Origin of the sequence: Amycolatopsis sp. NPDC001319, from assembly GCF_042896185.1 — a bacterium.
In the GTDB taxonomy this organism is placed as follows: Bacteria; Actinomycetota; Actinomycetes; order Mycobacteriales; family Pseudonocardiaceae; genus Amycolatopsis.
Map to the genome: position 1 here is coordinate 1,003,127 of NZ_JBIAWY010000001.1, position 54,735 is coordinate 1,057,861.

The window sequence follows — 54,735 nt, forward strand, 5'->3', positions numbered from 1 at the left end:
GGTCTGGAGGTGGACGTGCGTGATGTCGACATGACGCCTTCGGATGTCCCGGCGCTGGTCGCGGACTACGACGTGGTCGTGACGCACCGGGACGAGCACGCCGGCGAGTTCACCTCCGACCGGCTCGAGGTGGTGCCGCTGCTGCGGGAGCCGTTGGACGTCGCGTTGCCGGCGGGGCACGCGCTGGCGCGGCGGCGCCGGGTGGACCTCGCGGACCTCGCCGACGAACGCTGGATCTCCGTGGACCACGGGTTCCCGGTCGACGACGTGCTGCGGTCGCTGACCGTGCGCACGGGGGTGCGGCCGCAGATCGTCCAGCGCATCAACGATTTCCGCATCACCGAACGGCTCGTCGCGGCGGGGCACGGCATCGCGTTGCTGCCGCGCTACACGATGGACACGCGGCGGGGCAGCGGTCTGGTCGGCCGTCCGCTGGCCGGGATCCGCGCCGCGCGGCTGGTCGAGGTGGTGTGCCGGCGGGGTGCGTTGTCGCGGCCCGCGGTGGCGACGGTGATCGCCCAGCTGCGCGCGGAAGTGGCAGCGTTGACCGGTTAGCTCCGCGCTCCGCGGCGGACGCCGAACGTGATCGCCACGCCCAGCAGCGTCGCGACGCCGAAGGAGAGCAGCATGCTGACCACCGGTTCGTCGATGAGCTCGCCGAGGGCGTAGCCGAGGAAGGCGACGTACGACGTCCACAGCGTGATGCCGATCGCCGAGGCGCTGAAGAACTCGCCCATGGGCCAGCGCAGCGAGCCGGCCAGCAGTGCGCCGACCGTGCCACCCGAGGGCAGCCAGCGGGCCAGCACCAGGATCGGGCGCGGGTGGCGCTGGAGTCGGCCGTCGAGCCACGCCAGGCCGGCGGCCATCTTGCGGCGCCGGCTGAGCCGTTCCAGCACGCGGGCGCCGCCGAAGCGGCCCAGCGCGTAGAGGGCCTGGTCGCCCACCAGGCACCCGGCGGTGGCGACGGCGATCACCACGGCCAGCGACGTCCCGCCTTGCGCGGCCGCGATGCCCATGCCGAGGATCGTCACCTCGGTGGGCAGCAGGGGCACCAGCGAGACGACGAACAGCACCACGAGCCCTGCCGTCGTTGCGTCCACACTCCCATTAACCGTCGTGCGCGGGCGGATGAGTCCCGTTCACCGAGTACTCACAGCAAGGCACAGGCGGCACACAGCTTGGGTTAACCATGACAGCGGGTGTCATGGTTAACCGCGACGGTGGTCCGCATGAACCTTTCGGGAAAGATCGCCCTCGTCGCGGGCGGCACGCGGGGTGCGAGCCGCGCGATCGCCGTTGAGCTGGGACGGGCGGGGGCCTTCGTTTACGTGACCGGCCGGACGTCGGGCTCCGCTCGGTCCGAAGTGGACCGTCCGGAGACGATCGAGGACACGGTGGCTCTGGTCGTGGCGGCGGGCGGCCAGGCCGAGGCCGTTCGCGTCGACCACCTGGTGCCCGCCGAGGTCGCGGCCCTGGCCTCTCGTCTGGACCACCTGGACATCCTCGTCAACGGCCTCTGGGGCGGCGACCGCCACCTGGAATGGGGCAAACCCGTCTGGGAACACTCCCTGGACGCGGGCCTGCGCATGATCCGCCTGGCGATCGACGCGCACCTCATCACCAGCCACCACCTGCTGCCGCTGATGATCGACCGCCCGGGCGGCCTGGTGGTGGAACTGACGGACGGCACCGCGTCGTACAACTCGCGGTATCGGGAGGGGACGTCACTGCCGTTCTACCTGGCGAAGGCCTCCGCCCACCCGCTGGCCATCGGCGAGGCGGCCGAGCTGGCCCCGTTCGGCTGCACGGCCGTCGCGTTCACCCCGGGCTGGCTCCGCTCGGAAGCGATGCTGGAGGCGTACGGCGTCACGGAGTCCAACTGGCACGACGCGGAGGCGACGGTGCCGCACTTCGCCATCTCGGAATCCCCGACGTTCTGCGGCCGCACCATCGCGGCCCTCGCCGCGGACCCCGATCGGGCTCGGTGGTCCGGCCAGACGGTGAGCAGCGGCCAGCTCGCCCAGGCCTACTCGATCGACGACGTGGACGGCAGCCGCCCGGACGCGTGGCGCTACCTGGTGGAAGTGGCGGACGCCGGCAAGCCCGCAGATGTGACTGGCTACCGCTGAGCGTTGAGGGCGGCGAGTTCGGTGCCGATGTCGGCCAGGGCCGCGCGGAGTTCAGGTGGGTCGAGGACTTCGATGCCGGGGCTCAACGCCACCAGTTGGCCGAGCGCGATCTCGCCGCCCTCCAGCGCGAGTTCCGCCAGCGCCCAGCCGTCGGAGTCCGGGTCGGTCAGGGAGAGGACGGTGTCGGCGAGGTGTTCGCCGCCGAAGACGCGGCGGAGTTCGCGGACGGCGAGGCGGTTCAGGCGGGCCCGTACGCGCACGGGGCGGGAGACCTGTTCGAAGGTTGCGGAGGAAGTGCGCCACCAGGTCGGGAGGTCGAAATCGGCTGGGCGGTCGAAGGCCTCGGCGAGTTCCTCGGCGGTGAGGATCCGGGAGACGCGGTACGTGCGGTAGGCGTCCTCGATTCGTGCCACCAGGTACCAGACGCCCGCCTTCAACACGAGCCCCAACGGCTCCAGCGCTCGCTCCGCCACGCCGTCGCGCCGCTGGTAGGAAATCGCGAGCCGGCGTTGGGTCCAGACCGCGCGCGAGACGGTCGCAAGACAAGCAGGCTGGTCAGCGCCGCCGAACCACCCCGGTGCGTCGAGGTGAAACCGCCCGGCCACCAACGCCGCGTGGTCGCGCAGTTCCGTCGGCATCCCCGCCGAGATCTTCGCCCGGGCGGCGCTGCCGGCGGTGTCCAGCCCCAGCCCCGCCAAGGCTTCCGGCGCTCCCAAAGCGAACAGCGCCACGGCTTCCCGCGCGGTCAGTCCGTCGAGTCCGGCCCGCCAGCCGTCGACGAGGCGGTAGCCGCCGTGCCGCCCCTGTTCTGTCCACAGTGGAACGCCGGAGTCGCGCAAAGCCGCCAGATCGCGGTGCATCGTCCGCTCGGACACGCCCAGTTCGGCGGCGAGCTCGGAGGCGGTCGCGCTGCGGCGGCGCTGCAGGGTGAACAGCAGCGCGACCAGCCTCTCAGCTTTCAAGACAACGTCAGCGGTTCGCCCGGTTGACCGCGCTCACCACCGCGCGCAGCGACGACGTCACGATCGACGGGTCGATGCCCACGCCCCAGAACACGCGGTCGGAGATCGCGCACTCGATGTACGACGCGGCGCGCGAGTCGTCGCCCGGGGTCAGGGTGTGTTCGCTGTAGTCCAGGAGCCGCAGGTCGAAGCCGACGGTGGACAAGGCGTCGAAGAAGGCCGCGATGGGGCCGTTGCCGCGGCCGGTGATGTCGTGCTCGTCGCCGTCGACGGTCACCGTGGCTTCGATGTCGTACTCGCCGCCGCCGTTGTCGGTCACGCGCTGGCGCACCAGCTCCAGCGGGGTGCGCGGCTCGAGGTACTCCTTCGAGAACGCGTTCCACATCGTGGCCGGGTCGACCTCGCCGCCCTCGGTGTCGGTGTAGGCCTGGACCACCTTGGAGAACTCGATCTGCAGGCGCCGCGGCAGGTCGAGCTGGTGCTCGGCCTTCATGATGTAGGCGACGCCGCCCTTGCCCGACTGCGAGTTCACGCGGATCACGGCCTCGTACGTGCGGCCGACGTCCTTCGGGTCGATCGGCAGGTACGGGACCTCCCACGGGTAGTCGTCCACGGGCACGCCGGCCTTGTCGGCCGCGTCCTTCAGCGCGTCGAGACCCTTGTTGATCGCGTCCTGGTGGCTGCCGGAGAACGCGGTGAACACCAGGTCGCCGCCCCACGGCGTGCGCTCGCCCACGGGCAGCTGGTTGCAGTACTCGACGGTGCGCTTGATCTCGTCGATGTCCGAGAAGTCGATCTGCGGGTCGATGCCCTGGCTGAACAGGTTCATGCCCAGCGCGACGAGGTCGACGTTGCCGGTGCGCTCACCGTTGCCGAACAGGCAGCCCTCGATGCGGTCCGCGCCGGCCTGGTAACCCAGCTCGGCGGCGGCGATGCCGGTGCCGCGGTCGTTGTGCGGGTGCAGCGACAGGATCACCGAGTCGCGGCGCTCCAGGTTGCGGCTCATCCACTCGATCGAGTCGGCGTAGACGTTCGGCGTCGCCATCTCGACGGTCGCCGGCAGGTTCAGGATCACCGGCTTCTCCGGCGTCGGCTGCCAGATCTCGGTGACGGCGTTGCAGACCTCGAGCGCGTACGACAGCTCGGTCCCGGTGTAGGACTCGGGCGAGTACTGGAAGCGGAAGTCCGTGTCCGGCTGCTTCGCGGCCAGCTCGAGCACCATTTCCGCGCCCTGCGTCGCGATCTTCTTGATGCCCTCGCGCTCCTCGCGGAACACCACGCGGCGCTGCAGGATCGAGGTCGAGTTGTAGATGTGCACGATCGCGCGCGGCGCGCCCTCGAGCGACTTGAACGTGCGCTCGATCAGCTCCGGGCGGCACTGCGTCAGCACCTGGATGCTCACGTCGTCCGGGATCGCGCCCTCGTCGATGATCTCGCGGACGAAGTCGAAGTCGGTCTGCGACGCGGCGGGGAACCCGACCTCGATCTCCTTGTAGCCCATGCGTACGAGCAGGTCGAAGAACTTGCGCTTGCGCGCCGGCGACATCGGGTCGATCAGGGCCTGGTTGCCGTCACGCAGGTCCACCGCGCACCACAGCGGCGCCCGCTCGATGCGCTTCGAGGGCCAGGTGCGGTCGGGCAGGTCGATGTTCTCGATCAGCTCGTACCAGGGCTTGTAGCGGTGGACGGGCATCGAAGTGCCGCGTTGCGGGTTCCACCGGGGCTGGTCCGCGGGCGCCGGGCGCGAGGGCGTGCGGACGCGGGAGGTATTCGTACGGGGGTCGTTCGTGGCCATGGGTGAAGACGTCTCCTGACGAGGTGGGTGCATACGACCGGCACCACAAAGCCCCGCGACGAGGAGCCGGTCTGGTCAGGCCCCGTCGCGGCAGCGAAGCAGGAGAGCACGCGCCACGAGGTCACCTTAACCACGGAACGCGGCCGTTGTGAAGTCACCTCCGCGATCGAACTGTTACGTCCGGTGCCCGTCGGGTGTTACCAGCGGGTAGCGGGCGGGGGTGTGACGTGTCAGACTGCCGGGCATGGGCGAGCACGCCGAACAGACACCTGAGGCGGAAACCGAGCCACGGCCGAAGCGTGCCGAGATCGACTGGCGACGCACCCGTGAGCAGGCGTTTTCCTTCCTCGCCACGCTCGTGCGGTGGGTCGGGCTGATCTTCGCCGCGATCCTCGTGCTGCACGTGATCTTCACCGTCGGCGAGGCCAATCCGGACAACGGAATCGTCTCGTTCGTCCGGAGCTGGGCCGACGGCCTCTCGATCGGCTTCAAGGACCTCTTCACCCCGAGTGACGCGAAACTCAGGGTGCTGGTCAACTACGGCATCGCGGCGATCTTCTGGCTCGTGGTGTCCGGGATCGTCGCGAAGATCCTCCGCCGCATCGGCGGCGGGCTCTCTTCCTGACCGCGGTCACGGGCCGTTCCCGCCGTGGCGCGAACGGCCCGTTCGCGCCGGGTCAGCTCTGCCAGGTGATCGGCTTGCTGCCGTAGTCCGTCCCCGGCGCCTGGTCGCTGTAGTCGCCCTCGTCGTACGACGCGCCGGTCACCGTCGTGCCGGCCTGCGCCACCGCGAGCACACAGCTTTCGTACGTGGCGCCCTTCGTGGTGAAGTCCTTGCCCGCGTCGCCGCTGTCGCACTTGTCGAACGTGCCGATGACCGACACCCCCTGCGCTTCGGAGCCGTCCGGGAGCAGGGCGTTCATCAGCCCGAGCGAGCTGTAGGAGAAGTCCGTGCCGCTCTCGTTCGAGACGGTGACGCGCACGTAGTACGGCGTCATGCCCTTCGCCTTGTCGCCCAGGTCGAGGGGCGCGAGGTCGGCCTCGGCGCCCTTGTCGATGGACTTCACCGTGACGCCGATCGAGCCCGTCTTGCCCTCCGACTTGAACGGCACGATCGCCTTCTCGCCGAGCTTCAGCTTGGTGCCCTGCTGCGTGAAACCGCCGGCCGACGACGAGTTCTGCTGCGCGCTGGGCGGCGCTTCCGTGCTCGCCTCGGTCGCGCTGGTGCTCTGGCTCTGCTGCTGCGCTGGGGCACCGCCCGCGGCCGAAGGCGTGCCGTTCGTCTCACCCGCACAGCCGGCCAGCGCCAGTACCGCCGCGGAGACCCCCAGGACCGCCAGCACACGACTACGCATGATCGTTCTCTCCTCGTGTCCACCCAGTGTGTTGCCGGCTTCGATGCGGTGCCCCGATCAGCGGTTCCCCGATCGAGCGGCATTACTTAGCGGTGCGAAGCGAATGCGATCAGTGCGTCAGTCACCCAACGCCGGCGTGCCCCATTCCCCGCTGAACGCGAACTCGCTCAGCGGAATGCGCTGGCGCGGCTTGAGCTCGCGCTCGATGCGCCGCTCGTCCTCCAGCACCTCGGCCTCGGCGGCGTGGCCCACGGCGATGGCCACGCGCGGCACGGCGCCGTCGGGCAGGCCGAACGACGAGCGGACCGCGTCGGCGGAGAAGCCCGCCATCTGGTGCGCGATCAGGCCGAGCTCCACGGCCTGCAGCACCAGGTTCTCGGTCGCCAGGCCGAGCCCGTACTCCGCGTACGGGACGTCGCCCTTCTCGTTGGTGGTCACCATCACGCCGACGAGCAGCACGCCCGCGCGGAAGGCCCACGCCTGGTTGCCGCTGTTCAACGCGGCCAGGATCCGGGCGAACGTGGGGTCGCCGCGCCGTCCCACGAGGTAGCGCGCGGGCTGGGTGTTGCCGAAGGACGGCGCCCAGCGCGCGGCCTCCAGCAAGGTGGTCAGTTCCTGCGGGGACACCTCGGCGGTCGCGTCGAAGGCGCGGGGGCTCCAGCGCTCGGCGACGGCCGGGATCACGGGGACGCTCGTCTCGGCGGGTTTGCGCACGTCCCGCACCGTAGTACGGAGGGAGTGCTCTCCATCACTCCGGAGGAAGGGCTTCGAACATTTCGGTGGTGTTAAGGAAGATTTACTTCCGACACACCCTCGATCGGTGTGCGCCGCCACTCGATTGAGTGGCGAGCGCGGTCGGCCCCGGTAGAGTTTCGCCCAAGTGAAGGGACGCGGGGGCTCCTCGGTGCCCACCAGGAGCAGACCCGGCCCGTCAAGGAGGTTCGGGCTGTGGCCCTCGTGGTCCAGAAGTACGGCGGATCGTCGCTGGAAAGTGCCGACCGGATCAAGCGCGTCGCCGAACGCATCGTCGCCACCAAGAAGGCGGGCAACGACGTCGTGGTGGTGTGCTCGGCGATGGGTGACACCACCGACGAGCTGCTCGACCTGGCGCAGCAGGTGAACCCCGCGCCGCCGGAGCGGGAGATGGACATGCTGCTCACGGCCGGTGAGCGCATCTCGAATGCACTGGTCGCCATGGCGATTTCCGCGCACGGCGCCGAGGCGTGGTCGTTCACCGGTTCGCAGGCGGGTGTCGTCACGACGTCGGTGCACGGCAACGCGCGCATCATCGACGTGACGCCGAGCCGCGTCACGGAGGCGCTGGAGCAGGGCTACATCGCGCTCGTGGCCGGGTTCCAGGGCGTTTCCCAGGACACCAAGGACATCACGACGCTCGGCCGCGGTGGTTCGGACACCACCGCCGTCGCGCTCGCCGCGGCGCTGGGCGCCGACGTGTGCGAGATCTATTCCGATGTGGACGGTGTGTACTCCGCCGACCCGCGGATCGTGCCGGACGCGCGGAAACTCGACACGATCCCGTACGAGGAGATGCTGGAGCTCGCCGCGAGCGGTTCGAAGATCCTGCACCTGCGTTCGGTCGAGTACGCGCGCCGCTACGGCGTGCCGATCCGAGTCCGCTCTTCCTACAGCGACAAGCCGGGCACCACCGTGACCGGGTCAATCGAGGAGATCCCCGTGGAACAAGCGCTGATCACCGGTGTGGCACACGACCGTTCGGAGGCCAAGATCACGGTCACCGGCGTGCCGGACCACGCCGGCGCGGCCGCCCGGATCTTCCGCGTGATCGCCGACGCGGAGATCGACATCGACATGGTGCTGCAGAACGTGTCCAGCACCGTTTCGGGTCGCACCGACATCACGTTCACGCTGTCGAAGGCCAACGGCGCGAAGGCTGTGCAGGAGCTCGAGAAGGTCAAGGGCGAGATCGGCTTCGAGACCGTGCTCTACGACGACCACGTCGGCAAGGTCTCGCTCGTCGGCGCGGGGATGCGCTCGCACCCCGGTGTCACGGCGACGTTCTGCGAGGCGCTCGCGCAGTCGGGCGTCAACATCGAAATCATCAACACCTCGGAGATCCGCATCTCGGTGCTTATCCGCGACGCGCAGCTCGACGACGCCGTGCGCGCGATCCACGAGGCGTTCGAGCTCGGCGGCGACGAGGAAGCCGTCGTCTACGCGGGGAGTGGTCGCTGATGGGCAACGGTCTGCGCGTCGGGGTGGTCGGGGCGACCGGCCAGGTCGGCGGTGTGATGCGGAAGCTGCTGGCGGAGCGTGGTTTCCCGGTGGACGAGATGCGGTACTTCGCGTCGTCCCGGTCAGCGGGAACGAAACTTCCGTGGCAGGGCGAGGAGATCACGGTCGAGGACACCGCCACGGCGGATCCGTCCGGTTTGGACATCGCCCTGTTCTCGGCGGGCGGCGCGACTTCGCGTGAGCAGTCGCCGCGCTTCTCCGCCGCGGGCGTGACGGTGATCGACAACTCGTCGGCCTTCCGCCGCGACCCGGACGTGCCGCTGGTCGTCAGCGAGGTCAACCCGGAGGCCATCAAGGAGGCGCGCAAGGGGATCATCGCGAACCCCAACTGCACCACCATGGCGGCCATGCCGGTGCTCAAGCCGCTGCACGACGAGGCCGGCCTGCTGCGCCTGATCACGAGCACGTACCAGGCCGTGTCCGGCAGTGGCCTTGCCGGCGTCGACGAGCTGGCCGCCCAGGTCAACGCCGTCGCCTCCCGCGCCGCGGCCCTGACCCACGACGGTTCCGCCGTGGACTTCCCGGCTCCGGCCAAGTACGTGGCGCCCATCGCGTTCAACGTGCTGCCGATGGCCGGCTCCGTCGTCGACGACGGCTCGTTCGAGACGGACGAGGAACAGAAGCTGCGCAACGAAAGCCGCAAGATCCTGGGCCTGCCGGAGCTGCTCGTGTCCGGCACGTGCGTCCGCGTCCCGGTGTTCTCCGGCCACGCGCTGTCGATCAACGTGGAGTTCGCGCAGCCCATCTCGGTGGAGCGGGCCACGGAGCTGCTCTCGGTGGCGCCCGGCGTGCAGCTCTCGGACGTCCCCACGCCGCTGCAGGCCGCGGGCAAGGACCCGAGCTTCGTCGGCCGCATCCGCTCCGACCCGGGTGTGCCGGACGGCCGTGGGCTGGCCCTGTTCGTGGCGACGGACAACCTGCGCAAGGGCGCGGCGTTGAACGCGGTGCAGATCGCGGAGCTGGTGGCCGGCAACCGCTGATCTTCTTACATCGAGCACAGGGCCGTCTTCCTCCGGGAAGGCGGCCCTGTCTCATCCGGCCGAGATCGGCTGCCGGACCGGCCGGAAGTCCGGCGACACTCCCGAAACCACGAGCAGTGTCCGCAGCGGCAAGACCTGCGGCTTCAGCGCGGCCGCCTCGTCGAGCGCGCTCGTGATCGCTTCCGCACCGGGATCGTCCATCACCAGCTCGGGCGGGCCGGGCCACGCCATGCGCCAGCGCACGACACCCACGTCCGCCAGGGCCGCCGTGACCACGAGGGCCAGGCGATGGCGGACCGAGGCCACGACGTCCGAAGCGCCGGGCTCGGCGAGGAACGCGAGCTCACCGGCGGCCAGCCGGTCGAGCGCGGCCCCGAGGGTGAGGCCGCCGAGGACTTCGAGGGCCGAGCTCGTCACCTCGTGCCGCTGGGACAGGTCGGCGAGCGTGTCCCAGTCGGCGCGCGGCATGGCGCGCTGCTCCTCGGAGAGCAGCTGCGCGAAGGCGTGGTCGAGCGTCTCGTCGCGCGCGAGCAGGGCGCTGGCCCGGGGCTCGTCGCCGAGGGGGAGCTGGGCGTCGAGCAACTGCCGGAAGCCGGCCATCGGCCGCGCCGGCAGGAACCCCGCGCGCAGGCCGAGCGCGGCGTAGCGGACGAGGAACAGCTCCCAGAGCTCTTCGATCACCTCGCGTTCCCACCGCACGTCCGCCGGATCCGGCGTGGCCAGGGCTCGTTCGGCGACCCGCAAGTAGTACGCGGTGAAGGCCCTTACCGCGGGCCGGGCCGGTGCGATCCAGCGCGGTGCGTGGGCCAGGGTGTCGCGCACCCGCGGGAGGAACCGCGCACCCCACGCGATCGCCGGCCGGAAGCGCACGTCCTGGCCGAGCGCGCGGCGCACCAACGCGCTGAGCTGCTCCGGGTTCACCGCGGCGAGCAGTGGGACCCCGACGACCAGCCGGCGGCGCGACGCGAGCCGCACCGCGACGCCGGCGTCGAGCCGGACGGATGTCGGCGCCTCGACGCCGACGTCGTCCGCCGCGGAGTGGACGAGCTCCCACAGCCGGGTCGATGCGGGCGTGAGCCGGATGGCCGGTGTGGGTTCGGGGCGGGAGCACAGCGCGGCCACGAGCGTCGCGAGTCCGGGCGCCACGACGAGCAGGGCCAGCGTCGCGGGCGACATCGCCACGCACAGCACGACCTCGCCCACGACGAACCCGCCGACGAGGAGGACCACCGCCAGCCAGAACGCGACCAGCAGCCCCACGGCACGCAGCGCCATCCGGACCTCCTCGCTCGGTCGTGTCGGATATCGCTCGCCGCGAGGACAACGTTTCCGTCAGTCCACTGTGGACTTCGCCTTTTCCGCGAGGTGGCAGGCCAGGTACCGGATCTTGCGGAACTCGACGACCGGTCCCTTTCTGCTGTACGCCCACAAGTTGGCGTCCGCGTGCACGCCGAGCTCCCGGAACTGTTCCACGGCCTCCTCGCCGCGCCCGAGCTCCACCAGCGCCCGCGCGGCGTACGCCCGGCTCGTCGCCGTGCCCGGCGCGTCGCGGCCCTCACCGTCGAGCCAGGGCAGCAGCCGGTCGACGGCCGGCGCGACCAGCGGGTTCCGCCACGCGCCCTCGACCCCGCGGTACTCCGCCTCGTGCGCCGCGACCAGCGGCAGCCACGCCAGCTTCGGGTGCTTCGCCGCGCCTTCCTCGGCGAACGCCCACATCAGCTCGTGCGACCCGAACCACTTCTCGCACCAGTACTGCAGCGCGGACCCGTACGCGGGCAGGTTCAGCGGGTCGCGGGCGACCACTTCCTGCCACACCTCGCGGAACGCGTCGTTGTCGTACTGCCGGCCGCGGGCGACCGCCAGCATCGTCACCCACGGCGTGGGGTCTTCGGGCGCCAGCGCCGCCGCTTCGTCGACCGCGGGCACGGCGGACTCGAGGATGGCGAAGAACTTCTGGAACTGCTCGCGGCTCACGTGCTCGGCCCCCAGCCCGCTGCGGACCTGCCAGGCCAGCTGCACGAGACTCTCGGCGTTGACGGCGGCAGCGCCGGCGTCGTCCGGCTGCTCGCTCCGCCAGTGTTCGAGCCCGATCTCGTCGTTCGCCACGACCTCACCGAGGTGGCGGACGAGGACCGTCCGCCGGTCCCAATCGGTGCCGATCTCGGAGAGCAGCCGCGCCGCCGGCTGCCAGCCGCCGGTCACCAACGCCTGCTGGGCCTCGTCGATCTCGCGGTCGCGGATGAAGTCGGCGCGCGTGACCTCGCTGTCCGGCGGCAGGCCGAACTTCGTCACGTCCGGCATCTCGACCTTGGGCGCCTTCTTGTCCGGCGCGACGTACCGCGCCAGGTCTTCGCGGCTGAGCGAGGCGGTGAACTCCGCGACGCTCATCCCGCGTTCCCGGGCGGCCTTGGCCAGCGCGAACGCCGTCTTCCGGCGTCTCGAGTTGAACAGCAGGCCTACGAGTCCCATGGGTTTCCTCTCAAGAAACGATCGGGTCGGGTTCGGCCGCGGGCAGCAGCGCCCGCAGCCCGGTGGTGTCCCCGGTGACGGCGGCGTCGAGCGCCGGGTCGAGCGAGTCGGCGTACGGCTCGTCGAGCGCCAGCTCGGCCGGGCCGGACCACGACAGCGTCCAGTGCGCGAGCCCGGCGGTGGCGAGTTCCGAGATGACCACAGTGGACAGTCGCTCGCGGACGGACTGGCCGAGGAGCTCCCGGCGGGCTCGCGCACCGGCGCCGGCGGGCACCTTCAGGCCGGGGTCGGCCAGGTCTTCGAGCCGGCCGGCGTCGAGCGCGTCGAGCAGGCTGTGAAGCGAACGTCCGCTGAGGATCTTCGTCGCGTTCTCGCTGAACTGGTGGCGGGTGGCGGCGTCGGCGAGGGTCGGCCAGTCCGTCGGCTTCTTCCGGCGGGCTTCGGTCGACAGGCCCGTGAGCAGCGCTTCGTCGAGCGTCACGGAGGCGTTGTGGAGGATCTCGGTCGCCGACCGCTCGCCGCCTTCCGCCACCGGGACGACGGGTGCCGCTTCGAGCACCGCGATGCGCTCGAGCGTGGCGGGGTGGCTGTCGTACCGCGAAACCTCGTGCTCAGGCGGGTTGCGCCGCACCTCGTCGATCTCCGCCGCGCGGCTGTCGTCGGCCAGCAGCTGCCGGTAGCCCTCGGCGAGCCGGGCCGGCACGTAACCGGCGGTCCAGCCCATCGTCGCGTACGTGTTCAGGAAGAACCGCCACGACAAGGCGAGCGCCTCGATCTCGCGCAACGCGCTGCTCGCCGCGGCGGTGCCCGCGACCCTGGCGGCCGCGGCGTCGGCGGCAAGCTCCTGGTCGCGGCTCACCCGCATCGACACGGCGAAGTAGAGCTTGGCGTAGGCGTGGAACAGCGAGCGCAGCATTCGGCCGAACCAGCTGGTGCCGTTCAGTCCATTCACGACTCGGCCGATCGTCTGCCGGCCGCGGTAGGTGGCGCCGCCGAAGCGGGTGTCGCGGTTGCTGTAGTGCGCGAGCTCGTGGCCCAGCACCGCGCGGAACTGGTCGATCCGCAGGCCGGCGAACAGCTGCGCGCCGATGAACAGCCGGCGTCGCGTCACCTGCAGGCCCAGCCACCGCGTCTGTTCGTTCACGGCCGCGTTGACCTGCGGCACCAGGTAGATCTCGTCCGGCGGCCGGGTGCCGACGGCGTCGGCGAGCTCGCGGACGAGCGCCCACAGCTCGGGCTGCGCTTCGGGCGTCACCGGCAGCCCCGAGACGCCGTCGTCGTGGCTGCGTTCGATGGTGAACAGGGCCTGCAGCAGCACGTACACCGCCGGCACGGCAATGATCGCCAGCCGCAGCCCGATGCTCGGCGAATCGCGGATCGCCCAGATCTCGATCGCGACGATGGCGGCCACGATCACCAGCACGAGCACCGGAAATCCGGCCAGGAGGACGACAGCGAGCAACGCTCGCGAAGAGTTCTTCATGGAAAAGCGGAATCCTCCCCCAGTGGCGCTACGAGCGCCGGGCTCGATCATCGTGCCCGATATCGCCGGGAACCTCGATTTCGTTTCGCTCACGAAACGAAGTTCTCCGGGTTACTCCGGCAAATCGTGCTATTCGGACGGTTCGCCGGTTGATCCATTGTGGAGCGGGCGCCGGGTTCGCCGCGGGAATCAAGCTGACGAAACGCGGTTGGGTTCGCTCAGGAGCGCGCGCAGGGCGGCAGAGTCTCCGGCTACGGCGGCATCGATCGCGGGGAAGAGCGTTCCGTTGTACCTCGGGGTCAGCAGGAGCGCGTCCACCTTCGACCACGAGATGGTCCACTGCGCCCCGCCCGCGCCGGCGGCCTGCGACAGGGCCACGAACGACAGCCGGACGCGAGCGGACTCGGTCACGAGCTGCCGGCGAGTCTGTTCGTCCGCGTCGGCCGGAATCGACAGGTCGGGATCAGCCAGGTCCGCCAACCGCCCCGCATCCAGCGCGTCGAGCACGTCGCTCACCGAACGGTCCCGCAGGACTTTCGCGGCCAGCTCACCGAACTTGTGCCGTGAAGAGACGTCGGCGAGTGTGTCCCAGTCGGTGCGCTGCTTCGTGCGGCCTTCGTCCGACAGATCGGCGAACCACGCCGTGTCGAGGACCGCCTCGCCGTTGCGGAGGAGTTCGCTCGCCGGCCGGTTCTCAGTCCCGGGCCCCGGGATGACACCGGCCGCTTCGAACACCCTGATGCGCTCGGCCGTGGGCGGGTGGCTGTCGAACGGCGACGGCTTTTCCTCCGGTGGGTTCTGGCTCGGCCGCGCTGTTTCGCTGGCGCGGGTTTCGTCGGTCAGCAGCCGCCGGTACCCCTCGGCCGGCCGGTCGGGCAGGTAACCGGCGTCCCAGCCCATCAGCAGGTACTCGCGGGCGAAAACCCGCCACACGGCGCCGAGTGCCTTGATCTCGCGCAGGGCACTGGTCGCCGCGGCTGTGCCCGCGACCCGCGCGGCCGCGACGTCGGCGGCCAGCTCCTGATCGCGGCTCACCCGCGCCGACACGGCGAAGTACACCCAGCCGTACACGTGGAACATCGGACGCAGCAGCAGGCTGAACCACGACGCCCCGTCGAGTCCACTCAGGACCCGCAGGATCGCCACGCCACCGCGGTAGGTCGCGCCGGCGAACCGGGTGTCGCGGTTGCTGTAGTGCGCGAACTCGTGGCCGAGCACAGCCCGCAGCTCGGTCACGCGCAGGCCCGCGAACAGAGGGGCACCGATCAAGAGCGTGCGCCCCGTGACGCGCAGCCCGAACCAGTGCGTCCGCTCGGACACCGCCGCGTTGGCCCGGTTCATGATCCGGATCTCGTCAGGCGGCGCGGTTCCGACGGCTTCGGCCACTTCGCGGACCAGGGCCCACAATTCGGGTTGGGCCTCTGCGGTGATCGGAAGACCCGGGGCGTCGCCTGCGCGGTCGAAGGTGAACAGTGCCCGCAGCAGCACGTATGTCGCGGGCGCGGCGAAGACGGCGAACTCCAGCCCGTGGGAAAGCCGGTTGCGGAACGCGAACACCTCCACCACGACGATCGCGACGACGAGCGCCAGCACCAGCAGCGGAAACCCGGCCAGCAAGACGACCGCGAGCAGCGCGCGAAAAGAGTTCTTCATGGACGGACGTTCCTCCCGCGGGGCGCGTCGGGCGCCAGGCCCGTCATCGTGCCCGATATCGCCGGGAGCCACGATTTCGTTTCGCCGGTGAATCCGCCGCGGCGAAAACCCGTGGCGCCGACTCGGCGTCCCGGGGGATGCTCTTCGAAGAATCCCAGCCAGGAAAGGAAAGTCATGTACACGGCGGTAGACGGTGCTCGCGTCCCGATCCGGATGTGGGCCGACCCCACGTCGGTCGAGGAACAGGCCATGCGCCAGCTGCGCAACGTCGCCAATCTGCCCTGGGTGCACGGCGTCGCGGTGATGCCGGACGTCCACTACGGCAAGGGCGCCACCGTGGGCAGCGTGATCGCCATGCGTGACGCGGTTTCGCCGGCGGCGGTGGGCGTCGACATCGGGTGCGGGATGAGCGCGGTGCGCACGTCGCTGACCGCGGCCGACCTGCCCGACGACCTCGGCCGGCTGCGGCGGCGCATCGAGTCGGCGGTGCCGGTGGGCTTCGGGTTGCACAAGACGCCCGTGAACCCCGCGAAGGTCCACGGCGTGGGCGGCTGGGACGCGTTCTGGAAGTCGTTCGGCGACCTCCACGAGGGCGTGCAGGGCCTGCACGACCGCGCGGCGCGCCAGGTCGGGAGCCTCGGCGGCGGGAACCACTTCATCGAGGTCTGCCTGGAACAGGGCGGCGCCGACGAGGGCCGCGTGTGGCTGATGCTGCACTCGGGTTCGCGCAACATCGGCAAGGAGCTCGCGGAGCGGCACATGGCCGTGGCGCGCAAGCTGCCGCACAACGCGGACCTGCCCGACCGCGACCTGGCCGTGTTCGTCGCGGGCACGCCGGAGATGGCGGCCTACCGGCGGGACCTGTTCTGGGCGCAGGACTACGCGGCGCGCAACCGCGCGACGATGGTCGCCCTGATCAAGCTCGCCGTCGCCGAGGTGATCCCGGGGACGACGTTCGACGACGCCATCAGCTGCCACCACAACTACGTCGCCGAGGAGACCTACGACGGCGTCGACCTGCTCGTCACCCGCAAGGGCGCGATCCGGGCCGGCGCGGGTGACCTCGGGATCATCCCGGGCAGCATGGGTACCGGCTCGTACATCGTGCGCGGGCTCGGCAACACGGCGTCGTTCGAGTCGGCTTCGCACGGCGCGGGGCGGCGGATGTCGCGGACGAAGGCGCGCAAGACCTTCACCGCGGCCGACCTCGCGGCCCAGACCGACGGCGTCGAGTGCCGCAAGGACACCGGCGTGGTCGACGAGATCCCGGCGGCCTACAAGGACATCGACGCGGTGATCGAGGCGCAGACCGACCTCGTGGAGGTCGTGGCGCACCTCAAGCAGGTCGTCTGCGTGAAGGGGTGAAGGTGCTCGCGGGGCCGTTCCGGGCCCCGCGAGCCCGCTACGCTGGATCCATGACGAGGTGGGGAGCGGTGGTCGCGCTGGCGGCCGCCGGAGCGTTGCTGGCCGGGTGCGACCAGGTCAACTCGGCGGTGGACACGGCCAGCTCGACGGCCGACAAGGTCAGCACCTGCACGCAGGCGCTGGGCCTGGCGGACCTCAACCCGCTGGTCGACCCCGACAAGCTGAAGGCCCGCGCGCAGGACAAGGAACAACGCCTGCGCGCGCTGGCAGCCGACGTGCAGGAGCAGGACGTGAAGAACGCGCTGCTCGGCATGGCCGACTCCTACGTCGAGGTGCAGAAGGAACACATCCAGGACGCCGGCGTGGTCGCCGCGTGGGCCAAGCGGAACGTCGCGAAGCTCGACGCGTTGCGCAAAGCCTGCAGCTGACCCAAGCACCCCAATGTGGCGTTGGGTGCGCTGAACGCACCGAACGCCGCGTTGGGTGCAACGCCGCATTGGGGCGGGTTGGTCAGCGGCGAGCCTGGACAGCCGCGGCCATCGCCGGCGCAGCTGCGGCCCGGCGCCGGTGCGTCCACAGCAGGCCCGCGGCGGCCAGGACCAGACCACCGGCACCCGCGGCGACGAAGCCCCACGCCGGGCTCGAGTGGTCGATCGCGAAGCCCACCACGGGGCTGCCCGCGGCCAGCCCGAGCCGCGTCGACGCGTCCTGCAGCCCCATCGCCTCGCCGCGCACGGCCGGGGGCGCGATGGCGCTCACCGTCTCCGTGGTCGCGGCCAGCGTCGGGGCGCAGAGCAGGTTCGTCGGGATCAGCACGAGCATCAGCAGCCACCACGGCTGGTCCGCCAGCCCCACCGGCAAGACCAGCGCCGCGAGCAGCAGCATCAGCACGCCCTGCGGCAGCGACTTCTTCACGGCGCCGTGCACGATTCCGCCGAGCATCGACGCCGCGCACATCACCGCGATGACCAGGCCGGTCCAGCCGACGTCACCGTGGGAGCGCAGGGCCGCCAGCGTCGCCACCTCCGTGCCGACCAGGCAGAACAGCGCGCCCGCGGCCACCAGCAGCGTCGCGAGCAGGCGGCCGGTGAGCCACGACCGCAGCGGCGGCCGGACCGAGCCGACGGGGGCGAGCTCGTCCTCGTTCCGGATCGGCGGGTTGAGCAGGAAGATGAGCAAGGCCGTGCTGCCGAAGAGCACGCCGATGCCGCTGAGCGTGAACGTGGCCGACAGCGACGTGATCGCCGCGATGCCGGCCGCCGGGCCGATCATGAACGATGCCTCGACCAGGATCGTGTCGAGCGAGTAGGCCGCGCGCCGGTGCTCGGCGGGCACCAGCGCCGCCAGGATTTGGCGTGCCAGCGAGCCCGCGGGCACGGACAGGAACCCGGCGGGCAGCGCGCACGCCACCAGCACCGCGTAGGAGAGGTGGGGTGCCGCGACCCAGAACGCCGTGGACGCGATGCCGCAGACGGCGACCACCGGACGCAGGCCGTAGCGGTCGATCGTGCGCCCGAGCAGCGGCGCGCCCAGGGCCATGCCGAGCGTGGTGGCGGCGCCGACGATGCCGGCCGCGCCGTAGCCGTGGCCCAGGTTGGTGACCACGTACAGGGTGAGCGTGACGCCGGTCATCGTCATCGGCAGGCGCGCGAAGAACATCAGCGCCATCGACGGACGGACTCGGGACAGGGTCAGCACCTGGCGGTACGGCTCGAAGGGCACGTACCTCATGAGAGCAAATCCTGGTACGCGCGTGCAACTTCTTTTGGGGCGATCTTCGTGACAGTTGCTGTCAAACGAGAGCGACAGCGACAATCGCCGCATGACCCCGGCTGAACCGACAGGCCTGCGCGAACGTAAGAAGGCCCGCACGCGCGAAGCGATCCAGCGGCACGCGCTGCGGCTGTTCCAGGAGCAGGGCTACTCGACCACCACCGTCGAGCAGATCGCGGCGGCCGCGGACATCTCGCCGAGCACGTTCTTCCGCTACTTCCCGACGAAGGAGGCGACGGTCCTCTACGACCGCATCGACCCGCTCCTCGTCGAGGCCGCTCGCCGGCAGCCGGCGGACCTGACGCTGCTCGGGGTCGTGCGCGCGACGCTGCGCGAGGTGTACGACAGCCTGCCGCCCGAGGCGTGGGCCGAGGAGCGGCGCCGGCAGCTGCTCGTGTTCTCCGTGCCGGAGCTGCGCGCGAAGGTGATGGACAACTACGTCTCGGGCATCACGATGCTCGTCGAGCTGGCGGCCGAACGGACCGGTCGCGCCCGCGGTGACTTCGAGGTGCGCAACTGGGCGGGCGCGGTCGTCGGCGTCGTCCTTTCCACGGCGCTGGCGGCCGCGGCGGACCAGAGCGTCGATTTCGTCGCGCTGCTGGAACGCGCGTTCACGCATCTGGAAGAAGGCCTGCCGCTCTGAATCGGCGCAACTTCTGTTCCTGACGCGAAACAATTCGCGAATATTTTTGCGCATTCGTTTGCTGACCTCGGCGTGCTTCGCCGGGTGCGCATTCGTGCGCTGTTTCCGCTGGTCTCCGTGGCGGAGATCTGCCCGTGACCCGGCTACTCCACCTGTGGCGGTGCGTGCGTGGGGGACACCCCGACCGGAGCAGTGGCGACACGCGGTCCGACGGAGTGATCAGGGTAAACGATCACGTAATACACCTGTGTGGGTGAGCATCGGGGCCATTCGTGGCGGACGGCTACTCCGAGTCCGATTCATGATCGGTCATGATGATCTTCAGGGGGATGGGCAAGCCGTCCACGTTAATCAATTGCGGGCATGTTCCCGAAAGACGGATTCGGCACGTAAGGGTTAGAAAACGTCCCTATCCGGTGATCGGCTGGTGCTGGGTCGACACGGCGGGTATCGATTTACCCGTCAGGTCTCCAGAGGCCAGGAGGTAAGGAATGAAAGGCAAGATTGGGCGGATCATCGCCTTGGTAGCCGCCGGCAGTCTGCTGGCCGTCGGCACCTCGGGGATGGCCTCGGCGAGCCCTGCGGGTGGCAAGGGCTCGTCGTCCACCGAGGCGGTCGGCGCGCAGGTGCTCCAGATGCGAGACGACCTGACGAAGGCCGCGTACGCCGGCAACGTCGGTCTGACACGTGCCGACCTGGACAAGCTCAGCCCTGTCCTCGGCGACCTCGCCGCGGGCAAGCGCTACACGATCCAGTCGGAGACGCAGCAGCTCTCGTCGGCGGCCAAGGGCCGTGCGGACGAGTCCAGCCGCCTGCTGGCCGACCCGTCGGCGTCGCCGCGTCAGCTCCCGCCGCTGCCGCTCCCGCCGATCCCGGACCTGCCTGGTCCGCTGAAGATCGTGAGCGACCTGCTGAAGGCCCTGCTGGGTGCCGTCACCGGCATCCTGGGCGGACTGCTCGGCTCCCTGCCGGTGCCTCCGCTGCCGGTGCCACCGTTGCCCGTCCCGGGAGCGTAGTCACCACCCCCGGAACCCGGGGTTTTCGGAGCCTGGTGCGGTTCGCCGCACCAGGCTCCGGTGGTTTCCGGGGCTGTTCCTTCTTTCGTAGCCGCCGCCGGTGCTGCCGCCGACCGTCGCACGGTGACTGTGCTGCGGTGCGACCGTCTTCGGCGCCGCGTTGTCGAGCGAGGGCCGGCGAAGCTCGTTGCGCTCGCCGTGGCGAGTGCCCTGCGCCAGCCTCCTCTCCTTCTGCTTTCGACAACTGGTGCTGCTGACCGGCGCACGGTGACTGTGCTGCGGTGCGACCCTCGTCAGCCCCCGCGCTGTCGAGCGAGGGCCATTGCGCTCGCCGTGAAGAGTGCCGTCCTTCACCAGTCTCGCGAGGCCGTCGCCCGGGGCTATTTCTCTCTCGGCGGCCGACGCTCGTGCTGTGCCCGGCCGGCGCCTGGCTGCCCCGCGCGCGGAACTGTGTCCGCGCGATCGACAATCCGCTCCGGTGCGACCATCGGCCGCGCGCGCTGTCGCGCGAGGGCCGGCGAAGCTCGTTGCGCTCGCCGTGAAGAGTGCCCTGCACCAACCCCGCGAGACCGTCGCCCGGGACTATTTCTCCTTCTGCTGCCGCGCCAATCCCAGCCGCAGCGCGCCGGCCAGCTCGGCCGTCGCCTCGCGGAAGCGGGAGCCGACGCCGGTGAAGTTCAGGAACCCGTGGATCAGGTCCGGCTGCCGGCTCACTGCGACGGACACGCCGGCTTCGCGCAGCTTCCCCGCGTAGGCCTCGCCCTCGTCGCGCAGCGGGTCGAAGCCCGCGGTCATGATGAACGCCGGCGGCAGTCCACTGTGGTCGGTCGCGACGAGGGGCGACAGGCGCGGGTCGGCCTTGTCGGTGCCGGCGGGGACGTAGTGGCCTTCGAACCAGGTCATCGACTCGTCGGTGAGGAACAGCTTCTCGCCGAAGATCTCGCGCGAGCGGCGGCGCGTCGTGAAGTCCACGGCGGGGTAGATCAGCAGCTGGAACGCCGGCGCCGGGCCGCCGCGCCGCACCGCCGCCAGGGTCAAGGCCGCGGAGAGGTTGCCGCCCGCGCTGTCGCCGCCCACGGCGATGCGGTCGGCGTCGGCGCCGAGCTCGGCGGCATTCGCGTGGGTGTAGTCGAATGCCGCCAGCGCGTCTTCGAACGGAGTCGGGAACGGGTGTTCCGGCGCCATCCGGTACTCCACCGAGAGCACGCGCACGCCGGCGTGCTTCGCGAGGTAGCGCGCGGCGTTGTCGTGCGTGGCGCGGGAGCCGACCACCCAGCCGCCGCCGTGGAAGAACACGAGCAGCCCGGACGGCTCCGGCAGTCCCGCGGGTGTGTAGAGAGTCGCGTCGAGCGACGCGTCGCCGGACGGGATCACCACGTCGCGCACGGCCACGGGCTCGATCGTCTTGCCGCTCACCAGGTGGCGGCCGAGCTCGAGCCCGAGGCGCGAGCCCTCGACCGAGTCGCCGACGAGCGCGGTGCCGGTGAGCTGCTGCAACCGCAGCAGAAGCTGGGCGTCGAGGGCGAGCTCCTGCCCGTCGCGCCGCAGCGGCGGGCCGGCGATGAGCCGCCGGACGGGCCGGGGCAGCCAGAAGACCAGCTGCGCGGCGGCGGCCTGGGCGCGGACCTGGAGCGGGATCGCCATCGTTCCTCCTCGGCTGTGGACCCCGACGTTACTTGTCAGTAGGTAGTGGGTCCAGTTGTGATCGAGAACTCCGTCCCAAATCCTGGTCCTCCACTTAAGTCGAGGGGTTAGCCTCGGGGACGTGACTTCAGCCAAGACGGTGCTCGGGATCGGCGGTTCACTGCGCGACGGCTCGCAGTCCGAGCGCGCCCTGCGGATCGCCCTCGACTCGGCGGCCGAGCTGGGGGTGAACACCGAGCTGATCCCCGGGCCGGAGCTCGTGCTGCCGTTCTACGACACGGCCGCGGGCGAGCGCGACGACCGCGCGAGGCGGCTGATCGAGAGCATCCGTCGCGCCGACGGCCTGATCGTGGTCTCCCCGGGTTACCACGGCGCGCTGTCCGGGCTGGTCAAGAACGCCCTGGACTACGTCGAGGACCTGCGCGAAGACACCCGTCCGTACCTCGACGGCCGCCCCGTCGGCCTCGCCGCCGTCGCCTTCGGCTGGCAGGCCGCCGTCACCACTCTCGACCAGCTGCGCACGATCACGCACGCGCTGCGCGGATGGCCCACCCCGCTGGGTGGTTCGATCAACTCCGCCGAGACCAAGTTCGACGAGTCCGGCGGCGCCTCCGACGACAAGAGCGTGCGCACGCTGCGCCTCATCGGCCGCCACGTGGCCGAGTTCACCCTGTCGCGCTGAGGTTTCATCCGCCGGACGCCGGGTATTCCCCGGCGTGATGCCTGCCATGCGGTGGCAAGGTTCCGCTGATGCGGAACGTTGTTATCGATGAGACGCTGAGCCGGGCGTCCCGACGAGAAGGTAGGCGAAAGAATGGCTGACGCGATCTACACCGCGGCCGCGACCGCGCGAGGCGAGGGCCGCAACGGCGAGGTGACCTCGTCCGACGGGGTCATCGACGAGTCGCTGGCGATCCCGAAGGAAATGGGTGGCCCTGGCGGTGACAAGACCAACCCCGAGCAGCTGTTCGCCGCCGGCTATTCCGCCTGCTTCCACAGCGCTCTGCAGGCCGTGGCGCGTGCGGGGAAGGTGCAGCTGCCGGAGTCGACGGTGACCGCCGAGGTCAGCCTGTACAAGCAGGAAGTGGGCTTCAAGCTGGGCGTCGCGCTGAACGTCTCGCTGCCCGGCATGAACAAGGCCCAGGCCGACGAGCTCGTCGCGCAGGCGCACCAGGTGTGCCCGTACTCGAACGCGACGCGGGGCAACATCGAGGTCGCGCTCATCACCACGGTCTGACCCCGTTCCCGGCCGGCTTCCACCACCACGACACAGAAAGGACAACCCGATGGTCAACTCTCCCATCAAGAGCCCCCTGAGCGACGCCGACAAGGAGATCACGGGCAACGCCCTGCAGGCGACGCTCGTCGACCTCGTGGACCTTTCGCTGATCGCGAAGCAGGCCCACTGGAACGTCGTGGGCAAGAACTTCCGCAGCGCCCACCTGCAGCTCGACGAGCTCGTGGCCACGGCCCGCCAGTACGTCGACGAGGTCGCCGAGCGCGCCAACGCCATCGGCATCTCGCCCAACGGCAAGGCGAAGACCGTCGTCGAAAGCTCGGGCGTCCCGGACTACCCCGACAACTGGCAGTCGGTGGAATCCACGGTCGCCGCCATCGTCGACATCCTGGCGTCGCTCATCGAGCGCCTCCGCAAGCGCATCGACGAGACCGACAAGAGCGACCTGGTCACGCAGGACCTGCTGATCGAAATCACGCGCGCCTTGGAAGAGGCGCACTGGATGTGGCAGGCGCAGCAGGCCTGACGGTTGTTGCTGACGGGCCGCTCACCCCTCGGGGTGGGCGGCCTTTGTCGTGCCTTGTCGTGCTTTGTCGTGTCGGGCGGCGCGCGTTGCGTGCTTCGCGGCGTACGCACCACGTTGTCACGGTGCACGACCGGCCTGTTCGCTATCGCTTTAGCCGCAGCCGTGTGCGTGGCACATCGGTTCGCCGGGGCGCGCCCATGGGCCGGGCGTCAGAGGGCGGCACCGGGTGGGCACCAGCCAAACAACCTGTCCATGATGTCGAGTAAATGCTCTTCAGCCGGGTCGTCTTGGTCGCCCGCGCTTTGTCGGATCTCGTCCTGGGCTTCGTAGCCGGCGTTCAGAATGTCTTCGCGGTCGGTGCCGGCGGCGAGCGCCGCCGTGACGATCTCCAGGAGCTCCGAGTCGTCGCGGCGGCGAGCCGCCGTTCGCGCACGGCTTCGCGGCGTACGCACCACGTTGTCACGGCACACGAACGGCCCGTTCGTGCCATTTCGGCGCGAGGGGACCGTTCGCGCCATCCGACACGGGCTTTTCCGCCCGCTTCCGTGTTCACTTGAGGGCATGCCCGCTCTCCACCCGCCGCTGGATCGGCAGCAGCTCGGTCACCTCAGGCACTTCGACAACCTCTCCCGCCAGTTCCGCAACGACTGGTCCTTCATGCAGGGCAAGGGAACCGGCCAAGACGACTTCGGCGGCTACCGGTTCCAGCTCGCGTACATGGCGTACGCGCTGGCCTTGACGCACCGGCACCGGCTGCCCGCCGCGCCCGGGTTGTTCCGGCCGACGATGCGGCGGCTCGTGGAGAAGATCCTGCTGCCCGAGGTGTGGCTGTACTGGCGCGACGTGAGCCGCGGCGGGGCGGTGGTCAACGCGCACCTCGGGGATCTCAAGGAGGAGTGGGATCCCGTGGTGCGCGACAACATCATGTACAGCGCGTACGTGCAGTCGATGGCACTGTTGCACGACTACCTCTTCGGTGCTGACGAGTTCGCCGCGCCGGGATCGCTGACGTTCCAGCACTGGTCGTACTTCTGGGGCGGCGAGGAGAAGCGGTTCGCGTACGACCGCGAGTCGCTCAACGACCACATCTACTGGCAGATGGTCGAAAACGGCTACCTGGGCGTGGCGTGCGAGCCCAACTGCGTGTTCCAGATCTGCAACCAGCCGGCCATCCTCGGCTTCCGCCTCCACGACCTGATCACCGGCGGCAGCCGCGCCGAGGAGGTCGTGGCCGGCTACGAACGCGCGTGGGCCGACTTCGGCCGGCTCGACGAATCGGGCCACTACAACATGATGATCACCGCCGACTCGAAGCGCGTGCGGCCGAACGAAGCGCCGTCGCCGTGGGTGGACGCGTGGTGCGGCGCGCTGATGAACATGTGGAACCGCGACTTCGTCCACGACGGTTACCCGGAGCAGGTCAAGCGGTTCCTCGTCGACGGCCCGGACGGCACGCGGTCCGTCCGCTCGGCGCCGGCGCGGGAAGTGATGGGCCAGCCCGTCATCACCGACACGTGCGACTTCGGCTGGGTGGCGGCGTGGGCGTCGGAGATGGGCGACGCCGCCACGCTCGACAGCCTGCTCGCCCACGCCGACCGCTTCATGAACCCGACCTGGCGCGAAGGCGGCCTGTACTACCCGCGCAACGACACCCCGGCCGACGCCGACGGCAACCGCACCGACATCGAGCCGATGAGCGGCAACGTCCTGCTCGGCTACGCCCGCCTCAACACCCCGGACGGCCTCTGGGGCCTCTACACCAACCCGTGGCCGGCGAGCCATTTCCAGGAGCCGGCGTTAACCGTTGTCGATCGGGACGTCGAGGTCAGCCAAGCGGAGGTCGTCGACGGCGTGCTGCGCGCCCGGCTGCGGCGCACGCCCGACGTGCCGGGTGAGGGCACCGTGACGATCGGCCGCATCCCCGGAGCGTGGAGGGCCCGGCTCGACGGGGTTGAACTTTCAACGCTGGACCGCACCGAAGCCGGCCTGGTCTTCCGGTGTGGTCCCGAAGCGCAGGTGCTGGAGGTGGAGCCGCTGGGCTGACGGGCCGCCCGGCCGGGTGTCACGAGCTGTCGCGGGCGGGGGTGCGGCAGTACGGTCGCAAGCATGGTGCTGCACAGCGGGGAACAGAACGGATCCAACCGTCAATCGGGCACGAACCCCATGTACGCAGGGGCGAATCCCGCCCTGGCGGCCGACTTCGTGATGCCGCACAACAAGCTTCGCGACACCTCGCTGCCGCCGGACGCCGCGTTGCAGCTCGTGCGCGACGAGCTGATGCTCGACGGCAACGCGCGGCTCAACATGGCCACGTTCGTCACCACGTGGATGGAGCCGCAGGCGCGTGACCTGATGGCCGAGTGCGTCGACAAGAACATGATCGACAAGGACGAGTACCCGCAGACGGCCGAGCTCGAGCGCCGCTGCGTGAACATCCTCGCCGACCTGTGGCACGCGCCCGACCCCGCGGACATCATGGGCTGCTCGACCACGGGCTCCTCCGAGGCGTGCATGCTCGCCGGCATGGCGCTGAAGCGGCGCTGGACGAAGCTCGGCCGCACCGGGAAGCCGAACCTGGTGATGGGCGTGAACGTGCAGGTGTGCTGGGACAAGTTCTGCGAGTACTGGGAGGTCGAGCCGCGCCTGGTGCCCATGGACGGCGACCGGTTGCACCTTTCCGCCGAGGAGGCGGTGAAGCACTGCGACGAGAACACCATCGGCGTTGTCGCGATCCTCGGGTCCACTTTCGACGGCAGCTACGAGCCCGTCGCGGAGATCGCCGCCGCGCTGGATGACCTGCAGGCCCGCACCGGCTGGGACATCCCCGTCCACGTCGACGGCGCGTCGGGCGCGATGATCGCGCCGTTCCTCGACGAGGACCTGGCGTGGGACTTCCGCCTGCCGCGTGTCGCGTCGATCAACACCTCGGGCCACAAGTACGGCCTCGTGTACCCCGGCGTCGGCTGGGTCGTCTGGCGCAACCGCGAGGCGCTGCCCTCGGAGCTGGTCTTCAACGTCAACTACCTCGGCGGCGACATGCCCACGTTCGCGCTGAACTTCTCCCGCCCCGGCGCCGAAGTGGCCGCGCAGTACTACACCTTCGTCCGCCTCGGCCGCGAAGGCTTCCGCGCCGTGCAGCAAGCCTCGCGCGACGTCGCCCTCCACCTGTCCGCCGCCATCGCCGACCTGGGCCCGTTCCAGCTCCTGACCCGCGGCGACCAGCTTCCGGTCTTCGCCTTCACCACCAAGCCCGAGATCACCGCCTACGACGTCTTCGACGTCTCCCGCCGCCTCCGCGAACGCGGCTGGCTCGTCCCGGCCTACACCTTCCCGGAACACCGCACCGACCTGGCGGTGCTGCGCATCGTCGTCCGCAACGGCTTCACCCACGACCTGGCCGACCTCCTGATGGACGACCTCCGCCGCGCCCTGCCCGAGCTGGAACGCCAAACCAAGCCCCAGCACGACCCGGCGACGTCGACGGCGTTCCACCACTGACGAAAAGCGGAGGCAGGCCGAGGTACTGACGCGCGACACTTCGCGGGTGATCACGATGCAGCCCGTTGTCGAGGTGTGCGCGCGAGACGGTTTCGCACTCTGGCCTGTCTCCGAGGCCCGAACGGACGGTTACCTCGCGCTCAGCGGCGAGCTCACGCCCCTCGAAGTCGGGACAGCGCTGATGTGCGTGGTCGGCTGCAACGACGTCGACCCGGGCGACGACGGCCGACCGCCGCGCCCCGCCGACGCGCTGGAGTCCTTTCTGCACGGCCTGCTCACGTTCGACAGCCTCTTCGCGGCGGGTGGTCTCAAGGTGACCAACACTGCCGCCGGTGTGGTGTCCTGGCCGGGCTGCTGCAGTGGTCTGGAGGAATGGCGCGACTGGAACCAGGTCTTCGCGTTCGGCGGCTCAGTCTGCCTCGGGCACGGTCCGTTGGCTGAACGCGACGACGAGATCGTCCGGATCACCGCCGACGCGACGCCGACCGGCAGCCCGGTGATCGAGGTGCCGGCCGGCGAACTCCGGCACCTTCTGGCCGGTGTCGAGCGCGACCTCGCGGCCTTTCTCGCGCTCGCTGCCGACTGGGCCTACCGGCACCTGCCCCGCCACACCCTCCCGGTCATCGCCGCCCTCATCCGGGTTCTCGACCTCCCGCGGCCTCGCGACATCCACGGCGGACAGCCGGCCAGGCTTCAACTCGAGCGCGGAAGCGCCTCGGCTTCGTGAGGTAGCGCCCCACGTCAGCGCCGCGGCTTCGCCCGCAAATACTGATCCGCCCACCGCACCTCGGCGCCCAGTGCGTGCGCCGCGCGTTGTGGCCAGTGCGGGTCGCGCAGGAGGGCGCGGGCGAGGAACACCGCGTCGGCCGAGCCGGTGGCGACGATTTGTTCCGCTTGTTCCGGTTCGGTGATCATGCCGACGGCGCCGGTGGGCACGGCGGTCTCGCGGCGGATGCGTTCGGCGAACGGCACCTGGTAGCCCGGGCCGATGGGGATGCGAGGGTGGGGCACGTTGCCGCCGGAGGAGACGTCGACGAGGTCGGTGCCGCGGTCGGCGAGCAGCTTCACGAGGTGCACGGAGTCGTCGGGGGACCAGCCGCCGTCGGCCCAGTCGCTGGCGGAGATGCGGGTGAGCAGGGGGACGTCGGGGCCGATCTCCGCACGCACGGCTTCGGTGAGCTCCAGCGCGAGCCGGGTGCGGCCCTCGAAGTCGCCCCCGTAGCGGTCGGTGCGGGAGTTGGACAGCGGCGACAGGAACTGGTGGCCGAGGTAGCCGTGCGCGAGGTGCAGCTCCACCAGGTCGAACCCGGCCTCGAGCGCGCGGCGGGCGCCGGCGGCGAAGTCGGCCGGGAGGTGGGCGACCTCGTCGGTGGTCAGCGGACGGGCGGGGGCGTAGTCGCCGAAGGGCTGGTCGTCCGCGCCGACGCTCTGCCAGCCGCCCTCGGACGCGGGCACGGTGCCGGTGCCCTCCCACGGCCGGCGCGTGGACGCCTTGCGCCCCGCGTGCGCGAGCTGCATGCCGATCACCGCGCCCTGCGCGTGCACGAAGTCGGTGACACGGCGCCAGGCGGCGACCTGCTCGTCGTTCCAGATGCCGGTGTCCTGCGGGCTGATCCGGCCTTCCGGGGTGACGGCGCTGGCTTCGGTCAGGACGAGCCCGGCACCGCCGACGGCGAACTGGCCCAGGTGGACGAGGTGCCAGTCGTTGGGCACGCCGTCGGTGGCGGAGTACTGGCACATGGGCGAGACCCACGCTCGGTTCGGCAGCGTCAGGCCTCGCAGGGAGAGGGGTTCGAAGAGTCGGCTCACGATTCGATGAAACACCCAGTGGTGGTCGTCTCGTCCCGGCGCGGGGGGTGTACTCGCGAGTAATGTCGTTGACATGGGTCTTGCCGCAGACGAACGCCAGGCGTTGAGCACTCTCTTCGACGAGGTCGGCCCCGACGCCCCGACCTTGTGCGAAGGCTGGGCGACGCGCGATCTCGCGGCCCACCTCATCGTGCGCGAACACCGCCTCGACGCGTCGCCGGGCATCATGGTGCCCGCGCTCGCCGGCTACACGAAGCGCGTGCAGGACGGCTACGCCGCCAAGCCGTGGCCCGCGCTCGTCGACCAGGTCCGCCGCGGCCCGGCGTGGTACTGGCCCATGGCCATCGGCCCCCTCGACGAGCTCACCAACGGCGCCGAGTTCCTTGTCCACCACGAAGACGTCCGCCGCGCCCAGCCCGGCTGGGAACCCCGCCCCGCCGAACCGTCTCGCGACGAAGCCGCGTGGCGCCTCGCCCGCCAGTCCGCGAAACTCAACCTGCGCAAGGCCCCCGTCGGCGTCGTCCTGCGCCACACCGACGGCCGCTCCGCCCAGGTCAAATCCGGCACCCCCGTCGTGACCGTCACGGGCGACCCCGTGGACCTCCTCCTCTTCGTCTTCGGCCGCGACGCCGTCCACGTCACTTTCGACGGCGACCCCACGGCAGTCGACCGCTTGCAGGCGCTGAGCCGCGGCATGTGAGCCGCGTTCGGCCGCTCATCCGTCGAGATGACGGGTATCGCCGAGGCTGACGAGCTGGTGGTTGCGGAAGTAGTCGTCTTCCCGCAACGTGGTGATGCTTCCGGAGGGCGCCCGGAAGTTCACGCGGCCCAGCGACTCGACCGGCATCCCGATCCAACACGCCACGACGAACGTCAGGGTCCCGCCGTGCGTCACAATGACCTGGTGCTCACACCGCCGTAGGAGGATCTCCTCCATGGCCGCGTAAACGCGCCGCGCGAACGTCCTCGTGGTCTCGGCACCCCGCACACCCACGTCGTGCCCCATCCGGTCCCCACTCGCCGACGGCGGAACGAACCGCTGGTCCAGCCACTCCTGCGACCGCCCCTCGGCCTCGCCGTACGACCTCTCCCGCAACCGGCGCTCCTCGACGAGCTTCACACCGAACGCCGCTGCCACCTCGTCGGCCGTACGGCGCGCACGCCGCAGATCCGACGAAACCACCTCGACCTCGGCGTTGTCGGGAACCCGCGCTCGCAACGCCGCGGCGATCGAAACCGCCGCTCGAACGCCGGCCGGCGTCAGCTGCGAGTCGTACCACCCACCCACCACTCCCTCGACGTGATGCGTGGCCTCCGGATGGGTGACGACGTAGATGCTCCGCACCGGCGAGCGCCCTTTCGTTGTTCGAACCTTTGTGCCCCAGCGCCTTTCCACTCCTGGCGCCGTCGCCCCGGTGCCTTACCCCCCGGTGCCTTACCCCCCGGCGCCTTACGGCCCCCAGCGCTTTACACCCCCCCCAGCGCCTTTCCGCCCCGGCGCCGCCCGGCCCCGTCCCGCCCCGCCCCGCGAAGAGCCTTACCGCCCCAGCGTCGTTCCCCAAAGCGCTGTATCGCCCCCAGCGGCTTTCCGCCTCCCAGCGCCTTTGCGCCCCAGCGTCTTGCCCCCAGCGCCTTTGCGTCCGCAGCGTCTTGCTGCCTCCAGTGCCGTTTCGCCCCACAGCAGCCCGATTTCAGCCCCACCGCGCCTTTTCAGGCCACCGCGCCTTTTCATCCCCACGGTGGCTTGACGCCGTGCCCCACCCGCGCAACGGCCGTAAACCCACCCTCCCGGGGGCCGCCCATGATCCATTCTACCGGGGCACCCCGACAAAACCCGCTGCTCAGGCAGGTTGTCCACAGGACGCCACAGTTGTGGACAACTGGGGTAACCATGCGTGCAGAGCGCGAGAACCGAACGCGCGCGACACCTCGCCCCGACGTCCATCCGCCCAGCTCAGCGGAGTTCTCCAACCGGCGACCGCAAAGCCGACCAACCGAGTCAACCCCCCCCAAAAAAACACCTACCCAGCCCGAAGCCGCGACGGCCACGCAAACTCCAACGGCTCCGCCTGCCGACTCCACACCTCAACCAGCCCCGCCAGTAACTCCACCGCCCCACGGATATCGGCGTCACCAAAGGGATACGGCTCCGCCCGAATCACACCCCAGGCCTCCCGCGCGGCGGCAAACGGCGGGCGCCGGCGATGTTCCACCGCGCGATGCAGCACGCCAACGAGACTCTCCGCCACGGCGATGGACCCCGAAGCCGCCTTCAGGACCCGGCGGCTGCGGTCCCGGGCGTCGTGGCGGGGTTTCCGTGCAGCACAGTCATGTTGTCGAACACTCCGCCCGCCGCGATGCAGCCGAAGATGCCGCCGGACAGGCCCAGCGAGCGTTCCACCGCGGCGTGCGCGAGGTCGTGCGGGACGCGGAACTTGCGCGAGTACGAAGGCAGCCCGAGCACCACCCCGTCGCCACGGGTGATGCGCGTGAAGGTCTCGCCGCGGGGGTCGTGCTCGAACACCAGGTCCACAGCGCGAAGCATCGACCTCGGAAAGCCAGAAACCCAAGCGAATTTCCCCGGCCGGGGTCTACAAAGGGACCCCGGCCAGGGAGAAATCACCGAAAAGCGCGCAAAGCGAAGTCCACCTCGATCGACGTCTGCTTGATCGTCTCGGCGATCACCAGGGAGCCGTGGCCGGCGTCGTAGCGGTAGAACTCGTGGGGCGCGTCGCGGGCGCCCAGGCGGTCGAGGTAGTTCTCGATCTGCCGGATGGGGCAGCGCGGGTCGTTGTCGCCCGCCAGGATGAGCACGGGCGCGGCGACGGCGTCCACGTAGGTAATCGGCGAACATTCCTTGTACACCGCGGGCACATCCGAGGGTGCGCCGCCGAACAAAGCGCGGTCGAAAGAGCGCAGCTGCTCCATCTCGTCCTCGTACGCGGCGACGTAGTCGGCCACCGGCACGCCCGCGACGCCGGCCGCCCAGCGCGTGGGCTGGGTGCCGAGCGCGAGCAGCGACAGGTAGCCGCCCCAGGAGGCGCCGTTGACGACGCACTTGTCCTTGTCGGACAGTCCACTTTCGACAGCCCAGTCGTGCACCGCCGCGACGTCTTCGAGTTCTGTCAGGCCCGGCCGGCCCTCGATGGCGTCGCGCCACGCGGAGCCGTAGCCCGTGGAGCCGCGGTAGTTGACCTCGACCACGGCGAAGCCGGCGTCGAGCCACGTGGCGCGGTAGGCGGAGAAGCGGTCCTCGTCGGCGGCGTGCGGGCCGCCGTGCAGGGAGAACACCGTGGGCAACGGGCCGTCGGGCGCATCCGCCGGACGCGATACCAGCGCGTGGATCTGCCCGCCGACGCCCTCCACGAACGCGTCGGTGACCGGCGACGAACCCGGCGCCTGCTCACCCGGCGGCGCCAGCAGCACGGCTTCGGTGCCGTCGGCCGCGCGGCGGCGCACCGCCGTCGGCTCCGCGGCGCTGGACCACGAGTACTCGATGCTGCCGTCCGGACGGACGCCCGCGCCGCCGATCCGGCCGGCCGGGGTGTCCACAGAGGACAGCGACTTGTCGTCGAGGTCGAACCGGTACAGCGAGCTGCGGCCCTGGTGGAAGTGCACCACCAGCAGCGCGCGGGCGTCGGGGTACCAGCCGGCCACGACCTCGCCGGGCAGGTCGATCTCGAGCTCCGTCTCGGTGTCCGCGCGGACATCCCAGATCAGCAGCTCCTCCCGGCCGCGCCGCTCGTGCAGCACGAGCAGCCGCTGGTCGCCGGGCAGCGGCGAGAACTCCAGCGCCGAAAGGCCCTTGCCCTCGCCGTCGTACTTCTCCGCGACGGTCGTGAAGCCGTCGGTCGCCAGCACGCGCAGCGCGGGATGGCGTGAGTCGCCGTGTTCGGAATGTGAGATAACCACCAAACTCTCGTCACGCGAGAGCGACGAGATGCCGGCGTCGTCCGGGTGGCTGTAGAAGCGCTCGGTCTTGCCGCCGATCTTCGCGAACAGCTCGCTGCCGTCGTCGGTCGAAACGCCGACCGCGATCACACGCGAGCCGAGCTCGAGGCCGGCCGGGTAGCCGTCGTGGACCTCGGGCAGCGGTTTGGTGGCGGCCGAGCTGTCACCGTCGAACGGCTGGCTCACCCAGGAGCCGAACTCGTCGCCGTCGGTGTCGTCGAACCACCAGACGGCCGAGCCGTCGGGGGCGGGGGTGGCGTGCAGGGTGCCATTGGACCGGTCGGTGACGCGGCGGTGACTGTCGGTGGCGCGATCCCAGGTGTAGACCTCCCAGACGCCGCTGGCGTTGGAGACGTACACGTTGGCGTCGGGGGCGTCGCGGGCCCATTCGGGCACGGAGATGCGGGCCGCGTGGAAGCGGGCTCGCCAGCGGGACTCGGCGTCGGCGTCGGCGAACAGGCGGTCGGGGACCACCGCGGGCGGATATTTGTTGCCTGACTGCGTGCTCACCCCTCGATCCTGCCACCCTGGTGGCCGTACTGTGTGCCGGGTGCTGGAGGGATACACGCGGGACGCGGCGTCGAGGCGAGCGGCGCGCACGGCGGTGGAGCGGGCGGCCTTCGCCCAGACGCTCTTCACGCCGGGCATGCGGGTGGTCGACCTGGGCTGCGGGCGCGGCACGATCACGCTGGGTTTCGGCAGCGGCGAGTCCACAGTGGACTACATCGTGACCGACCCGCTCGACCTGCCGTTCCCCACGTCGTCGGCCGACGTCGCCTTCTCCCACGCCCTGCTGGAACGCCTGCCTGACCCCGCGGGAGTGCTCGCCGAGCTGCACCGCGTGCTCCGGCCGGGTGGCCGGCTGGCGCTGTCCACTTCGGACTGGGGCCGCGCGCGGCTGCGTCCGAAATCGGCCAACGTCGACGCGGCCCTGCGCGGTTACTACCTGCTGCTGCGGCGTTCCGGCGCCAACCCGTTCGCGGGCCGGATCATTGCCGACCAGGTGTCCGACAGCGGCTTCACCGAGGTCGTCGCGCGGACCCGGCACCGCTCCGACCTGGCGTACCGGGATCTGGCCACGTTCGTCGAGCAGGCACTGGCCACGGCGCTCGCGGATCTGGACCACCCGGACCGCGACCAGCTGACGTCGGCCGCGCGCTCGGCCTACTCCTGGACGCGCACCGCCGGCCCCGGCGACTTCCTCCAGTGCTGGACGGAACTCACCGCCACCCGGTGATCCACCGCCTTCGGGGGTCCAGGGGGCGAAGCCTCCCTGGCGGGGGTCTGGGGGTTCGACCCCCAGAGGACACACAAGAGAGGCCCTATGTCCGCGCTTTCTGCGGACATAGGGCCTCCGGACTATCTTGTCGGGGTGGCGGGATTCGAACCCACGACCTCCTCGACCCGAACGAGGCACGCTACCAAGCTGCGCCACACCCCGAGGTACTGCTTAACGGGTCGAGGAGAAGTTTAGCCGACGGTCTTGGCGGGTTTCCTCGGGGTTGCCTTACGGCTTGCGGCGGCCCCGGATCCGCGCGGAACCAGCGTCAACAGGCTGGCCTCCGGCGGGCAGGCGAAGCGCGCGGGCGCGTACGGCGACGTGCCCAAGCCGGCCGAGACGTGCAGCCACATGTGGGCGCCCCAGCGGGAGGCGCCGCGGGCGCGGGTGCGGTCGAGCTCGCAGTTGGTCACGAGGGCGCCGTAGCCGGGCACGCGGAGCTGGCCGCCGTGAGTGTGGCCGGCGAGGACGAGGTCGTAACCGTCCGTGGCGAACGGGTCGAGCACGCGCGGCTCGGGCGAGTGCGTGACGCCGAGGCGCACGACGGCGCCCGCGTCTGCCGGCCCGGCGATCTCGCGGTAACGGTCGCGGTGCAGGTGGGGGTCGTCGAGGCCGGCGGCGAACACGGCCTGGCCCGCGACGTCGAGCGTGTGGCGCGAGTGGGTGAGGTCGGTCCAGCCGTGCTCGAGGAAGGCCGCGCGCAGGTCGCGCCACGGGAGCTTCGTGCCGTGGATGCGCTTCTTCTTGCCCTTCGGCATGAGGTAGCGAGCGGGGTTCTTCGGCTTGGGCGCGTAGTAGTCGTTGCTGCCGAAGACGAACACGCCGGGCCGGTCGAGCAGCGGGCCGAGCGCGCGCAGCACCGACGGCACGGCCGTGCGGTGCGAGAGGTTGTCGCCGGTGTTCACGACGAGGTCGGGTTCGAGCCGGTCGAGCGCGGCCACCCACCGTTGCTTCGCGCGGTGCCCGGGAAGCATGTGCAGGTCGGAGACGTGCAGGATCGTGAACGGCTTCGAGCCGGCGGCCAGCACGGGCAGCTCGGCCGTGCGGAGGGTGAACCGCCGCCGTTCTACGCCCACGGCGTAACCGAGTGTGGCGGTCCCGAGCGCGAGGGTCCCTATGGCGAGCTTCTTGGCGGTGCTGGTGTTACTGAGCGTGCTCACAAGGCGAGGATACGTGGTCGGCGTGTTCCAGGGCTTGCGGGCAGCGTGAGGCTCCCGGACGCGGCTAGGTTGAGTCCGATGTCGACCGAAGCGGAGTTGCGCGTGGGCCTGGCGCGGCTCGTCGGGGCCCGCGTCACGGACGTCGGGCGCACCGTGAACATGATCGAGGTCGGGTTCGCGCTCGGAGAGGTCGAGACACGGCTGCACGCGCAGTGCCCGTTCCGTTTCATCGGCGGGGACAACGTGGTGATCGGCAGCGAAGACCTGGCGTACCCGGCCGCGCCCGCCGACGAGGCCGCGTACGCCGAGCGCCGCACGATGTATGACCGCAAGGCACGGTGGCTGACCGCGCGCCTCGCGGCCGGCGAGTATCGGGTGGAGTCGGCCGAGCTCGGCCGTGCGGGTGCTGTGACGCTGGTGGTCACCGGGTCCGCGGTGCTGGAGGTGTTCCCGGCGTGCTCGGGGCCGGTTGAGCAGTGGCGGCTGTTCGAGCGCGGGTCCGATGTGCACCACGTCTTTCCGGGCAGCGATGATCACTGAGCGTGCGTTTGGTATCCGATTGTGTGCTCAACAGTTGGGTGACGTCGGCCGGTTCGGGGGAACGGGCTCGTTAGCATCTGCGTCGGCCCGAGTACGGGTGACAAGCCGGGGGGCTTGGGGAGAACGATGGAACAGTTCGGGCCGTACCGGATCGAGGCGTTGCTGGGCCGCGGCGGGATGGGCGAGGTGCACCGCGCCTACGACACCGCGCACGACCGCGTTGTCGCGCTGAAGCGGCTTTCCGAGGCGTACGTGGCCGACGAGGCGTTCCGCGCGCGCTTCCGCCGCGAGTCGCAGGTGGTGGCGCGGCTGCGCGAGCCGCACGTCATCCCGATCCACGCGTACGGCGAGATCGACGGCCGGCTCTACCTCGACATGCGCCTGGTCGAGGGGCAGGACCTCAAGGACCTGATCGCCGTGGGACCGTTGACCGCCACCCGCGCGGCCGGCCTGATCACGCAGGTCGCCAGCGCGCTCGACGCCGCCCACTCCGACGGCCTCGTCCACCGCGACGTGAAGCCCTCGAACATCCTCGTCACCGACGGTGACTTCGTGTACTTGGTCGACTTCGGCATCGCGCGCTCGATGTCGGGCGCCGTGACGTCGATCACGGGCACGGGCAACGTGATCGGCACCCTGGACTACATGGCGCCGGAGCGATTCGGCGACAAGCCGCTTGACGGATCTGTCGACGTGTACGCGCTGGCTTGCGTGTTCTACGAGTGCCTGACGGGGCATCGGCCGTTTCCCGTGGACGGTGCCGTGGCCCAGATGGGCGCTCACCTGACCGCTCCGCCGCCGGCTTTGTCCGCCGCGCGACGGGACCTGCCGCGCACCCTCGACGACGTGGTGTCCCGGGGCATGGCCAAGGACCCGGCCGCCCGCTACCCGACGGCGGGCGCCTTCGCGGCGGCGGTGAACGCGGCCCTGGCCGGTTCGCCGGGTCCCACGGCGACGAGTGCCGAGACGAGTGCACCGGTGTGGCAGCGGGGGGAGCTCGGCGGGGCGGGGCATGGGTCCGCTGGGGTGCCCGGCTCAGGACGGGACGGCGCGGAATCGGGTCCTGGCTTCGCCGCAGGCCCGGCCGAGCCAGGCTTTGGCGTGGCTGCGGCGGATGGGATGCCCTGGGCGGGTGTTGGGTCAGGCTCGGCGGCGGGGTCCGAATCAGCTGGTGGTCCAGGCGGGCCTGGATCGGGTTCCGGCTCGGCCTCCGGGCAGGATTCAGGGTCGGCGGCTGGATTGGCTGGCGTGGCGCCCAACACGCCGCCGCCGGGCGTGGTCCTGCCGGGCACACTGGCCGGGCCGCCGAGCACTCCGCCGCCCGGGTTTCCGGCTGGGCCGGGCACGTGGGCCGGACCACCATCGGGGGTGTTCACCGGTGGGCACGTCTACCCGAACGGTCCCGCGACGTCCGGCGGCGGCCCGGCGACGTCGTTGAACACGCCGATCCCGCTGGCTTCCGGGGCGCCGTCGTGGCAGGGCACTCCGCCGCCGCAGACGCGGCCGGCTCCGGTGCCGCCGGGTAAGTCGCGCAAAGGGGCGGTGATCACGGCGGTGGTGGCGGTCGTCGTGGTGATCGCGGTCGTCGCGACGGTGCTGATCATCCGCGCCCAGGGCCAAGCCGAGGCAGGCGGCGGCACGTCGACCCCGCCGTCGACGCCAAGCGCTTCGAGCCCGTCCAGCACGGACAACGAGACCACCACCCCGAATAGCCCATCCAGTCCTCCGCCGTCGTCGAGTGGTGCGCCGAAGTCCGCGAGCGCCCCCAGCGGGAATGTGCCGGTGCCGGCCACCTACCAGGGCAGCGGTTGCACGTCGGCTCAACCGGTGCAGGGCGCCACCGGCGCGGCGTACTGCACGAAGTCGCTCGCCGGCGATTTCCGGTCCGGAAACGTCACGCTCCACCAGCCGACTCAGGCGCACTTCAACCAGTTCCCCGACGAAGCCACGATGGCGGCCTTCTTCGAAGGCCTGGTCCAAGCCCACGACCTCATCCGCGACGACGACCACGGCGGCTGCGACCCCGTGAAACATCCCGGAATCTGAGGCTCCTACAACCGGTCCGGCGCCGGCGTCCCCCACGCCGGCGATTTCATCACCTGCTACGACGACACGTTCGTCTACACGGACGCTCGCACCCACACCCTCGGCGTCCTCGTTTTCGACGGCGTGTCGACGCCCCAGGAGCGCGACCAGATGTACCTCTGGTGGAACGAGGTCATCCTGCAAGACCTGCCGAAGTTCTGACGCCGCGTCAGCCGTTGAGCACGGACTTCATTTCGGCCGCACATTCCCGGGAGAACGCCCGAGCGCGATCAGGAAAAGGCGCACGACGGCGATCAGCGAGCCCGGCCCGAACGTGACGAGCCAGAGCAGCGGCGGCCAGTCGCGGGTCGCCCAGTCGGACAGGAGGAAAAAAGCCACCAGGCCGGCCGAACCGAGTGGGATCGCGATCAGCACCCAGACGTCGACGGGCCGGCGCCAAGGAAGCACCGAAAGGAACAACGTCGTGCCGAACAAGAGGAGCAGAAAAGCGAACACGATAGGCATTTCACTCTCCGATCAGCCGCTCCGAGTTGCGAGCGACGGAGGGACCCGCCACCGCGCCGCGTGAAACCGCCGGCCTGCGACGACCATCGACGGCGCGACCAAGAACACGACCAGCCCCAGAACCAACTCCACGGCGGCCCCTTCCCCCGGAGACCTTCATTCTCCGGGGGAAACGGACGATTCGTCTACGTGATGACGCGGACACCACCTCAGCCGTCGAGCGTGACGACTTCCTTGCTCACGGCTCCACCGGCCTCCGGCGGGCCGGCGCGCCCCTCGAGCCGAAGCGGCGCCCCGCGCACGCCATCACTTGCTGCGACGCGGACAAGACGACCGTGCAGGCGAGAATCACCGCCACAACGGCCAGAATGATCGCTGATTTCATTTCGCCTCAGGTGTGATTTGTCTTCGCGTTCCGGCCGAGGCGAAGGTTCTTGGCCCAGCGAACGATGTCGACGATCAGGCGGCTCAGCGCGATGAGCATGCCCCACATCAGGAGCACGAACCACATTTGCCAGGGGCTTTCGAGTGTGGTGATCAGTACCCACGACGCGGCGACGTGGGCGGCCATGCCGGCCGCGCGCAGGAGAGGAGGCCGCAGAGGCAGGCATGCTGTGCCGATGGACACGACGAGTATTCCCAGCAATAGAGGCCAAACTGCTGCCGCTCCACCCACGTGACGATCTTAGTGCCGGAATTGCCGGGCGGGGCAGCGGCCATTCGGGGCAAGAACTGCGTCAGCGCGCGCACAAAAAAGCGTCGGCCGGGAGACCAAAGCTCCCGGCCGACGTCAACGCTCAGCGACCTGTGTACTTCGGATCCTCTGGTGGCAGCTGCGCGATCGGCTGGTCGGCCATGATGTTCTTCATCGCGCCGAACCAGGTCTGGGCGGGGGTCTTGCCGCCGAACATGTTGCCGGTGCCGCAGGTGGTGACGGTGCCGACGGAGCGGAAGCACAGGCCTCCGGTGCCGCCTTCGGGGCGGAAGACCATGGCGGCGCCGGCCATTTGCGGGGTGCCGGCGACGAAGGTCGCGGAGCCGTTGTTCTGGGTGGTGCCCGTCTTGCCGAGGATGGGGCGGTTCCAGCCCACGGCCGCGGCCGCCGCGGCCGAGGTGCCGCCCGGCTGGTCGTCCTTGCTCATGCCGACGACCATGGTGTTCGCGAGGCCCTCGGGGACGGCCTGCGCACAAGCCTCTTCCTTGTAAGGCACCGTTTTCCCGTTGCGGTCGGTGATGCCGGACAGCGGGGTGGGCGGGCACCAGACGCCGCCGCTCAGCAGCGTGGCTGCGACGTTCGCCATTTCGAGGCCGCTGGTCGGGCTGAAGCCCAGGGTGAACGCGCCGACGCCGGGGTAGTTGCCCTTGGGGCCGTAGGCCTTCGCCTGGGATTCGGCCTTGCTGGGGTCGTTCGGATCGACGGTACCGCCGCCGGTGTTGCTCGCCATGGTGTTCTTCATGCCGAGGCGGACCGCCATGTCGATGCCCGGCGCGGTGCTGCCGAGTTTGTCCTCGAGGGCCACGAAGGCGGTGTTCGGCGAGGTCGCCAACGCGCCCTGCAGGGTGTTCGAAGCGCCGTAGTGGCCGGCGTTACCGACGCAATACCAGTGCGTGTTCGGTGCGCCCGTGGGCGCGCACTGCGGCTGGCTGCCGGTGAAGACGTGCGACGTATAGCCGTCACCCACCGGGATATTGCTGTAGATCCCCGCAATCCCGCGGTCCAGCACAGCCGCTGTCGTGAAGATCTTGTAGCTCGACCCCGCCCCGCCCGTGTTGTACACACCGGACGGCAGCGCGAAAGTGGTCTGGCCCTGATCCGCGTCGATGCCGTAATCACGGTTCGCCGCCAGTGCCACCACTTCGTGGCGCGTCTTTCCCGGACGCACCAACGAAAGTGTGTTCGCCACGTTCTTCTGCGTCTTCTTGACCTGCGTCTCCGCCGAGACCTTCGCCTCGTGGTTGGCCTTTTCGTCCAGGGTGGTCTTGATCGTGTAGCCGCCCGTGTACAGGTCGTCCTTCGAGAAGCCGGCCTTCAGCAGGTAGTCCTCGACGTACTGGCAGAAGAAGCCGTTCTCCGGGCCGGCGCCGGTGCAGTTGGAGGCGGGCTTGGCGGGGGCGTCGGGGACCACGCCGAGCGGCGAGGCCTTGAAGCGTTCGGCGTCGGCCTTCGCCAGCTTTCGGTTGTCCACCATGCGGTCGAGCACGAGGTTGCGGCGCGTGGTGGCCTTGTCCGGGTGCTTCCACGGGTCGTTGTTGATCGGGTTGTTCACCAGGCCCGCGAGCAGCGCCGCCTGGGGCACCGTCAGGTTCTCGGGCGTGGTGTTGAAGTACGCGTGCGCGGCGGCGCCGATGCCGAAGATCTGGCGGGAGAACTCGACGATGTTGAGGTACCCGGCCAGGATCTGCTGCTTCGACAGCTTCGTCTCGAGCTGGATGGCAATGCGCGCTTCCTTGAGCTTGCGCGCGAGAGTCTGCTCCTGCGCCTTCTCCTGGCCGACCTTGTCGCCCCGATAGACGACGTTGATCAAGTAGTTCTTCACGTACTGCTGCGTGAGCGTCGAAGCACCCTGCGTGTCACCGCCGGTGCTGTTGGACACGGCCGCGCGCAGCGTGCCCTGCCAGTCGACGCCGTGGTGCTCGTAGAAGCGCTTGTCCTCCACCGACACCAGGGCCCACTGCATGGCCTCGTTGATCTGGTCGGCCGCCACCGGGATGCGGTACTGGTCGTACAGCGTCGCGATGGGCTTGCCGCCCGAGTCGGTGATCGTCGTCACCAGGGGCGGCGGGATGTCGGCGAGATCGGACGAGGTCTTCTCCACCGTCTCGCTCGCCTGGTTGGACGCCACGCCGGCGGCCCCCACCACGGGGAACAGGATTCCGGCGACGAGCACCCCCGCGAGCAGACAGAGGCCGATGAGCTTGAAGAGACCGTCCGTTTTGCGCACGAAGGCCAGGGTACTGAAGGCCTGTTGTGCTCCCGTTACCTCACACCCGTCAGGGGCCGACAGCAGTGACAAAACGGACCCCATGAGGTGACTTCCGGTAACGGAATGCATGCTAGGTCTTGGCGGGGGGAACCGAGGGCCCCTACAGTCCGTCAACGTCTCACGAAAGATTTGCCGACCGACGGCCCAGTGCGAGTGGGAGCTCCTCTGGACCGAACGGCGGCAGCGGCACCGGGGAGGTGCCGTCACCGACGTGAGAGCAGAGGGAGACACGCTCGCGGGGGTGGGAGCGGGAGCTTCACCTTCGCTGGTGTCGAACACCAGGGTAGGGAGCTGGGGGTATGGAGACCAACCAGTCGAGCTGGCGCATGAGCGCGTCGTGCCGGGATGCGGATCCCGACGGGCTCTTCGTGCGCGGCGCCGAGCAGAACCGGGCGAAAGCCGTGTGCATGGGGTGCCCGGTTCGCACGGAATGCCTCGCCGAGGCGCTCGACGGCCGGATCAACTTCGGTGTCTGGGGTGGCATGACCGAACGCGAGCGCCGCGCATTGCTGCGCCGTCGTTCCGACGTCACCAGCTGGACCGAGCTGCTCGAGGCGGCCAAGCGCGACGCGCTGGAAGGCGCGCAAGTCAGCTGACGCCTTCGTGAGTGGCCGGGCCCGAGATCAGGCCTGGCCACTCGCGAGCTTGGTCCCGATGTCGCGCAGACCTTCGAGGTCGTGCACGTCACCGGCCAACGCCGGAACTCGCACCAGCGGCACTTCCGGATGTGCTTTCGTGAACCGCGCCAGCAGCCGGTTCTCGCGCTCGGCCAGCGCCACGCGGTCGGCGTGCAGCCGCAGCACGGCCTCGGCCAGCGGTGCGTTCGTGCCGCCCTTCTGCAGCGACTCCGCGGCCGCGATGGCCTCCGACGCCGAAAGCGACGCGAGCACCGGGTGCGTCCGGTTCGCGACGAGCCCGCCGAGCGGCATCGACTCACCCGCGAGCCGCTCCACGAAGTACGAAGCCTCGCGCAGCGCGTCGGGCTCCGGCGCGGCGATCACGAGGAACGACGTGCCGCTGGAGCGCAGCAGCTCCGCCGTCTTGCGAGCGCGCTCGCGGAACCCGCCGAACATGCTGTCGAAGGCCTGCATGAACGCCGACGCGTCGGCCAGCAGCTGCCCGCCGATGATCGTCGACACGGCCTTGGCGAACATCGAGAACCCCGCGCTGACCACCTTGCGCAGCCCCCAGCCGCCCGCCTTCGCGGGGCCAGTCAGCAGCCGGATCATGCGGCCGTCGAGCGCGCTGGACAGGCGCGTCGGCGCGTCCAGGAAGTCGAGTGCCGAGCGGCTCGGCGGCGTGTCGACCACGATCAGGTCCCACTCGTCCGTGGCGGCGAGCTGGCCCAGCTTCTCCATCGCCATGTACTCCTGCGTGCCGGAGAACGACGTGGAAATGGTCTGGTAGAAGGGGTTCTGCAGCAGCTGCTCGGCGCGCTCGGGGCCGGCGTGCACGCGCACCATGTCGTCGAACGTGCGGCGCATGTCGAGCATCATCGCCCACAGCTCGCCCTTGGGCTCGAACCCCGCCACCTGCACCTGACGCGGGTGGTTGCCCAGCTCACGCAGCCCCAGCGCCTGCGCCAGCCGCCGCGCCGGGTCGATGGTCAGCACCACCGTCTGCCGGCCGCGCTCGGCCGCGCGCAACGCGAGCGCCGCCGCGGTGGTCGTCTTGCCGACGCCGCCGGAGCCGCAGCACACGATCACGCGGCTCTCCGGGTCGTCGAGCAGGGCGTCGACGTCAATGGCGGTCATCAGCGCACCCCCTGGTCCAGCAACGCTTCCGCGAGGTCGTAGAGCGACGCGACGTCCACGCCGTCGGTGACCTCCGGCAGCTCCAGCGTCGGCAGATCGGCCTCGGCGAGCTGCTCGCGCGCCCGCTGCTCCGCGGCCACGCGCACGGCGTGCTCCACGGTCTCCTCCACCAATGCCTCGAGCGTGTCGTCCGGCAGCTTCAGCCCGGCCGACGCGAGGCCGGAGCGCACGCGGCCGGCGTCGACGCGACCGTCGGCCGCCGCCGTGACGGAACGCGCGGGCAGGCGTGGCGGGCGCACGCGGTTGACCAGCACGGCGCCCGGGCGCAGGTCGGCGCCGTCGAGCTCCGCCACGGCCTCCACGGTCTCGCGCACCGGCATCTCTTCCAGCAGCGTGGTGAGGTGGATGGCGGTCTCGCCCGAGTGCAGCAGCCGCACGACGCCGTCGGCCTGGCCGCGGATCGGGCCGGTCTTGGCGAGGTCGGTCAGGGCCTTGGTGACGTCGAGGAACTTGACCACGCGGCCGGTGGGCGGCGAGTCGACCACCACGGCGTCGTAGGTGTGGCGGCCGTCGGACTCCGTGCGGCCCACGCACTCCTTGATCTTCCCGGTGAGCAGGACGTCGCGCAGGCCCGGCGCGAGCGTGGTCGCGAACTCGATCGCGCCCATCCGCCGCAGCGTCCGGCCGGCGAAGCCCAGGTTGTAGAACATCTCGAAGTACTCGAGCAGCGCGGCCTCGACGTCGATGTGCAGCGCGCGCAGCTCGCCCCCGCCGGGGACGGACGCGATGCGCTGCTCCGCGTACGGCAGCGGCTCGGTGTCGAAGAGCTGGGCGATGCCCTGGCGGCCCTCGACCTCGATCAGCAGCACCCGGCGGCCCTCGCGCGCGAGGGCCAGACCCAGCGCCGCGGCGAGGGTGGTCTTGCCGGTGCCGCCCTTGCCGGTGACGAAATGCAGCCGGGCCCGGGTGAGCTCGTCGGGCCAGCCGGCGGGGGGTGTGGTCACGCCGTCAACACTAAACCGGCGCTCAGCTGGCGAGCACCATGACGCCGACCGCAGCCGCGACCGCGGCGACGAGGATCCAGGTGAGGACGCCGGGCAGGACCGTGAGCGTGAGCACGGCCACCACGACCAGCGCCGTGAACGTGATCGCGCCGCCGATCGCGACCCGGGCCGAGCTGTTCACGTGGTCGCGCACCTTGGCCATCACCACGAGCACGAGCGGCAGCCCGGCCGCGGCGAGCAAGGCGGTCGCGACGATCCGCCACGTCTCCACACCTCCACGCTAGCGAGTGCCGGAGGTGTGAAGTGGACCACATTCGCAGACGGTCGGTGAGTCGTTCACCTGGACGGGTGCACCTGTGTTCCCCTGAGCGGCCCGGCCGTTGGACGGCGGTGGCCATGACCGCCCTTGCCCGCTTGGCTACGCTCCCCGGTCATGAGCGCCACCAAATGGGAGTACGCGACTGTCCCCCTGCTGATCCACGCGACGAAGCAGATCCTCGACCAGTGGGGCGAGGACGGCTGGGAGCTGGTCACCGTGCTCCCGAACCCGAGCGGCGAGCAGCACGTCGCGTACCTCAAGCGCCCGAAGAACTGAGGGGACCCGTCGTGACCTGGACTTCCCGGCTCGCCGAGCTCGGCATCGAACTGCCCGGCGTCGCCGCGCCGCTGGCCGCCTACGTGCCGGCCGTGCAGAGCGGCTCGCACGTCTACACCTCCGGCCAGCTGCCCTTCGTCGACGGCACGCTCGCCGCGACCGGCAAGGTCGGCGCGGAGGTCAGCCCCGAAGAGGCCAAGGGCCACGCCCGCACCTCCGTGCTCAACGCGCTGGCCGCCGTGCACGCGCTCGTGGGCATCGACTCGGTGACGCGGATCGTCAAGGTGGTCGGCTTCGTCGCGTCCGCGGAGGGCTTCACCGGCCAGCCCGCGGTGATCAACGGCGCGTCCGAGCTGCTCGGCGAGATCTTCGGCGACGCGGGCAAGCACGCCCGCTCGGCCGTCGGCGTCGCGGAGCTGCCGATCGGGGCGCCCGTGGAGGTCGAACTGATCGTGGAGGTGAAGTGATGGACCCCGACATCGAACAGTCCCTGCACGAGCTGCTGATCCGGCTCGCAGGCCGCACGCCCGACCAGCTCCTGTGGCGGTTCCGCGACTGGCTGGGCGAGGGCGCGATGGGCACGCTCGCGCGCACGCTGCCCAGGTCTTTGCTTAAGCACAGGATCGATCTGGACCAAACCGAGTACCGCCTGCTCGTCGCGGGTCTCATCCCGCACGGCGCCGACTGGCACCAGGTCAGTTCCACCCTGGGGGTAGACGACGTCACCGAGACCAGGTACACATTCACACCGAGTGCGCCCGAATGGGTGAACTCAGTCGACTCTGTGTCCGTCTTGCTCCACGCAACGTTGCGGGGACGCGCGGATGTGGGGGAAGTGCGGCAAAGCTGGCGACACCTCGGTGTGGTCGGTGAGGGTGGGGCCAAGCGAGTCCTGCTGGTGACGGCGACGTCCGGGCTGCCGAGGCTCACCGGCGAACTGCAGCGCGTGCTGCGGGTGCTGGGGGACGAGGAACCGAGCGTCGAGGTCATCCCACCGCGCTTCGACCTTCCCGGGTACCACCGGGCCGCGCTCGCCAATTCCGAGCTGGTCTGCGTCGGCGCCGCGGGTTCCGGTAATCGACTCGTCGCCGCTTAACGCTCGAGCCGCCAGGCGAGCTGGGAGGAGCAGAGCAATGGTGGAGGTTCACGAAGGCCCGCCCATGGACGGGTTCTCGGTGCCCCTGCGCCTGCACAACTTGTTGCTGGCCCTGGCGGGCCGCATCGACGACAGCGCGCTCACCGAAGCGCGTGAGCTGATCGCCCGCGCGCACATCGACGAAGCGGTCGAACTGACGACCGGCACGCTCATCGCGGGCCGCATCTCCGTCAGCTCGGCCGAGCAGCGCGAGCTGGCGCTGGTGCTCGAGATGAGCCGGTCGGACGCGACACTCGCCAACGACCTGCTGGTCGACGAGGCCGAGCAGGTCCACAGCCACCGCTTCACCGGCGACAACCAGCCGGAGTTCGGGCTGGCGGAGGCGCTCGACCGCACCCTGCAGGTGCTGCCGGACGTCCGCTCGGTGCACGCGGTGTGGCGCAACACCCCGGCGGGTTCCGTGCCGGGTGCGCTGCCGCAGCGCGTGGTGCTGGTGGAGCTGGGCCCGGAGGGCAACCCGCCCGCGGTCGCGTTCCGCGTCGACACGGCCCTGCGCCGCGCCGGCATCCGCTCCGTCGTCGAGGTCAGCGGCCCGGGTGTCGCGCGGTCCGCGTACCACCAGTCGGCCGCGTCCGTCGCCACGCCGGTGTGGGTCACCGGGGCCACGCACACGACGACGTCGGACTACCGGCCCGAGCCGGTCGTCACGCCGCCGGCTCCGGCACCCACGCCGGTGCCGACGCCCGTCGTGGAGCCGGTCGTGATGGAGGCCCCGAGCCGGCACAGCATCCGGCAGGCGCCCGAAGCCGTCGCCCCCGTGGTGCCGATCGTGCAGAACGCGCCCACTCCGCAGGCGGACAACTCGCGCAAGTCGCGGTCGGAGACGCGCGCCGAGCGCACCGCCGACCTGACGCCGGCCGAGGTCGCCCAGCTGCGCCAGGCGCTCGCGGAGGACCCGGAGAAGGGCCGCGAAATCGCCGCGGGCAAGCCGAGCATGCACGAGGTCGTGGAGCTGCCCGCGCTGGACCTGGACGACCCGAGCCTGTCGGAGCGCGACCGCGCGCTGCTGCGGGAGCTGCACGAGGAGCTGGCCGAGCGCGAACGCGCCGAGGCGGCCCGGCTGCGGCTCAACGGGGCGTCCCGTTCGGGTGGCGACCGCTGGTCGTCCTGAGGTTCTGACGTTTCGATCGCAGCCCCGGGCCCGTGTGGGTCCGGGGCTGCGGTGCGTCGGTGACATGTCACAACTTGTGGGCGTGAGGTCACGGGTGCGAGGTATGTTGCCTCGGTGGATCGGCCGCGTGAGTTCCTTTTCGACATCCCCGTGGGGGCCGGAGTCAGTACGAGGGCGAACGCCGACGGCCCGCCCGTGAAGCCCAAAGACGCCGCCACGGTGATCCTCACCCGCGACGGCGCGGACGGTCTCGAAGTCTTCCTGCAGCACCGCGTGAAGGGCATGCCCTTCGCCGGCGGCATGACCGTCTTCCCCGGCGGCGGGGTGGATCCGCGCGACGCCGACGCGTCCGTCGCGTGGGCCGGACCACCGCCGAGCTGGTGGGCCGGGCAGTTCACGTGCGACGAGAGCCTCGCCCGCGCGCTCGTGTGCGCCGCGGTGCGCGAGACGTTCGAAGAGTCCGGCGTGCTGCTGGCGGGCACGGAAGACGCGGTGGTCGCCGACGTCGCGCCATATGCAGAAGCCCGGAAAGCCTTGGAGAGCCGGGAAATCTCGCTCGCCGCGTTCCTCGCCGACGCCGGGCTCACGTTGCGCGCGGACCTGCTGCGGCCGTTCGCCCACTGGGTCACGCCACCGCAGGAGCCGCGCCGCTACGACACCCGCTTCTTCTCCGCGAAGCTGCCCGAGGGCCAGCGCGCGGACGGCGCGACGTCCGAGGCTCTCGCCACGGGTTGGCAGCGCCCGTCGGCCGCGGTCGGCGACGCGCGCGAAGGCCGCCGCATGCTGATGCCCCCGACGTGGCTCACGCTCGTCGAGATCGACGAGTTCGCCACGGCCGACGCGCTGCTGGCCGCGCCGCGCGAGATCGTGCGGACCATGCCGACGCTCATCAAGGAAGGCGACCGCTTCCGCGTCGTCCTCGACCCGACGGAGGTCTGACCGGTGACTGCCCCCGCGTACGGCGTGCTTCGCCGCGTCTCCGAGACCGTGCAGGTGCTGCTGGAGAACAACCCGTCGACGATGACGCTCGAGGGCACGAACAGCTGGGTCCTGCGTGGTCCGGACGCGCCGGCCGGCGTGGTCGTCGACCCCGGCTACCAGGACCTGGAGCACCTGGAGAAGCTCGCGGCCGTCGGCGCCGTGGAGCTCGTGGTGCTGACCCACCACCACGCCGACCACGCCGAGGGCGCGCCGTGGTTCGCCGAGCGCGTGGGCGCGCCGATCCGCGCGTTCGACGCTTCGCTGTGCGTCGGCGCGCCGGCCTTGGCCGACGGTGAGGTGTTGACCGCGGGTGGGCTCGAGTTCCGCGTGCTGCACACGCCCGGGCACACTGACGATTCCGTGTCCCTGCACGTCGCGGGGCAGATCCTGACCGGCGACACGATCCTCGGGCGCGGCACGACCGTGCTCAAGGACCTCGGCGACTACCTGCGGTCGCTGCGCAAGCTCATCGAGCTGCCCGAAGGTACCCCCGGCCTGCCCGGCCACGGCCCGGAGCTGGCCGATCTGCCCGCGACCGCGCGCGAATACCTGGCCCACCGGGAACAGCGGCTGGACCAGGTGCGTTCCGCTTTGAAGGTGCTCGGGGCCGACGCGTCGCCGCGACAGGTGGTCGAGGTGGTCTACGCGGACGTCGACCGGGCGCTGTGGGCGCCTGCCGAACAGAGCGTGCGGGCGCAGCTGGACTACCTACGTGCTTCGGAGGACGGGCGATGAGTGACGTCGAGGTCGAGTTCTACTGGCGGCCGGGCTGCGGCTTCTGCGCGGCGCTGCGGCGGCCGCTGATGGCGAGCGGCCTGAACGTCAAGGAGATCAACATCTGGGAGGAGCCGGGCGCGGCCGAGCGCGTGCGCGAGGTGGCCGACGGCAACGAGACCGTGCCGACGGTGATCGTCGGGTCGACCGCGATGGTGAACCCGTCGTTCGCCGAGGTCGAGGCGGCGGTGAAGGCGGCTTCGGCGGCCTGACGGTTTAGGGAAGGGCCGCTCACCGGGCTGGTGAGCGGCCCGTTTTCGTCGTCAGAACGCGGTGAGCAGCGGGGTGTCGATGACCGGGCGTTCGCCGTGGAGGAACTGCGCCCAGATCTGGCGCAGGTCGGCGATCTCGGGCAGGCCTTCGGGCGCGCCGGCGAGGCAGGCGGCACCTGGGGCGGCGTCGTGCGTGCCGAAGAGGAACGGGACGTCGATGCAGTGGCAGGCGCCGTACGGGTTGCCGGGAGCGCCCCAGTCGAAGCTGCTGGGACAGCTGCCGCGTACGCCGCGCGTGGTGTCCGTGACGGCGCACCGGTTGCTGCGCCGCTTCGCCGGTGGTCCGGCGGGCTGGCCGGGGCGGGCGAGTGCGTTGGACGCCGCTCAGGTCGCCGCGCTGACCCCCGTCTGGGAGCACAGCGGCGCGGCGCCGCGCCTGGAGCCCGGTGACGACGCCCTCTTCACCGCCCTGGCCCACGACGGCCGCGCCTCGCTGGCCACGCTCGCCGCTGCGTCGGGACGCTCCGAAACGACCGTCCGGCGCCGCCTCGAGCACCTGCGCTCCTCGGGCGCGCTCTACTTCGACGTCGAGGTGGATGCTGCCCTGCTCGGTGCGTCGCTGTCGGCCTTGTTGTGGCTCGGCGTCACTCCGTCCCGCCTCGACGCCGTCGCCCGCGAGGTCGCGACCTATCCGGAAGTCGCGCTCGTCGCGGCCACCACCGGCCCGACCAACCTGGCCCTCAGCGTCGGCTGCCGCGATGACGACGCCCTCTACGACTTCCTCGCCGCCCGCCTCGGCGCCCTCCCCGGCATCCACCAGGTCGAGACGGCACCGATGATCCGGACCATCAAACGCTCGGGCAGCTGGGTCGCGCCCTGATCTCGCCCGTCGCTGCGGAGTACCTGCGCAGCAGGGTCGACGGCGCCGTCAGAGACGGATGAGGGGCATTCGTGCGCCCGGCTGCACGGCGGCCGCGTCCCGTCAATCTCAGCGGGGCAGCATCGGCATCAGGTAGTACGTGAGGCTCACCTCCTGGGGCTCCGCCGCCGTCAGGACACACGCGCGCAGCCCCGGCTGGATCGACAGCCGCACGGTGGAGTCGGCGAAGGGCGCGAGGGCGTCGAGCAGGTAGCGCGCCTGGAATGACGGCGAGGTGCGGCCGCCGCAAACGTTTGCCTTCAGGGTTTCCTCGGCTTCGCCCGTGTCGGCGCGGGTGCTGGCGAGGCGGACGTGCGCGTCGCCCACTTCGAGGGTCAGGACGCGGCGGTCTTCGGCGTAGACGCCGACGCGACGGATGGCCGCGGCGAGGGCGTCGGCGGGCAGCTCGACCTCCGTGTCGACGTCGCCGCTCGGAATCGCGTCGGCCGACAGGAACCCCGCGTCGAGGACGGCGGTGGTGACGGTGCCGCCGGCCCAGGCCAGGCCGAAGTGGCCGGAGTCGGCGTGGAGGGTGAGGGTGCCCGTGGCGTGGCGCGTGGCCTCGGTCAGCAGGCGCGCGGGCACGAGCACGTCGAGCGGCCCCCACACCGCTCGCAACGGCAGGCGCGCCACGGCCATGCGGTAGCGGTCCGAGGCGGTGAGCACGAGCGTGTCACCGGAGCTCTGCACGCGCACGCCCGTGAAGACCGGCAGCGGATCGTCCTTCGCCGCCGTGCCCGCGACCGTGCGGACCGCGGCCGCCAGCAGCTCCCCGTCCACTTCGGACAACCGCGGCGGTTGCGCGGGCTCCACGCGCGCACCCCGGTCCAGCAGCGGCAAGGCGAAGCGCGCCCCTTCCACGCGCACCGCCAGCCGGCTGCCTTCGACGACCAGGCGCACCTGGTCGACGTCCAGCATCTTCAGCGTCTCGGCCAGCGGCGCCGCCGGCACGAGCACCTCCCCGTCGGTGTGCGACGTCGCCGGGCACGCCAACCGCACGGACAGGTCACGGTCGCTGCCAGCGACCGTGAGCCCGTCCGCGTCGGCGCGCAGCCGCAGCGCGGCCTGCCTCGGCAGCAGGCGCGCGGCGGCGTTCACGGCTGTGGACAGCGGCCGTGCCGGTGACGTCAGATCCATGCCCGCGAAGCTAGCGCGGACCACCGACAGAAAACGGCCACGGCCCTGCTGAACTGCGGAGACGTCAGTTTCCCGCGCCCACGAGCTCACCCGAGCCGGTCGGCTCCGACGCCGGCGCGCGCACGGTGCCGCGCATCAGCCACACCACGATCGCCAGCGCCACCCCGGCGCCGCCGGCGGCCAGGAACGACGCGCTCGGGCCCGAGTGCTCGACCAGGTAACCGCTCACCGACTGGCCCGCGGCCAGCCCCAGCGTCACAGCCGTGAGGACCCAGCCGAAGGCCTCCGCGGCCGTACCACGCGGCGCGACCGTTTCGATCGCCGTCGAGTGCGTGGTCGACTGCGGGGTGATCAGCGCGCCGGCCAGCAGCATCAGCAGCGCCAGCGCCCACAGCGACGACGGCAGTGCCAGCAGCGCCACCAGCGCGCCGAACCCGCCCAGCAACGCGGGCAAGCGCAGGCCCAGCCGGCGCGGCCACGGGTGCAGGCTGTAGGCCACGCCGAACGCCACCGACGTCAGCGACCACGCCGAAAGCAGCAGCCCGCTCAACGCCGCGTGCCCGGACTCCGTCGCGGCGGCCGGCACGGCCACCTCGACGAACCCGATCACCACACCGAAGCCCAACGCGGCCACGGCGAGCGTCCGCATGCCCGGGCTCGCCAGCGCACCCAGCAGCTTCGACTTCGCGCGCGGAGCAGGGCCCCAGGCGCGCACGGCGGGGCTCAGCGCGAACACCGTCGCGCCGGTGACCATCGCCGCGGCGCCCGCGACCATGCCCGTGCCGGCCCACGGCGCCGTGATCAGCAGACCCGCGATGCCCGGGCCGAGGATGAAGAACACCTCCATGCTGATCGCTTCGTACGAGAAGGCCGCGTTGCGCGCCGGGCCTTCCGGAAGCAGCTTCGTCCACAACGCACGTGAGGCCGACCCGATCATCGGCTCCGACAGACCCGTGGCGGCGGCCAGCGCGACCAGGAGGACCGTCGGCGCGTGCGCCTCGATCGCCAGGGCCAGCGCGACCATCGACAGCGCGAACAGTCCCACCGTGGCCAGCAGCGGCCGCGTGGGCCCGTAGCGGTCGATGAGGCGCCCCTGCACCACCGCGCCCACGGACACGCCGGCGAGCGAGCTGGCGGAAACCAGCCCGGCTGCGGCGAACGAACCGGTCTCGCGCTGCACGTAGAGCAGCGCCGAGATGCCGATCATCGCGATCGGCAAGCGGGCGAGCACCGACGCGACGACCGGGCGGCGAGAGCCAGGGGCCCTCAGCGCGGCACGGTAGTCGGCGAGTGTGGTGCGGCCTTCGGAGCGAGCAGAGTGGGACACGCGTACCAGTATGCCTGAGAGTGGTACGGAAGTACCAGTTGTTTTGCGGTCAGGTGCGTCACCTCCATCGAACGGCGTCGGTTACGCCGCAGAGGTCTCGATCCCGTAACGCTCTATGGATTCTCGGTGAACTCGTGCAACGAAACGGCCGAAGCGGCGTCCTTGAGAGTGAATGGCCTTGAATTCGTGGGTAGTGGCCATGATGGTTGAGAAACAGCACATCCCAACTCCCTCCGGCATACGGGTCGGGGCCTGAACCGGAGGGCGGGGAGCGCGGGTCGTCGGGGGATGGTCCGCGCGAGGCAAGGAGCCGGTGCGCCACGTCGGGGGTGGCGCCCGGCTCTTTGTCGTTTGTGGCGGCTTCGCTCCCGCCGGGTGGTCCACTTAGTTTCCCTGCGGTGGAGGAAAAACGCGCCGCGACACGGCATGGTCGGCTGGATGCCGCTCGTGTGGGGGACGCCCACAAAGGCTGAATCCCCGCTCCAGTCCCAAAAGCCCCAAAAACGACGAAGGCCACCCGACGCCGTGTGGCGAGGGTGGCCTTCAGTCCAAAGCAGTTACCGCGCGCGGCGGGCCAGGCGTTCGGGGTCCAGGATCAGGACGCTCTTGCCTTCCAGCCGCAGCCAGCCGCGGTGGGCGAAGTCGGCGAGGGCCTTGTTGACGGTCTCGCGGGAGGCGCCGACGTACTGGGCGATCTCCTCCTGCGTGAGGTCGTGGGTCACGCGCAGGAGGCCGGCCTCCTGGCTGCCGAAGCGCTGCGCGAGCTGCAGGAGCGCGCGGGCCACGCGGCCGGGCACGTCGGTGAAGATCAGCTCGGCGACCATGTTGTTCGTCCGGCGCAGCCTGCGGGCCACGACGCGCAGCAGCTGCTCCGCGATCTCCGGGCGCGTCGAGATCCACTGGCGCAGGGCCGGGCGGTCCATCGTGACGGCGCGGACCTCGGTGACCGTCGTCGCACTCGACGTGCGCGGGCCCGGGTCGAAGATGGACAGCTCGCCGAACATGTCCGACGGGCCGAAGATGCCCAGGAGGTTCTCGCGGCCGTCGGGTGACTTGCGGCCGATCTTCACCTTGCCGGACTGGATGATGTACAGCTTGTCGCCCGGCTCACCCTCGCTGAAGATGACATGGCCGCGGGGGAACTCCACGGATTCCAAGGTCTGGGCCAGAGCCTCAGCGGCTGCCGGCTCAACACCCTGGAAAATGCCCGCACGGGCCAGGGTTTCGTCCACCTCGGGTGCCTCCTCGTCGAGAAACGATCACTTCCTTCGCAGGTCGAAGGCCGTGTCGCCGATCACTTTCGCGTCAGTCTAGGGCGTGTCGGCGAGATCGCCCGTCGGCTCGCCGCGCGGGGCGCGGCAGCCGGAGACGATCTCGCACGAACAGGGAGCCTAACTCCGCACGCGTCGCGCGCGTAGCCTGGCTGCCCGTCCGCCCAGCCTGCGCAGCCGGAACAGCTCCAGAGCGCGGCCGATTCCGTGGCCGTACAGGGCCCTGACCTCGTTGGGTTGGGCCTGCTCCAGGAACTCCTCGACCTCGTTCTCCTGCACCGCGACGTGCTTGAGGCGGCTTTCCACCCGCTCCATGAAGAGAGCGAAGAACATGATCACCAGTGGGACCAGAATCACGAACCACGCGGTCATGACGCACATCCACTACGGAAAGTAAGCATCGACTCCAGATCCTCGCTCCTCGCGGCACACGGTGCGCCGAGGTGGTGCTCTGGCGTGTCGGCCGTCCACCGGCGGGTGCTCCCGCCCGGCTCGTCCGACGCGCCCGTAGGCTATCGGGGTGCCACCTGCCGTCACGAACGCCCCCCGCGAGGGCGCCGGTGAAAGCCGGCTCGCCTTGGTGAGACGCGCCCGGCGTATGAAGCGTTGCCTCGACGAGGTGTATCCCGACGCGAAAGCCGAGCTGGACTTCACGAATCCGCTGGAACTCCTGGTCGCGGTGGTGCTTTCCGCCCAGACCACCGACGTGCGGGTGAACCTGGTCACGCCCGCGTTGTTCAAGCGCTATCCCACGGCGGCCGCCTACGCGGGCGCCGATCGCACCGAACTCGAGGAGTTCCTGAGGCCCACCGGGTTTTTCAGGGCCAAAGCCAACTCGGTGATAGGCCTCGGCGCGGCGCTCGTGGAGCGCTTCGACGGCGAGGTCCCCAAGAAGCTCGACGACCTCGTCACACTCCCCGGTGTGGGGCGCAAAACGGCCAACGTCGTGCTCGGCAACGCGTTCGGCGTGCCGGGAATCACTGTGGACACCCACTTCGGCCGCCTCGTGCGCCGCTGGGGCTGGACCGCCGAGGAAGACCCGGTGAAGGTCGAGCACGCGGTGGGGGAGCTGATCCCCCGCAAGGAGTGGACGATGCTCTCGCACCGCGTGATCTTCCACGGCCGCCGCGTGTGCCACGCGCGCAAGCCGGCGTGCGGCGCGTGCCCGCTGAAGAAGGACTGCCCGTCCTACGGACTGGGACCCACGGAGTTCGAGGTCGCCGCGAAGCTCGTCAAGGGCGAGGAGCGTGAGCACATCCTCGAGCTGGCGGCGCGAGGGTGACAACGGTCACCAAGTGGGCACTCGGCGTCGCGGTCCTGGTGGTCGCGGTGCTGGTCGCCGTGCTCACCACGCGCGGCGGCTCGAAGGACGCGCCCGCCGCGACGGGTGATCTCACCGCCGCCCGCGCGCAGGCCGCG

General features: G+C 70.6%; 57 protein-coding genes and 1 tRNA gene (2 of these 58 only partly in view). 30 read left to right on the forward strand and 28 right to left on the reverse strand.

What is annotated here, in order from left to right; all coding sequences use genetic code 11:
• On the forward strand, window positions 1–555 hold the 3' portion of the coding sequence (locus ACFY1H_RS04755; protein WP_366584032.1) for a LysR family transcriptional regulator. 351 nt of this gene lie to the left of the window's left edge; 555 of the gene's 906 nt are visible here — the last part of the coding sequence; its start codon lies off the left edge, out of view; the stop codon is at window positions 553–555.
• Here ACFY1H_RS04755 and ACFY1H_RS04760 read toward each other — a convergent pair.
• Window positions 552–1,100, reverse strand: coding sequence for a DedA family protein (locus ACFY1H_RS04760; protein WP_386944619.1), 549 nt, complete (start codon window positions 1,098–1,100; stop codon window positions 552–554). The two genes, ACFY1H_RS04755 and ACFY1H_RS04760, sit on opposite strands and share 4 nt — an antisense overlap.
• 129 nt (window positions 1,101–1,229) lie before the next feature.
• Here ACFY1H_RS04760 and ACFY1H_RS04765 point away from each other — a divergent pair, with 129 nt between their 5' ends.
• Entirely contained in the window at window positions 1,230–2,129 is a 900-nt protein-coding gene (locus ACFY1H_RS04765; protein WP_386944621.1) for an SDR family oxidoreductase, read from the forward strand.
• Here the strand turns inward: ACFY1H_RS04765 and ACFY1H_RS04770 are convergent.
• On the reverse strand, window positions 2,120–3,091 hold the full coding sequence (locus ACFY1H_RS04770; protein ID WP_386944623.1) for a helix-turn-helix transcriptional regulator: 972 nt from the start codon (window positions 3,089–3,091) through the stop codon (window positions 2,120–2,122). The genes ACFY1H_RS04765 and ACFY1H_RS04770 overlap by 10 nt on opposite strands.
• Window positions 3,092–3,098: 7 nt before the next feature.
• Window positions 3,099–4,886, reverse strand: coding sequence for a 2-isopropylmalate synthase (gene leuA / locus ACFY1H_RS04775; protein ID WP_366584029.1), 1,788 nt, complete (start codon window positions 4,884–4,886; stop codon window positions 3,099–3,101).
• 244 nt (window positions 4,887–5,130) lie between these two features.
• Here leuA and ACFY1H_RS04780 point away from each other — a divergent pair, with 244 nt between their 5' ends.
• Window positions 5,131–5,511 carry a hypothetical protein gene (locus ACFY1H_RS04780; RefSeq protein WP_366584028.1) on the forward strand — a complete coding sequence of 127 codons (381 nt, stop codon included), beginning with the start codon at window positions 5,131–5,133 and terminating at the stop codon, window positions 5,509–5,511.
• 52 nt (window positions 5,512–5,563) lie between these two features.
• Here ACFY1H_RS04780 and ACFY1H_RS04785 read toward each other — a convergent pair whose 3' ends face one another.
• A complete protein-coding gene (locus tag ACFY1H_RS04785; protein WP_366584027.1) occupies window positions 5,564–6,241 on the reverse strand; it encodes a hypothetical protein in 678 nt (225 codons plus the stop codon).
• Between the two features lie 117 nt (window positions 6,242–6,358).
• Entirely contained in the window at window positions 6,359–6,955 is a 597-nt protein-coding gene (locus tag ACFY1H_RS04790; protein WP_366584026.1) for a nitroreductase family protein, read from the reverse strand.
• 234 nt (window positions 6,956–7,189) lie between these two features.
• Here ACFY1H_RS04790 and ACFY1H_RS04795 point away from each other — a divergent pair, with 234 nt between their 5' ends.
• Window positions 7,190–8,455, forward strand: a complete 1,266-nt coding sequence (locus ACFY1H_RS04795; protein ID WP_366584025.1) for an aspartate kinase — start codon at window positions 7,190–7,192, stop codon at window positions 8,453–8,455.
• Window positions 8,455–9,495, forward strand: a complete 1,041-nt coding sequence (locus ACFY1H_RS04800; RefSeq protein ID WP_366584024.1) for an aspartate-semialdehyde dehydrogenase — start codon at window positions 8,455–8,457, stop codon at window positions 9,493–9,495. Before ACFY1H_RS04795 ends, ACFY1H_RS04800 begins: the two co-directional genes overlap by 1 nt.
• A gap of 51 nt (window positions 9,496–9,546) precedes the next feature.
• Here ACFY1H_RS04800 and ACFY1H_RS04805 read toward each other — a convergent pair whose 3' ends face one another.
• The 4 genes from ACFY1H_RS04805 to ACFY1H_RS04820 all read right to left on the reverse strand — a co-directional run bounded on the left by ACFY1H_RS04805 (window position 9,547) and on the right by ACFY1H_RS04820 (window position 15,100).
• Window positions 9,547–10,770: a hypothetical protein gene (locus ACFY1H_RS04805; protein ID WP_366584023.1), complete on the reverse strand. Its 1,224-nt coding sequence runs from the start codon at window positions 10,768–10,770 to the stop codon at window positions 9,547–9,549.
• Between the two features lie 57 nt (window positions 10,771–10,827).
• Window positions 10,828–11,964: a DUF4034 domain-containing protein gene (locus tag ACFY1H_RS04810; protein WP_386944626.1), complete on the reverse strand. Its 1,137-nt coding sequence runs from the start codon at window positions 11,962–11,964 to the stop codon at window positions 10,828–10,830.
• Between the two features lie 10 nt (window positions 11,965–11,974).
• Window positions 11,975–13,447: a M48 family metalloprotease gene (locus ACFY1H_RS04815; RefSeq protein WP_386944628.1), complete on the reverse strand. Its 1,473-nt coding sequence runs from the start codon at window positions 13,445–13,447 to the stop codon at window positions 11,975–11,977.
• A gap of 189 nt (window positions 13,448–13,636) precedes the next feature.
• Entirely contained in the window at window positions 13,637–15,100 is a 1,464-nt protein-coding gene (locus tag ACFY1H_RS04820) for a M48 family metalloprotease (RefSeq protein ID WP_386944630.1), read from the reverse strand.
• 174 nt (window positions 15,101–15,274) lie between these two features.
• Between ACFY1H_RS04820 and ACFY1H_RS04825 the strand changes: the two genes are divergently transcribed.
• Window positions 15,275–16,465: an RtcB family protein gene (locus ACFY1H_RS04825; RefSeq protein WP_366584019.1), complete on the forward strand. Its 1,191-nt coding sequence runs from the start codon at window positions 15,275–15,277 to the stop codon at window positions 16,463–16,465.
• Window positions 16,466–16,515: 50 nt separating this feature from the next.
• On the forward strand, window positions 16,516–16,893 hold the full coding sequence (locus tag ACFY1H_RS04830; RefSeq protein WP_366584018.1) for a hypothetical protein: 378 nt from the start codon (window positions 16,516–16,518) through the stop codon (window positions 16,891–16,893).
• An 82-nt stretch (window positions 16,894–16,975) separates the two neighbouring features.
• On the opposite strand, the gene ACFY1H_RS04835 is transcribed toward ACFY1H_RS04830, so the two are convergent.
• Window positions 16,976–18,133 carry an MFS transporter gene (locus tag ACFY1H_RS04835; RefSeq protein ID WP_366584095.1) on the reverse strand — a complete coding sequence of 386 codons (1,158 nt, stop codon included), beginning with the start codon at window positions 18,131–18,133 and terminating at the stop codon, window positions 16,976–16,978.
• 154 nt (window positions 18,134–18,287) lie between these two features.
• On the opposite strand from ACFY1H_RS04835, the gene ACFY1H_RS04840 reads away from it, so the two are divergent.
• Both ACFY1H_RS04840 and ACFY1H_RS04845 read left to right on the forward strand, forming a co-directional pair.
• Entirely contained in the window at window positions 18,288–18,881 is a 594-nt protein-coding gene (locus tag ACFY1H_RS04840) for a TetR family transcriptional regulator (protein WP_386944632.1), read from the forward strand.
• A 491-nt stretch (window positions 18,882–19,372) separates the two neighbouring features.
• Window positions 19,373–19,897 (forward strand): hypothetical protein, encoded by a 525-nt coding sequence (locus ACFY1H_RS04845; RefSeq protein WP_366584016.1) that lies wholly within the window; start codon window positions 19,373–19,375, stop codon window positions 19,895–19,897.
• A 582-nt stretch (window positions 19,898–20,479) separates the two neighbouring features.
• Here the strand turns inward: ACFY1H_RS04845 and ACFY1H_RS04850 are convergent.
• Window positions 20,480–21,541 carry an alpha/beta hydrolase gene (locus ACFY1H_RS04850; RefSeq protein WP_386944635.1) on the reverse strand — a complete coding sequence of 354 codons (1,062 nt, stop codon included), beginning with the start codon at window positions 21,539–21,541 and terminating at the stop codon, window positions 20,480–20,482.
• Window positions 21,542–21,680: 139 nt separating this feature from the next.
• Between ACFY1H_RS04850 and ACFY1H_RS04855 the strand changes: the two genes are divergently transcribed.
• The 3 genes from ACFY1H_RS04855 (at window position 21,681) to ACFY1H_RS04865 (ending at window position 23,304) form a co-directional block, all read left to right on the forward strand.
• Window positions 21,681–22,223 (forward strand): NADPH-dependent FMN reductase, encoded by a 543-nt coding sequence (locus ACFY1H_RS04855; RefSeq protein WP_386944862.1) that lies wholly within the window; start codon window positions 21,681–21,683, stop codon window positions 22,221–22,223.
• Between the two features lie 132 nt (window positions 22,224–22,355).
• The gene (locus ACFY1H_RS04860) at window positions 22,356–22,778 is read left to right on the forward strand and encodes an organic hydroperoxide resistance protein (protein WP_386944637.1); all 423 of its coding nucleotides are present in this window, start codon (window positions 22,356–22,358) and stop codon (window positions 22,776–22,778) included.
• A gap of 49 nt (window positions 22,779–22,827) precedes the next feature.
• Complete coding sequence (locus tag ACFY1H_RS04865; protein ID WP_366584012.1) at window positions 22,828–23,304, forward strand: DNA starvation/stationary phase protection protein; 477 nt, start codon at window positions 22,828–22,830, stop codon at window positions 23,302–23,304.
• A 209-nt stretch (window positions 23,305–23,513) separates the two neighbouring features.
• Here ACFY1H_RS04865 and ACFY1H_RS04870 read toward each other — a convergent pair whose 3' ends face one another.
• On the reverse strand, window positions 23,514–23,822 hold the full coding sequence (locus ACFY1H_RS04870; RefSeq protein WP_386944639.1) for a hypothetical protein: 309 nt from the start codon (window positions 23,820–23,822) through the stop codon (window positions 23,514–23,516).
• A 43-nt stretch (window positions 23,823–23,865) separates the two neighbouring features.
• Between ACFY1H_RS04870 and ACFY1H_RS04875 the strand changes: the two genes are divergently transcribed.
• The 3 genes from ACFY1H_RS04875 to ACFY1H_RS04885 all read left to right on the forward strand — a co-directional run bounded on the left by ACFY1H_RS04875 (window position 23,866) and on the right by ACFY1H_RS04885 (window position 27,529).
• A complete protein-coding gene (locus ACFY1H_RS04875) occupies window positions 23,866–25,347 on the forward strand; it encodes a hypothetical protein (protein WP_386944641.1) in 1,482 nt (493 codons plus the stop codon).
• A gap of 63 nt (window positions 25,348–25,410) precedes the next feature.
• Window positions 25,411–26,802, forward strand: coding sequence for a glutamate decarboxylase (locus ACFY1H_RS04880; RefSeq protein ID WP_366584009.1), 1,392 nt, complete (start codon window positions 25,411–25,413; stop codon window positions 26,800–26,802).
• 55 nt (window positions 26,803–26,857) lie between these two features.
• A complete protein-coding gene (locus ACFY1H_RS04885; RefSeq protein WP_386944864.1) occupies window positions 26,858–27,529 on the forward strand; it encodes a hypothetical protein in 672 nt (223 codons plus the stop codon).
• A gap of 14 nt (window positions 27,530–27,543) precedes the next feature.
• Here the strand turns inward: ACFY1H_RS04885 and ACFY1H_RS04890 are convergent, their stop codons facing one another.
• Window positions 27,544–28,611 (reverse strand): NADH:flavin oxidoreductase/NADH oxidase, encoded by a 1,068-nt coding sequence (locus ACFY1H_RS04890; protein WP_386944643.1) that lies wholly within the window; start codon window positions 28,609–28,611, stop codon window positions 27,544–27,546.
• Window positions 28,612–28,684: 73 nt separating this feature from the next.
• Here ACFY1H_RS04890 and ACFY1H_RS04895 point away from each other — a divergent pair, with 73 nt between their 5' ends.
• Window positions 28,685–29,311 (forward strand): TIGR03085 family metal-binding protein, encoded by a 627-nt coding sequence (locus ACFY1H_RS04895; RefSeq protein WP_386944645.1) that lies wholly within the window; start codon window positions 28,685–28,687, stop codon window positions 29,309–29,311.
• Window positions 29,312–29,326: 15 nt separating this feature from the next.
• Here the strand turns inward: ACFY1H_RS04895 and ACFY1H_RS04900 are convergent, their stop codons facing one another.
• From ACFY1H_RS04900 to ACFY1H_RS04910, 3 genes are all read right to left on the reverse strand, one after another.
• On the reverse strand, window positions 29,327–29,956 hold the full coding sequence (locus ACFY1H_RS04900) for a histidine phosphatase family protein (protein ID WP_386944647.1): 630 nt from the start codon (window positions 29,954–29,956) through the stop codon (window positions 29,327–29,329).
• A gap of 927 nt (window positions 29,957–30,883) precedes the next feature.
• A complete protein-coding gene (locus ACFY1H_RS04905) occupies window positions 30,884–31,144 on the reverse strand; it encodes a hypothetical protein (RefSeq protein WP_386944649.1) in 261 nt (86 codons plus the stop codon).
• An 86-nt stretch (window positions 31,145–31,230) separates the two neighbouring features.
• Window positions 31,231–33,072: a prolyl oligopeptidase family serine peptidase gene (locus ACFY1H_RS04910; RefSeq protein WP_386944651.1), complete on the reverse strand. Its 1,842-nt coding sequence runs from the start codon at window positions 33,070–33,072 to the stop codon at window positions 31,231–31,233.
• 40 nt (window positions 33,073–33,112) lie between these two features.
• On the opposite strand from ACFY1H_RS04910, the gene ACFY1H_RS04915 reads away from it, so the two are divergent.
• Window positions 33,113–33,799, forward strand: coding sequence for a methyltransferase domain-containing protein (locus ACFY1H_RS04915; RefSeq protein WP_386944653.1), 687 nt, complete (start codon window positions 33,113–33,115; stop codon window positions 33,797–33,799).
• A 130-nt stretch (window positions 33,800–33,929) separates the two neighbouring features.
• On the opposite strand, the gene ACFY1H_RS04920 is transcribed toward ACFY1H_RS04915, so the two are convergent.
• Together ACFY1H_RS04920 and ACFY1H_RS04925 are read right to left on the reverse strand one after the other, a co-directional pair.
• A tRNA-Pro gene (locus tag ACFY1H_RS04920) sits at window positions 33,930–34,003 on the reverse strand.
• 29 nt (window positions 34,004–34,032) lie between these two features.
• Complete coding sequence (locus tag ACFY1H_RS04925) at window positions 34,033–35,001, reverse strand: metallophosphoesterase (RefSeq protein WP_386944655.1); 969 nt, start codon at window positions 34,999–35,001, stop codon at window positions 34,033–34,035.
• 78 nt (window positions 35,002–35,079) lie between these two features.
• Here ACFY1H_RS04925 and ACFY1H_RS04930 point away from each other — a divergent pair, with 78 nt between their 5' ends.
• Both ACFY1H_RS04930 and ACFY1H_RS04935 read left to right on the forward strand, forming a co-directional pair.
• Window positions 35,080–35,541, forward strand: coding sequence for a hypothetical protein (locus ACFY1H_RS04930; RefSeq protein WP_386944657.1), 462 nt, complete (start codon window positions 35,080–35,082; stop codon window positions 35,539–35,541).
• Window positions 35,542–35,667: 126 nt separating this feature from the next.
• Window positions 35,668–37,587, forward strand: coding sequence for a protein kinase (locus ACFY1H_RS04935; RefSeq protein WP_386944659.1), 1,920 nt, complete (start codon window positions 35,668–35,670; stop codon window positions 37,585–37,587).
• Window positions 37,588–37,815: 228 nt separating this feature from the next.
• On the opposite strand, the gene ACFY1H_RS04940 is transcribed toward ACFY1H_RS04935, so the two are convergent.
• From ACFY1H_RS04940 to ACFY1H_RS04950, 3 genes are all read right to left on the reverse strand, one after another.
• Window positions 37,816–38,091, reverse strand: coding sequence for a hypothetical protein (locus ACFY1H_RS04940; protein ID WP_386944661.1), 276 nt, complete (start codon window positions 38,089–38,091; stop codon window positions 37,816–37,818).
• Window positions 38,092–38,482: 391 nt separating this feature from the next.
• Entirely contained in the window at window positions 38,483–38,719 is a 237-nt protein-coding gene (locus ACFY1H_RS04945) for a hypothetical protein (protein WP_386944663.1), read from the reverse strand.
• A gap of 169 nt (window positions 38,720–38,888) precedes the next feature.
• Entirely contained in the window at window positions 38,889–41,033 is a 2,145-nt protein-coding gene (locus ACFY1H_RS04950) for a transglycosylase domain-containing protein (protein ID WP_366583997.1), read from the reverse strand.
• Between the two features lie 341 nt (window positions 41,034–41,374).
• Here ACFY1H_RS04950 and ACFY1H_RS04955 point away from each other — a divergent pair, with 341 nt between their 5' ends.
• Entirely contained in the window at window positions 41,375–41,671 is a 297-nt protein-coding gene (locus tag ACFY1H_RS04955; RefSeq protein WP_364051249.1) for a WhiB family transcriptional regulator, read from the forward strand.
• A gap of 27 nt (window positions 41,672–41,698) precedes the next feature.
• Here the strand turns inward: ACFY1H_RS04955 and ACFY1H_RS04960 are convergent, their stop codons facing one another.
• Genes ACFY1H_RS04960 through ACFY1H_RS04970 form a run of 3 tightly spaced genes read right to left on the reverse strand, consistent with a single transcriptional unit; the run spans window position 41,699 to window position 44,104 of the window.
• Complete coding sequence (locus ACFY1H_RS04960) at window positions 41,699–42,829, reverse strand: ArsA family ATPase (RefSeq protein WP_386944665.1); 1,131 nt, start codon at window positions 42,827–42,829, stop codon at window positions 41,699–41,701.
• Window positions 42,829–43,833 (reverse strand): ArsA-related P-loop ATPase, encoded by a 1,005-nt coding sequence (locus ACFY1H_RS04965; RefSeq protein ID WP_366583996.1) that lies wholly within the window; start codon window positions 43,831–43,833, stop codon window positions 42,829–42,831. Before ACFY1H_RS04965 ends, ACFY1H_RS04960 begins: the two co-directional genes overlap by 1 nt.
• A 22-nt stretch (window positions 43,834–43,855) precedes the next feature.
• The gene (locus ACFY1H_RS04970; protein WP_366583995.1) at window positions 43,856–44,104 is read right to left on the reverse strand and encodes a hypothetical protein; all 249 of its coding nucleotides are present in this window, start codon (window positions 44,102–44,104) and stop codon (window positions 43,856–43,858) included.
• A gap of 162 nt (window positions 44,105–44,266) precedes the next feature.
• Here ACFY1H_RS04970 and ACFY1H_RS04975 point away from each other — a divergent pair, with 162 nt between their 5' ends.
• The 8 genes from ACFY1H_RS04975 (at window position 44,267) to ACFY1H_RS05010 (ending at window position 49,542) form a co-directional block, all read left to right on the forward strand.
• Window positions 44,267–44,428 carry a DUF4177 domain-containing protein gene (locus ACFY1H_RS04975; RefSeq protein WP_006238837.1) on the forward strand — a complete coding sequence of 54 codons (162 nt, stop codon included), beginning with the start codon at window positions 44,267–44,269 and terminating at the stop codon, window positions 44,426–44,428.
• Between the two features lie 11 nt (window positions 44,429–44,439).
• On the forward strand, window positions 44,440–44,895 hold the full coding sequence (locus ACFY1H_RS04980) for a RidA family protein (RefSeq protein ID WP_220244881.1): 456 nt from the start codon (window positions 44,440–44,442) through the stop codon (window positions 44,893–44,895).
• Window positions 44,895–45,524 (forward strand): hypothetical protein, encoded by a 630-nt coding sequence (locus ACFY1H_RS04985; RefSeq protein ID WP_220244880.1) that lies wholly within the window; start codon window positions 44,895–44,897, stop codon window positions 45,522–45,524. The genes ACFY1H_RS04980 and ACFY1H_RS04985 overlap by 1 nt, the downstream gene beginning before the upstream one ends.
• A gap of 37 nt (window positions 45,525–45,561) precedes the next feature.
• Entirely contained in the window at window positions 45,562–46,695 is a 1,134-nt protein-coding gene (locus ACFY1H_RS04990; RefSeq protein ID WP_386944669.1) for a hypothetical protein, read from the forward strand.
• 114 nt (window positions 46,696–46,809) lie between these two features.
• Window positions 46,810–47,634 carry an NUDIX hydrolase gene (locus tag ACFY1H_RS04995; protein WP_386944671.1) on the forward strand — a complete coding sequence of 275 codons (825 nt, stop codon included), beginning with the start codon at window positions 46,810–46,812 and terminating at the stop codon, window positions 47,632–47,634.
• Window positions 47,635–47,637: 3 nt separating this feature from the next.
• Window positions 47,638–48,411: an MBL fold metallo-hydrolase gene (locus ACFY1H_RS05000; RefSeq protein WP_386944673.1), complete on the forward strand. Its 774-nt coding sequence runs from the start codon at window positions 47,638–47,640 to the stop codon at window positions 48,409–48,411.
• Window positions 48,408–48,662, forward strand: a complete 255-nt coding sequence (locus ACFY1H_RS05005; RefSeq protein WP_366583991.1) for a glutaredoxin domain-containing protein — start codon at window positions 48,408–48,410, stop codon at window positions 48,660–48,662. Before ACFY1H_RS05000 ends, ACFY1H_RS05005 begins: the two co-directional genes overlap by 4 nt.
• Before the next feature lie 217 nt (window positions 48,663–48,879).
• The gene (locus tag ACFY1H_RS05010; RefSeq protein ID WP_386944674.1) at window positions 48,880–49,542 is read left to right on the forward strand and encodes an Lrp/AsnC family transcriptional regulator; all 663 of its coding nucleotides are present in this window, start codon (window positions 48,880–48,882) and stop codon (window positions 49,540–49,542) included.
• Window positions 49,543–49,650: 108 nt separating this feature from the next.
• On the opposite strand, the gene ACFY1H_RS05015 is transcribed toward ACFY1H_RS05010, so the two are convergent.
• The 4 genes from ACFY1H_RS05015 to ACFY1H_RS05030 all read right to left on the reverse strand — a co-directional run bounded on the left by ACFY1H_RS05015 (window position 49,651) and on the right by ACFY1H_RS05030 (window position 53,688).
• Entirely contained in the window at window positions 49,651–50,718 is a 1,068-nt protein-coding gene (locus ACFY1H_RS05015; protein ID WP_386944676.1) for a DNA polymerase III subunit beta, read from the reverse strand.
• Between the two features lie 64 nt (window positions 50,719–50,782).
• Window positions 50,783–52,045, reverse strand: a complete 1,263-nt coding sequence (locus ACFY1H_RS05020; RefSeq protein WP_386944678.1) for an MFS transporter — start codon at window positions 52,043–52,045, stop codon at window positions 50,783–50,785.
• A gap of 557 nt (window positions 52,046–52,602) precedes the next feature.
• Window positions 52,603–53,277 carry a Crp/Fnr family transcriptional regulator gene (locus ACFY1H_RS05025; RefSeq protein ID WP_204092840.1) on the reverse strand — a complete coding sequence of 225 codons (675 nt, stop codon included), beginning with the start codon at window positions 53,275–53,277 and terminating at the stop codon, window positions 52,603–52,605.
• 159 nt (window positions 53,278–53,436) lie between these two features.
• Window positions 53,437–53,688 carry a hypothetical protein gene (locus ACFY1H_RS05030; protein ID WP_204092841.1) on the reverse strand — a complete coding sequence of 84 codons (252 nt, stop codon included), beginning with the start codon at window positions 53,686–53,688 and terminating at the stop codon, window positions 53,437–53,439.
• A gap of 226 nt (window positions 53,689–53,914) precedes the next feature.
• Here ACFY1H_RS05030 and nth point away from each other — a divergent pair, with 226 nt between their 5' ends.
• Both nth and ACFY1H_RS05040 read left to right on the forward strand, forming a co-directional pair.
• Window positions 53,915–54,598, forward strand: a complete 684-nt coding sequence (nth, locus tag ACFY1H_RS05035) for an endonuclease III (RefSeq protein ID WP_386944680.1) — start codon at window positions 53,915–53,917, stop codon at window positions 54,596–54,598.
• Window positions 54,595–54,735: the 5' end (the start) of a TlpA family protein disulfide reductase gene (locus tag ACFY1H_RS05040; protein WP_386944682.1), read on the forward strand. 462 nt of this gene lie beyond the right edge of the window; the window shows 141 of its 603 coding nt (coding positions 1–141); the start codon lies at window positions 54,595–54,597; its stop codon lies beyond the right edge, outside the window. Before nth ends, ACFY1H_RS05040 begins: the two co-directional genes overlap by 4 nt.

Excerpts from the sequence above, each read along its gene's own strand:
- ACFY1H_RS04865 (WP_366584012.1), top strand. The coding sequence starts at position 22,828 with ATGGTCAACTCTCCCATCAAGAGCCCCCTGAGCGACGCCGACAAGGAG.
- ACFY1H_RS05005 (WP_366583991.1), top strand. The coding sequence starts at position 48,408 with ATGAGTGACGTCGAGGTCGAGTTCTACTGGCGGCCGGGCTGCGGCTTC.
- ACFY1H_RS04825 (WP_366584019.1), top strand. The coding sequence starts at position 15,275 with ATGTACACGGCGGTAGACGGTGCTCGCGTCCCGATCCGGATGTGGGCC.
- ACFY1H_RS04800 (WP_366584024.1), top strand. The coding sequence starts at position 8,455 with ATGGGCAACGGTCTGCGCGTCGGGGTGGTCGGGGCGACCGGCCAGGTC.
- ACFY1H_RS04940 (WP_386944661.1), bottom strand. The coding sequence starts at position 38,091 with ATGCCTATCGTGTTCGCTTTTCTGCTCCTCTTGTTCGGCACGACGTTG.
- ACFY1H_RS04955 (WP_364051249.1), top strand. The coding sequence starts at position 41,375 with ATGGAGACCAACCAGTCGAGCTGGCGCATGAGCGCGTCGTGCCGGGAT.
- ACFY1H_RS04820 (WP_386944630.1), bottom strand. The coding sequence starts at position 15,100 with ATGAAGAACTCTTTTCGCGCGCTGCTCGCGGTCGTCTTGCTGGCCGGG.
- ACFY1H_RS04860 (WP_386944637.1), top strand. The coding sequence starts at position 22,356 with ATGGCTGACGCGATCTACACCGCGGCCGCGACCGCGCGAGGCGAGGGC.
- ACFY1H_RS04975 (WP_006238837.1), top strand. The coding sequence starts at position 44,267 with ATGAGCGCCACCAAATGGGAGTACGCGACTGTCCCCCTGCTGATCCAC.
- ACFY1H_RS04930 (WP_386944657.1), top strand. The coding sequence starts at position 35,080 with ATGTCGACCGAAGCGGAGTTGCGCGTGGGCCTGGCGCGGCTCGTCGGG.
- ACFY1H_RS04985 (WP_220244880.1), top strand. The coding sequence starts at position 44,895 with ATGGACCCCGACATCGAACAGTCCCTGCACGAGCTGCTGATCCGGCTC.
- ACFY1H_RS04840 (WP_386944632.1), top strand. The coding sequence starts at position 18,288 with ATGACCCCGGCTGAACCGACAGGCCTGCGCGAACGTAAGAAGGCCCGC.
- ACFY1H_RS04815 (WP_386944628.1), bottom strand. The coding sequence starts at position 13,447 with ATGAAGAACTCTTCGCGAGCGTTGCTCGCTGTCGTCCTCCTGGCCGGA.
- ACFY1H_RS04885 (WP_386944864.1), top strand. The coding sequence starts at position 26,858 with ATGCAGCCCGTTGTCGAGGTGTGCGCGCGAGACGGTTTCGCACTCTGG.
- ACFY1H_RS04780 (WP_366584028.1), top strand. The coding sequence starts at position 5,131 with ATGGGCGAGCACGCCGAACAGACACCTGAGGCGGAAACCGAGCCACGG.
- ACFY1H_RS04990 (WP_386944669.1), top strand. The coding sequence starts at position 45,562 with ATGGTGGAGGTTCACGAAGGCCCGCCCATGGACGGGTTCTCGGTGCCC.
- ACFY1H_RS04785 (WP_366584027.1), bottom strand. The coding sequence starts at position 6,241 with ATGCGTAGTCGTGTGCTGGCGGTCCTGGGGGTCTCCGCGGCGGTACTG.
- ACFY1H_RS05030 (WP_204092841.1), bottom strand. The coding sequence starts at position 53,688 with ATGACCGCGTGGTTCGTGATTCTGGTCCCACTGGTGATCATGTTCTTC.
- ACFY1H_RS04880 (WP_366584009.1), top strand. The coding sequence starts at position 25,411 with ATGGTGCTGCACAGCGGGGAACAGAACGGATCCAACCGTCAATCGGGC.
- leuA (WP_366584029.1), bottom strand. The coding sequence starts at position 4,886 with ATGGCCACGAACGACCCCCGTACGAATACCTCCCGCGTCCGCACGCCC.
- ACFY1H_RS04870 (WP_386944639.1), bottom strand. The coding sequence starts at position 23,822 with ATGGCGCGAACGGTCCCCTCGCGCCGAAATGGCACGAACGGGCCGTTC.
- ACFY1H_RS04875 (WP_386944641.1), top strand. The coding sequence starts at position 23,866 with ATGCCCGCTCTCCACCCGCCGCTGGATCGGCAGCAGCTCGGTCACCTC.
- ACFY1H_RS04765 (WP_386944621.1), top strand. The coding sequence starts at position 1,230 with ATGAACCTTTCGGGAAAGATCGCCCTCGTCGCGGGCGGCACGCGGGGT.
- ACFY1H_RS04835 (WP_366584095.1), bottom strand. The coding sequence starts at position 18,133 with ATGGCGCTGATGTTCTTCGCGCGCCTGCCGATGACGATGACCGGCGTC.
- ACFY1H_RS04935 (WP_386944659.1), top strand. The coding sequence starts at position 35,668 with ATGGAACAGTTCGGGCCGTACCGGATCGAGGCGTTGCTGGGCCGCGGC.
- ACFY1H_RS04830 (WP_366584018.1), top strand. The coding sequence starts at position 16,516 with ATGACGAGGTGGGGAGCGGTGGTCGCGCTGGCGGCCGCCGGAGCGTTG.
- ACFY1H_RS04805 (WP_366584023.1), bottom strand. The coding sequence starts at position 10,770 with ATGGCGCTGCGTGCCGTGGGGCTGCTGGTCGCGTTCTGGCTGGCGGTG.
- nth (WP_386944680.1), top strand. The coding sequence starts at position 53,915 with ATGAAGCGTTGCCTCGACGAGGTGTATCCCGACGCGAAAGCCGAGCTG.
- ACFY1H_RS05015 (WP_386944676.1), bottom strand. The coding sequence starts at position 50,718 with ATGGATCTGACGTCACCGGCACGGCCGCTGTCCACAGCCGTGAACGCC.
- ACFY1H_RS04845 (WP_366584016.1), top strand. The coding sequence starts at position 19,373 with ATGAAAGGCAAGATTGGGCGGATCATCGCCTTGGTAGCCGCCGGCAGT.
- ACFY1H_RS04960 (WP_386944665.1), bottom strand. The coding sequence starts at position 42,829 with ATGACCGCCATTGACGTCGACGCCCTGCTCGACGACCCGGAGAGCCGC.
- ACFY1H_RS04850 (WP_386944635.1), bottom strand. The coding sequence starts at position 21,541 with ATGGCGATCCCGCTCCAGGTCCGCGCCCAGGCCGCCGCCGCGCAGCTG.
- ACFY1H_RS04810 (WP_386944626.1), bottom strand. The coding sequence starts at position 11,964 with ATGGGACTCGTAGGCCTGCTGTTCAACTCGAGACGCCGGAAGACGGCG.
- ACFY1H_RS05010 (WP_386944674.1), top strand. The coding sequence starts at position 48,880 with ATGCAGTGGCAGGCGCCGTACGGGTTGCCGGGAGCGCCCCAGTCGAAG.
- ACFY1H_RS04895 (WP_386944645.1), top strand. The coding sequence starts at position 28,685 with ATGGGTCTTGCCGCAGACGAACGCCAGGCGTTGAGCACTCTCTTCGAC.